Source organism: Cohnella sp. GbtcB17, from assembly GCF_019091135.1.
In the GTDB taxonomy this organism is placed as follows: Bacteria; Bacillota; Bacilli; order Paenibacillales; family Paenibacillaceae; genus Cohnella.
This window is the reverse complement of sequence record NZ_JAGXJW010000009.1, coordinates 44443-102113: the sequence shown is the minus strand read 5'-3', so window position 1 is coordinate 102113 and position 57671 is coordinate 44443. Positions and strand designations below refer to the sequence as shown.

Genomic DNA, 57671 nt, shown 5'->3' with positions numbered 1-57671 from the left:
CGGTAGGCGTACCCGTGACGGTTCTGTTGCCCGATGCGATTTGCGCACTCGTCGTCATGTTGGCCCGCTTGTCGTTGACATAGATCGCGCGAAGCTTGTCGCTCCGGTTCAAGGTCGTTTTATACGCTTTTAGCCCGTTTGTCTGCGTCAGGCCGACAGCTTCCGTCCAGACGCCTTTTTCCAGCATTTGACCGGCGCTGACGACCGGCTGCGCGCCAGGCGCCGCCTCGTAGCGAATCGTGCTGGTTGCGCTTCCGGAATCCTCCTTCGTGAAAACGAGGGTTTCGTCCAGCGAATAAAATCCGTCCGCGATTTGAACGACGATATCGCCGCCGGTCTTGGGCATCGTCCTGACGACTGCTTTGGCCTTGCCAATCGTTTTGTACGGCTTCGCTTGCGAGCCGTTGCCCGTATCGTCGTTGCCGGTGGGAGCGACATAGATCGTTGCGCTCGGCGTGCCGCCGTCGGCAGCGGCTGCCGCCCCTGCAAATGGCAGCATAGAAAATGCCATAACCAGAGTCATCATCCAGACTAACGCTCTTTTTCTCACTTTCCTGAAACCTCCTTGAAAAAATATATACACATTACCGCCATAAGCGGTATTAGTGCCGATGCCTGTGGGTGCGTTTTGCCGCATTCACCAATTGTATAAAGCGCTTTCAATTCCTTACTGCGAACGAGCCGGATTTGAAGATCCAGGGGGCTGCGGATTCACAATCCCTATACTAGATCGGTGCCCCTGTTTATTGAAGGGAATATTGTTAGGGGACAAGTAAAATCATCGGTGATATGCTGCCGCCGGAGCGATTTGTTGTAAGCGCATTCAGCTTGCCGCGTTTTTATTATAGTTGAGCCCTGTTTAGGCCTCCATGCATATCCTTGTGCGTTTGTTTGCATTAATTTTCCGCGGACCGGGGAGCCCTTATTCTTGCTCCTTTCGCTGGTCACGGTCCGCTTGCGGACCCAGTAGCCGTTATTGCGGGATTATAGGCCTTTTTGGGCCTCGATCCGGATTCATAACGTCCCTCCAGTCCGATACGATCGCCCTTCGGACCGATTTTAAAGAAATAGCGACTCCTGAGTCCGACACCCCAAATCCGGCTCGCATGTAACGGTTGCCCGCAGCTTGCGTTTGCCGCGATTTCTCCGAGAACTAAAAAAGACTGGAGAACGCCCGGGAAATCCCGTGCATTCTCCAGTCTTGTCGCTCCAACTAGCTTTGCAATTGATAGATGTGAACCATGTAAGGCGAGAAGGTGTCCGTGTAGGAGCCGCCGCTTACCGCCAAGCTCCTGCTTTCATAAACCGGCGAAGCGGACGTGATGCCCGTCAGACCCGTACCCGAAAACGCGGGTGTAACCGGGTGGCCCGTCGTATTGACCGCAAACAGGTAACGGATGCCATTGTATTCCCGCACCTTGATATCGAGCTCCGAAGCGGAAGCAGCAATATCTTGCGTGACGTCCGGTGCCGCGATCACATCCTTCAGCACTTCCAGTTCCTGATTCATAATTTTGTACATCGCCCACAGCGGAGGACTATCGGTTTTCATAAACCACTGCGGCGATACGTCATAGGCATAAAATCCCGTCGATTTGGCGCCATGATTAATCGCCAGATAAGTCATGGCCCGCGTCTCCTCCGGAAGCGGCGCCCGATTGGTCAAGCCGTACGATTGCATTACCATATTCACCGGCTTGCCTGTCGCCGCTACGGCATCGGTCATATCGCGTACATCCGTAATATCGAAGTCGGGAACCGGATAAGAGTCGGCGGACAGAATGTCCGTTGCGTTTGTATAGGTCCCCGCCTGGACGACGTTTTTGGTGGACATGTTGACGTATACGGGGTGATTGGGGTCTATGCTTTTAATCGTATCGTACGCTTGCTGCATGGCCGCCGCGGATATTCCGTGACCGTCTGGCTCGTCGTTCAGCACCCAATAGAGCAGCGCCGGATCGTCTTTGTACGTATTTACCCTGCTCGCGATATAAGTAAGGTCGACCACGTTATTATTGAGATATAGAGCGGCTGCGGCTTTTAAACCGAAAGATTTAATGTCGGAGAAAGCCGTAGCGAAATTGATGCCGCCTCTTTCTCCAATGAGCACCGTATTAAATCCTTGCGCTTTAAGATCCGCATACTCCGTCGTATTGGAGGTCACGACCGAATACATAATACGCGGCATAAATATGTCTCCGTTCAGCAGCACTGCCTTGTAGACATTGGTCGTGACGCTGACGGTGTCGGGCATTGCCGGGTACGTCAGCTTGTCCGCCTTCAACACTTCCTGAACCTCTGTATCCTTGACGAATCCGTCGCTCTTCCTTACCAAATGCGCTTTGTAAATCGAATACCCCATCGGAAGCGTCGATACGTTAAACGTGTCCGAAAAGTTCGGAGAGAGCGTCGTATACTCTTTGGTGAAGACAGGGGTCGTCCCGCCAAAATCGTACCTTTCGAGCTTCACTTTATAATCCGATAGATTCTCGTCGGTCAAGCTTAATGCGAAATTGGTCGTGACGGTGGACTCCGTGCTCCACACATGCTTTTCCGTCATGCTGAACATAAACGGGGTGGGCGCGCTGCTTAGTACGACATTGTCGATCCATACGGATCCCGCCGCATCCGGGCTCAGCGCATAATAAACCTGCATAAACGCCGCATCTGCGGGGGCAGTGAACACATCGCCCGCTTTGCTCCAAGCGCTCGTGAGCGGAGCGTCGATGAGCGCATCCGACAAGACGATGGTCCCGTTTTTTTGAATAAAGCGCAGCCCCATTTTTAATCCGCCTGAAGTGAGACTGCTCTTCACGTAGGATTGAACCTTGTAGCTCTCTCCCGGACTGACCGACACCAAATGTCCGCCAAGCGTATTCGCCCCTGCCGAGCCGCTGCCGGTTAGCTTGAAGGAATTCGTTCCCTGATACGCATTGCTCGTATCTAAGACGCCGGTCGTTGTGCTCCAATCGGTCATGCCGCTTTCAAAACCCGGATTCAGCTCGAGATTTTGCGATTCAAGGACAACATCGTCCACCCACACGGACCCGACCGCGTTTTGCGACAGCCACAAGTAGATTTGGACGTATTTCGTTCCGGCAGGCGTCTTCATCGCAGGCGTGACGGTCTGGTGCCAATTCGCACCGTTGGCCGCCGTCGTAAAGCTGTAGGCGCCCACTGAATTGCCCGCGTCATCGATATACCTCAATCCGATACGGAAGGTACCTGACGTCAGCGTATCTTTGGAGAAAAGCTTCAAAACGTAATCCTGGCTTTCGTTGCTGGCAATGTGTACGGCCGGATCTGTAGCGATGACGTTCCAGGCACTTGCAGAACCGGTGATCTTGCCCGACTTGGCGCCCGTTCGGAAGGTCGTCGAATCGTAGCTGAATTCGGGGCCGCTGCCTCTCCAGCTTCCGTTGTTCAGTTCAAAGCCGGCGTCCAGCGCCAGATTGTCCGAAGTGAGCGTGATATCGTCCAACCAGACGGTGCCTATGGAATATTGAGGCATGACTACGTAGACTTGTACCTTTGCCGTATTGGCAGGAGCTACGAACGTACCGCCCGATCTTGTCCAGTTGCTTGAATTTTTAATCGAATAAAATTGGTAGCCGATGGTGCTCCCGGCCGTACTGATCCACCTTACGCCGATTTGGTATCTGCCTTGCGTCAGGCTCGTCTTGGCATAGGCGTCAAGACGAAAGCTTTGGCCGTCGACGGCATTCCAAGTACTGCTCGTGGCGACGGCATTCCACTTGTTCGTGGCATCGGATACGTGCTTGAGGCTTTTCGATCCGCTGTGGGAGGTCGTGGAATCGACACTTTTTGTCGTACTGCTCCCTCCCCATCCCGACAGATTGGTTTCAAATCCGCTGTTCACGATCAAGTTATTGTACGATTGAGCCGACGCGGACTGCTGCAGGGCAGGGACCATGTACAACGACATTAAAGCCAGGGATGCGATCAAACTGCACAAAATCAACTTTCTTAAACTTTTTATCATAGCTGATTCCTCCTTATGATCCGAAAAATTGGAAGCGCTAACATAAAGAAGTTCCCGAAAGCGGCATTGAAGCCATATGCTATTCTATTTTTTTATCCATCATATCCCTCCCGCCCGACCCCAACTCGAAATAAATGACAGTAATCGATTTCTAAAATCAACATATCACGATTATATTTTTCACGTCAATGAATTTATTCTTATATATAAATATATAATCGAAAATCGAACTATCATCATTAAAAAATAGATTATAATCTGAACTCTTATTTTTCACGAATGTAAAACTTATCTAAAATGATTGACACCCCTCCATCTCACCCTATAAGATTTATGATTGAAAACAAACGCACGAGCTCCTTTTATGAGACGGAATTGCCAATGAAATGGAGTGTTCAAGATGCTAGAGAAATGTTTTCAAGATCCTCCGGCGAGCTATCGGATCGTACCCTTCTGGTTTTGGAACGGGGATATGAGCGAAGCCGCGATCAAGCTGCAAATTGGAGAGATGGCGGATAAAGGCGTCGGCGGCTTCTTCATTTGCGCCCGTCAAGGACTGACGGTGCCGTACTTGTCGCAAGTCTGGTTCGATCGCGTTCGCTTCGCCGTAGAAACGGCCAAAACCTTCGGCCTGGAAGTATGGATCTATGACGAATATCCGTATCCCAGCGGAATGGCCGGCGGCGAGGTGACCCTGGAGCACCCGGACGCCAAGCATCATACGTTATGGAGCTTCCGGGAAACGCGGGACGGAGATCGGCCCATCCATCTGGAGCTCCCCTGGGCCAAGGTGTTAATGGCCCTCGCAGTGCCCTACGATGATGCAGGGCACACTTTGCTATGGAATCGGTCCATCGACATTTCCCGGCATATCGGGAGCTTGCAGAACGAGCATATCTTTCAACAAAGCGGGTTAACCGCCTACAATGCCAGTCGGTATTTCACGGCGCATCCCCGGAAGTATTTGCGCTGGACGCCCCCTTCAGGCAAGTGGGAATTGACGATCGCGATGCAGACCGAAGTGCAGGACTTTAAATACTTCGGGCACTATATGGACCCGTGTCATACCGAAGCGGTCCGGACGTTTATTCAATTGACCCACGAACGCTACAAGCAAGAGATAGGCTCCTATTTCGGCGATGTGGTGAAGGGCGTTTTTTCGGACGAGGTAGGCTTGCTGGGCAACTTTCCCTGGTCCGCCGCATTACCGCCTTTTTTTGCGGAATCGCAAGGCTACGATTTACTGCAACGCGACAACCTTTTAGCGCTTCTTCATGAAACTTCGGAAAATACCCCGCGGATTCGATACGACTATTTCCAGTCGCTGCACCTTTTACTCCGGGAAGCGTACCACGCACAGCTGCAGCGATGGGCGCAGCGCAACCAGCTGAGCTACGTGACGGAAGTCAATAGCATCCGCGCGACCACGCAGCGCCTCAGCACGATCCCCGGCGGAGACAGCGGGCATGAGAAGCTGGGCAGGCCGCTCGCTTGGATCCTTTCCAAAAACGCCTTCAGCTTTCGCTACAACCCCAAGATGATCTCCTCTATCGCGCGGCAAACGGGCAAGCAAAGGGCGCTGATCGAATGCTTCCATAGCGTCGGGTGGTCGATGACGCTGCAGGACGCCAAGTGGATGCTGGACCGGTTCGCCGCGATGGGCATCAACATGTTCAACTTTCATGCCTTTTTCTTTTCCATTGAAGGGTTAAGGAAGCACGATGCGCCTCCCTCTCAGTTTTTGCAAAATCCTTATTGGCGTCATTTCCGTCAGCTGGCGGATTATGCCGCGCGGCTTTGCTATTTAATGAGCGAAGGCACAGCGGCGATCTCGGTTGCCGTGCTCGATCCTACCACTACCTTGTGGACGCACCTGGGCAATCCGATTCATGAGTTCGAATACATGGGCGACGATGCCGACGAGAAGGCGCGGCTCGAAGCGCTCAAAGCAGATTGGGCGGCCATTTGCCGGGAATTGCTGCTTCATCAGATCGATTTTGATCATCTGGACCCCGAGCTGTTAACGGAGGCAACGGTAGAATCAGGGAAGCTGCGTATCGGTCATGCCGCCTATTCCATTCTCGTCATTCCACCGATCGCGAATCTGGAGACAGGGGCTTGGCTTCAGATCGAGGCTTTCCTCGCAAACGGAGGAACGGTCCTTGCGCTAGGATTGCTTCCCTATCAGCCTATTGAAGCCGGCATCGACGTAGGTATGGAAATGAGAAAGCGCTTTGGCCTCGAGCGCGACCCGCAGCACGATTACTGGTCAACGCCGTCAGCCTCATCAAGCCCTGGAACCCGCTGGATCACGCATGGCGGCGGACATTTTTTATCATCTCAAGGCACCTTGGTTGCCGCCGACGGAATCCAACCATTGTTAGAACGATTGGCGTCGCTGCAGCCGCCTTCCATCCGTCTACACTGTACGACCGGCGACACGTCTTTATTTTTAATGCAGCATCGCATCCTGGAGGACAACTCGCATCTGATCTTTATCGCCCATCAAGAATCCGGCGAACGACGCGTCGAGCTGCATTCGGCACTCCCCATACATACGCATGCGGTGGAGCGCCTGCACCTGGATACCGGCGAGGTCACGCCCTTGCAAGTGTCGAATCATGCCGACGGCTGGCACCTTCCATTAAAGTTCGCCGCTTACGAGTCTTGTTGCTTGCGAATTCGCCAAGTTTCAAGCGGTGCGCTCTCAAGTAAAGCGCAAGCTTCCGCGGGAGAAGCCTGGACGCTGAACGTAGATGCCGAATCTCCATGGGAGATCGAAGCGCTGCACAGCAACGTCCTGAGACTCGGCAGCTTCGGCTTTGCGCCGGACCGGGGTGACAAGGGACGGGAGCAGGGCTGGACGACAGGCAAGACCGCCGGGGAATGGCCCAAGGTTGAGGTCAAAACGATTATCGATCAATGCGCGGAACTGGCCGATCGGGAGCAGCTTCCTCTAGCCTTCCGGCAAGCCTTCGGCACGCCGGTTAAGCTAACCGTGCGATATCCGCTTGTCTGCTGGTATCGTACAGCGTTCGCGATCAACAAGCTGTCCGGGGAAATCTCGCTCTTCATGGAGCCCGGCGGCATATCGGGACCTTTTACGATCTATGTAAACGGCCACCCGCTCGCTCGCGACGATTTTCATGCGGAGGCTTACATCAACCAGGATTATTTGAGCTGCAGGGTGGATCGCTTGTTATCGGAGGGGCGCAATGAACTCGTTATTCGCGTAGAAGCGCAATGCGATTGGGACGGGATCGTGAGCCCGCTTTATGTGGCCGGCCCTTTCGGCGTTTATTTCTCAGCGGATGGCGAAGCTATTATCGACGCCCTGCCCCAATCCGCTTCCTTACGTTCCGGCCCCCAGGAAGGGTTCCCTTATTATGCGGGCACATGGCGTCTAACCAAACAGATCAGCCTGGAGGCGCTGCCGGAAAACGAGAAAGGAACGTTTGAAGTGAACTTTCAAGGATGGGACGAGCAGCTGCATGATTGCGTAGAAGTCGAAGTGAACGGATGCCCTTTAGGCGTGCGCTGCTGGAGCCCTTATCGTTGGTCGGGCAGGCGGGAGCAGCTGCGAGCCGGAGCGAATGAGATTGTCGTGCGGCTAACGAATACGCTTGCCGGCATGCTGGACGGCACTTCTTTCGACGACAGCAGTCATACTTTAAAAAAGGTACAGGACGCGTTCCGAAAATAAAAAAAAGGGTTGTCTCCCCGGCCCGTATTAACGACCGTTCGAGACAACCCTTTTGTGCGTCGATCCCGCAACTTATAGACGATCAGCGAAATAAAGCCCAGCAGCGGCCGGGAAATTCGGAACGGAACATCTCGATATTGCCCCCGTCGGCCATCGTCACGTAACAGGTGCGGCCGTCGGCACCGCCGAAGGTCAGGTTGGTGCAGTTTTTTCCGTGCAGCGGAATTTCCCGCACCACCTCGCCCCGTGGATTAATTTGGGCTATGCACCCTTTTCCGATGCGGGTCACGTACAGATTGCCGGCCATATCGCATCGCATGCCGTCCATGCCGAAGTCGGGAAATGCAATGAACAGACGTTTGTTGACGATCTCCTTCGAAGCGGACAGATCGTACGCCCAAATTTTCCGCTGCACCGTTTCGTTGACATAAAGCGTCTTCTCGTCCGGACTTATTTCGATGCCGTTGGTCGTTCCCATATCGGCTTCCAGCAGCGAGACTGTGCCGTCGGTATGAATTTTCCACAGCTGTCCGGTGGACGTTTTCCAATCCGGATCGCTGGCGAACAGAAAGCCGTCCGCCGCGATCGCCAGATCGTTGGGCTGGTTCATCAGGGGCTCGTGCGCGTATACGGCCGTTTCCTTCGTGCGCATATCGACTTTAAGAATATTGTGACCTGTATGATCCGCGATCAGCAGATCCCCGTCGCGGTTAAACCGCATCCCGCATCCGGTGCTGCCCCCGCCCAGTTCGAGAAACAAGCTGCCGGTCCCATCGGGCGTTATTTTCCCGACGGTGTGTCGACGGTCATAATTGACCGCATACAGGTTGCCCACTTTATCGCAAGCCGGTCCTTCGATCGCCGACGTAAAACGCTGCGGCTCCGTGAAAGGCCGGCTGACATAACATTTTTCCGTCATCAGCTATCCAGCACTTGCCGGTCCTCGATCAGACGCTCGCGCAATTCGGCATAATCGACATCCTGAACCGATGTGCCGCGCCGGATGGCCAGCGCCGCTGCGGTAGCGGCCGATTGTCCCAGGCACATGAACACCGGCTCCATCCGGATCGAGCCGTACGCGATATGGGAGGAGGAGAGGCAGACGGGCACTAGCAGATTGAGGCATTGTTCTCCCTTCGGAATGATCGCCCGGTACGAGATCGGATAGGGACCGCTAGGCGCAACCTCCACATTGCCCTCGTTGATGCAGCGGCCGTCGATGACGATACGGCGGCTGTTGTGCGCATCCATCCGATAGGCGGCCAGCCCCACCGGATCGGACACTTTGCGATAGCCGCGGCAATCGTGCTCGGTCATGACCACGTCCGAGATCATTCTGCGCGCTTCGCGAATATAGAGCTGCGGCGTCCAGCCTCCGAATTCGACGTATTCGTCGGCCGGCAAGCCCCATTGCCGCGCCTCCTGGCGAACGGCCTCGGGCACGCGCCTGTCGTTGCAGAGGAAATAGAGCATGCCCAAATTATAAGTCAGGTGGTTTTGAAAAATTTGCTCTCGCTTTGCATAGCTTCCTTCGGCCCATTCATAGTTCATGCCGATATAATCGGTCGATACCCCGCCGAAATTGTTCAGGTCCGTCTTGCCCTTCGGCATCGACGAGTGAAGCCGGAGGGCATCCCATACGCCCGCTTCGATATAACGAGCCAGCAGGGTGAACAGCTCGGGATCGTAATTCGGCGGTTCCGGGAAGGGCATGCGCTTCGCGGGATCGTTCGTCAGACAGATGCGGAAATTGTAGGCTTGTACGCTGCGATCCCCTTGACCCTGATAGCCCGGAGCCGCGTCGGATACGCCGTGCAGCAGGCCGCTGTCCGGCTTGCCCGGAATGACGTACGGATCGATCCATGCTTTAAAATTATGATGCGGATCGCCGAAATGAACGCCGTTTAACGTTTCCTTGTAGACCGAATTCGCCTCGCGGCCCACATGATAGGAGACGCCGGCCGCAGCCAGCAGGTCTCCCTCGTAGGTGGCGTCGATAAACATGTCCGCTTCAATCCGAACGCCGCTCTCCATCGCGATGCTTGCGATCTTGCCCTGCGACTTATGTACGGCCGACAATCGCTGGCCGTACAGCACGGTAATTCCCTCTTGCCCGGCCCACTCCTGGAAAATGCGATCCGCTACGTGAGGCTCGAAGACCCACTGCGAGCCGTCGCCTTCGGTACAGCCGTAGTGGCGCCCCACCGCTTGATAAAACTCGCGCGAGATGCCTCCGATCGCCGCTTTGTTGCCGATATCGGTGGCGCCAAGCCCGCCGGAGGACAAGCCGCCGAGCTTGCGGCCGAACTCTGCGAGCACGACCGTTAGCCCCATGCGTTTGGCTTGCACCGCCGCGGCTACGCCTGCGGAGCTGCCGCCATATATGCACAGATCGGCTTTGTAGACCGCATCGGACGACGGCGCGGCGGGCTCGTAATACTTGATTTTGCTGAAATCCAACATCTCGAATCACCTCGTCGTAAGGGTGGAATTGCCGTTTCTTCGAACCGCGATTACATCGATCTCGACAAGAAGTCCGAAGTTCAGATCGCAGTAGATGGCCGTACGGCTCGGATAAGGCGGGGAAAAGTATCTTCGATAAATCTCGTTGAATTCGTCGTACAGCTTGCGGTCGCTTAAATAGATGTTCGCTTTGACGACGTCATTAAACGTCAATCCCGACGCTTTCAGCACTTCCTCAATGTTGGCCATCGTCTGAACCGTTTGCGATTCCAGATCGTCGCCTACAATTTTTCCAGTCTCGAGGTTCAGTCCGCCCGATCCGGATACGAACACCATGGATTCGGTCTGGATACCTGCAGAAAAAGGCCTGTTGCTGCTTGGGCCGACTTTAATTTCCGTGCGCATGGCGATTCCTCCCTATCAAATTTATATAAACGAGAGCATGTTGGCGTTTGCATTACGGATCATAGGACAGCAGCAGCCGCGGTGTCGGCACGGCCGATCGCAGGAAAAGAGACGCCATCGCATAATCGATCATGCAGGTGGTAAACAGCGTCCGTTCGACGCGGCAGGGCGCTTGCCCCGTTAAAATGAGATGTTCGATATGCCTCGTTAACGTACCGAAATGCGCGAAGGGTCGATCCGTATCGAGCTCGCATGCAGCAGCGATGCGTTGACCGGAGTTTAGACGAACCGCATAGGACCAGGTCGATACGTAATCCTGCAATTGTGCGACATAGCCCCTCGTGCCGTCCCGGTAGTTGACGATAAACAACACAGGCGCAGCGCACGCTTCGCGCGGATGCACACGATTGGGATGGGGCTGGGGCTGGGCTTGCAAAGCCATCGCAAGCAAATCCTCGGGCCATCCCCCCCGATCCGCCGCCGCCCACATCTCGGGACCCGACAGCGCTTGGACGGAATCAACGCCGGTCTCTCCGCCCGCTCTTCTCTCTGCCAGGCTTTGCAGCACCTCCATCGCATGAAACCCGTACGACTCGTTGCCGCCCCAACTGACGACGAACGCTTCCTTCAAGTCTCCGAGCAGCGATCGGTCATACGCCGGCCTGACAGCCGTATAGGGAACGGACGATCCCGCAAGGAAGGGAATGTCCCTCCGCTTGATTTGCTCATAAATCCAGCAAGCGTCATCGATATCGTAGGCCAGCTGCTTATCCAGGAAAATCGGCACGCGAACGTTGCGGCGATCCATCGCATGCAGCGCTTCCTCGATGAACCGGCGCCGCGGGTACTCCTTCTGTCCCTTCGCGTTAATCGGATAATCGCCGTGCTCGCCGATCAGGACCAGGCCGTCCGCATGGTCGACCGATCCGCCGAAGGTGAACGCTTCTTCGATCGTATCGAAAATCGGAACGCTGTGCTTGGCGGCCATCTCGCGGCTCATATCGTTAGGCGGCACCTGGTCGGTATACATCGCGGCCACCTGCACTTGCGGCTCGTACCCGAGCTCGCCCAGCAGCCTGCCCACGATCAGCTCGGCATGGGAATTGCGGCGATATTCGGTGATGACGGCCGCAATCCTCGGCTTGTGTCCGGCCGGCATCAGACGCCTCCATCCATCGTCTCGCATACGCGCGCGAGCCATTCCGACACCGATTGCACGATCGTATCCAAATAAAGCTTTCCTTTATCGCGATCCGCAAGCGCCGCCGAATCGGTATAGCCGTCGAATCCGGTAAGCAGGTGATGGCGTCCGAGGAACGTCCCCGCCGGACCTGCGGCTACCCAGGGAAGCGTCGGGTGATCGGACTCGATTCGCTCCCGGTTCACCAGGTCGGCGTCAAGCGACAGGACGAGCGAGGTTTCGAAGCCCCCCGCATGGCCCGGCACTTTGCCAGTTTCCGAGGCTTTGACCGCAGCAAGCGCGTCGCGGGCGATGCTCCAATAGGAGGCCGATGCGGTCCACACCGGGTACTCGACGGCAAGATCCTGCGCGGCTTGATGCATGGCGAGCTCATTGCCGCCATGTCCGTTCAGGAAGATAATCTTACGGAAGCCGCTTGCGATGGCGCTCTTCCCGATCTCCTTCAGCATCAGCGTATAGGTGGCGGAAGAGAACGACAGCGTCCCTCCAAAAGCCATATGATGATCCGAGCAGCCGATCGGCAGCATAGGAGCCAGCAGAAGCTTGGCATAGGCAGACGCCTGTTCCACCGCATGATAGCTGATATGCTCGCAGACGAGACTATCCGTATACACGGTCAGGTGCGGACCGTGCTGTTCGGTCGCCGCAAGGGGTACCACGACGGCATATCCGTCCTTCGCGAGCTCCGACAGCTCGTCGCGCGTATGATGATGGAATAGAAATGTTTTTTTCACAGTCGGAACCCCCCGTCAATGACATATGAAGCCCCGGTAACATAGGCAGCGGAATCGGACAACAGAAACGCGGCCAGCTCCGCAACCTCTTCCGGGGTCCCGCTTCGCCCGATCAAGGTGATCTCCTTCATCCTCTCGACGTAAGCGGCGGAAACGTTCGGTTCGGGCTCTTTAATGTCGCCCGGCAGCAGGCAATTGGCGCGAATGTTGGAGGCGCCGTATTCGAGCGCCAGCACCTTGGTCATCTGTTTGATTGCCGCCTTGGAAGCGCTGTAGGCTGCGCTATGGGCTTGCGGCCGTTCCGATAAAATGGACGACGTATTCAGGATGGCGCCACCGCCCGAAGCCAGCATCATCTTCACCGCATGTTTGCTGACGAGAAAAGCGGACGTCAGCGTGCCGCGCACGACGCGCTCCCATTCCTCGAGCGTATAATCCGCAAATGGCCTATGCAGCTGAGCGAAGGCATTATGAAAGCAACCGTCAAGCCGCCCAAACCGATCGTTGATCTCGTTCATCAGGGCCATGACCTGCGATTCGTCGCACGCATCCGATTGCACGGTCAGCAGGCGCCGTTCCCCGAACCGCTCGGTCAGCTCTCCAAAAAGCGGCTGCGAAGCTGCCGGGATCAGATCCGAAGCTACGACGGTAGCGCCATTTTCTAAAAACAGACGAACAGAAGCCTTGCCGATCCTGCCGCAAGCGCCGGTAATCAGAATCACTTTATCGTGCAGAGAAAACGCCATCTCCCGAATTCCTCCCTGTTTCCGGAACTAGCCCTTCAAGCCCGTCGAAGCGATCCCTTCGACGAATTGCTTCTGCGCGAATAAGAACACGACGACGACCGGCAGGGTGACGATGACGGCGGCAGCCATCAAAATCTGCTGCTCCATGCCGACATCGCTTCGCAGGAAAAGCAGACCAAGCGGCAGCGTGAACAGCTCCTTATCCTGCAAATACAGCAGCGGTCCGATCGTATTGCTCCACGCGCCCATGAACGTAAAGACGGCAAGCGCCGACAATACCGCGCGCGACAGCGGAAAATAAATTTTCCAAAGGACGGTCCAAGGCCCGCAGCCGTCGATCGTGGCGGCTTCGTACAATTCCTTTGTGGTGCTCTTATAAAATTGATGCAAAAGAAAGATACCGAACGAGCCGCCCAGGAAGCTTGGAACGATGAGGGGATAATAGGTGTTGAGCGCTCCAAATGACGTCCATATGAAATACCCGGGGATCATCGTCACCTGAAATGGCAGCATAAGCGTGGCCAGCATGCCGAAGTATAAAAACTTCTTCAACTTAAAGTTGAACATCGCCATCCCGAAGGCAACCATGGAGCAGGAGAGCAGCATGCCGACAATGTCGGCGGTGACGATCAGAAAACTATTCAGCGTATATCTCGCAAAGTCGACCTTTAACCATACCTCCGAAAAATTGCTCCATACGAACGGGGAGGGAATCCATTGCGGCGGCAGCTTCGCCACATTGGCGCCGGTCTTCAGTGAGGTCGAGACCATCCAATAAAAAGGAAGGAGCATGGCCGTACTGCCGGCGATCAGCAGCACATGAATAATCAAATTCTTAAAGAAGAATTTATTACCCATAGTGAACCCACCTTTTCTCGAAGCGTTTCTGCACCAGCGTCACCGCCATGATCACGATAAACAGCGCCCAGGACATCGCGGAAGCGTAGCCCATCTTGGTCGTTAGGAACGCGTCCTTGTATATTAAGATGTTCGGGGTTACCTTCGAATCCGGTACGATATTCGGCGCGTTAAACATCACGAGGAAAACATCGAAAGCCTGGAACGCCGATATCGTCGACAAAATAAGAACGAGGAATATCATCGGGGACACGATCGGAAATACGATATGCCAGAACATCGACCAGCGACTCGCGCCTTCAAGCGAAGAGGCCTCGTACAAATCTTTGGGCACGCCCTGAATGGCGGCCAGCAAGATGATCATCGAGGAGCCGACGCCCTTCCATACGTTAACCAGCGCTACGCTCGTGATCGGGAGCACCCAATGCTTGCTGTCCAGCCAATCTACGGGCGGCAGAGACAACAATCCGAGCAAATAATTGGCCAAGCCGTACGTCTTATTCATCATCCAACCCCACATCGTGCCGCCGGCAAGCCAAGGCGTAACGACCGGCAGGAAGTAGATGACCCGGTAGAACGATTTGGCGCGAATGGACTGATTAAGAAAAAAGGCGAGCACGAGGGCGAGAATCGTCTGCAGCGGCACAAAGACGAGGGCAAAAAGCAGGATATTCCTCAAGGAGCTCCAGAACGAGCGATCGTCAAGCAGCCTGACCCAGTTTTTGCCGCCGATCCAGGCCGGGGCATTAAACATGTCCCACTGTGTAAAGGTCAAATAGAGGGAAAAGAAAAACGGAAAGGCAAAAAAAACGAGTAAATGCACGGTAAAAGGCAACGTCAGTATGTAGCCCCAGCGAGCTTCCCTACGCAATTCGATTCCTCCTTCATCCCCGCCAAAACGGCAGACGGCGGGGTCCGCTCGGGTCCACCCGCCATCTCGTTTCCCCAATTATCGATTTTGATCCAGGATGTCTTGAACCTTCTGCTGAATCTGCTTCGCACCTTCTTCAGGCGAGAGCTTTTGTCCGTAAATGTCCGCAAAAATCGGCTGCGCCGCCAAACGCCATTCTTGCCAGGACGGATTTTCGTCCGTTGTGACGCCGCCCTCGGCGATCCCGTCGCTAAACGCCTTTTTATTTTTCGGATTCGTGTTCACGTCAAGCTCGGTAATGGCATTTTTCTGCACAGGGATGGAAGTGCCGCTCTTCGCAAGTACCATTTGCGACTCCGCGGATAAGTAATACTTGAGGAATTCCCAAGCTGCGTCTTTAGAAGCTTGCTTGGCTTTGGAGAAAATAACCCAGCTATTCGTAACGATCGGCACGATACGTTTGCCGTCCATGCTTTTCGGCATCATGACCGTATCGTAGTCCAGATCCGCAAATTCCTTGTTGATGATGGTCTGGTTGCTGTACTGCATGAAGTACATCGCGACCTTGCCTGCCCCGAAGGCCTTCCAATCGCCGCCTGCGACCTTGAGGAAATCGGCATCCGGACTGATGCCGTCCTTCACCAGATTCGACCACGCCTGGATGCCCTCAATCGATTTAGGATCGGTAAACATCGCTTTTGTTTTCGTATCATCGAGTACTTGTCCGCCATAGGAACGGGTCCAGGGGTACCAGCCTTGCGTAATGCCTTGCGAAATAGCGAAGCCGTACTGATCCGGCTTGCCGTCGCCGTTCGTATCCTTCGTCAGCTTCTTGGCGGCTTCGATCATATCCGCATAGGTCCAGTCGTCGGTCGGTGGCGTGACGCCGGCGTCCGCAAACATTTTTTTGTTGTAAGCGAGCGCTACCGGATTGATCCCGTGCGGAATGCCGTACACTTTGCCGTCCGGGGTCTTCGAGGCATACAGCCCCGATATGTAATCGGCATCGTTCAAATCTTTTTTGATATAAGGGGCCAGGTCTTCCGCAACGCCGCGGATCCCGTATCCGAGGACGATCGCGTTCTCTTGAACCCATACGTCGGGCGCCGTGCCCCCCGCGATCTCGGCCGTGATCTTGGTGGCGAAGTCCGCCCACGGCACTTCGACGATCTCCGTTTTGATGTTCGGAAACTTGGCGATAAAGCCGTCGATAATTTCTTTTTTGGTGACATCGTACGCGCCCGGAAGACCGATGGTCAGCTTCATTTCTTTAGGCGCTGCCGAAGATGCCGGCGGCTGGTCAGAGCTTGATGGCGAGCTGCTGTTGCCGTTGCCGTCATCTCCATTATTTCCGCAAGCCGTTAATGAGATCGCTAGCAAAGAAACCAGGGAAAGCTTGAATCCGCTTTTCAAATAAACCCCTCCTGTTTTTTGTTTTTGACTCACCTCGATTGTATTATGGCATCTTTTTCATGTCAATGAATAAATTCATATATATAAATTTTTCATTCGAGAGCGGTTTCGCCTTTTAGCCGTAAGCCTTGATGCTGATTTCCTCGCTCGCTCTTTTGATGCAATCGTGCACCTTGCCCCACACTTCGCCGGTAATTCGCACGACCGGGATCGAGATGCTGATCGCGGCCACGACTCTTCTCTCCGCGTTGTAGATCGCTCTGGACACGCAATGAACGCCTTCCACCGTTTCCCCCATGTTGTAGCCGAACTTTTCCTTTCTTACTTTAGCAAGCTCCTTCAGCAAGTCCGGATACGTCGATATCGTTTTTTCCGTCACTTTCTCCAGCGCATCGTGCGGATATATTTTGCGCAGTTCCTCTTCCGTCAGCTCCGCGAGCAGCACTTTGCCTGAAGCCGTTGCATGAAGGTGAGCCGTCTGGCCGGTGTTCGAATTAAAGCGCAGCAGGTGCGTACTGGACTTTTCGCCCACGTAGAGCAGCATGTTTTCCATGCGGACAGCCAGGTGAACGGTCTCGTTCAAATCGTTAAAAATTTTGTCCGCCACATGAAGAAAGGACTCGGACAAATTACCGGATTTCATACGCTTGTTGCGAATGGAGAACAGCTTATAGCCAAGCTGATACTGCTTGCCGGTTCTGTCGGTTTCCAAATAGCCCCGTTCCAGCATGTTCTGCAGCAGGTTGTAGGTGCTGCTCGGCGGCATGCTTAATATTTTGGAGATTTCCGACAAGCTGTACGATTCCGTCTCCCCTTCGTACAGTTCGAATATATCCAACACGCGATCGGCGGATTTCACCTTGTTTTTTTGCAGTTCCATTTGCGCAGCTCTCCCTTTTTTATCGTTCTTTCACAAATGTGAAATATATAATCATATTATCGCATTGATCAAGAGCTGTCGATACTAATCCAAAAACGATCGCGAACGACCTCTTTTCAGACGCGCTTAAAAAGCAAAAACCGCCAACTCCGAAAGGAGTGGCGGTGCGCTTCGCGCGCTTGCGCTGCTATTCGCATTCGTTACCGCTTGGAAGGACCGGGCGCTTCGCGCTCACGCGCCAATCAGCTTCCGGATGACCGGCGCCAGGCACTGGGCCATGCGCAGGAAGCCGAGATCGGTCGGATGGACGCCATCGACCGTGCATTCCTCGGCATCCTCCTCGCCCAGAAGCGTGCCTCCGTCGAGGAAATGGACGTTGACATCGCCTTCTTGCCGCAGCCTCTCGACGATCGATTGCTGGACGTTCCTGCGGTCGCGCAGCATCTGCAGCCTTTCCTCATAGAACCGGTCGCCTGCATTGCGAATCTTGGATACGACCAGAATCGGCACCTCCGGGTGACGTTCGCGCAAAATGCGGATAAACGCGGGCAACGTCTCCGCCATCTGTTCTGCCGTGCCCACATTCGCTTCGTAATCGAGGACAAACATGGCCGGGTCCGCGATGCCGGCGATCGTTCGGGCGACTTCCGGTTCCCCTTTGCCGTTGCCGGAGAAGCCGAGATTAATGAACTCGAATGGGAGATATCGGCTCAACAGATTCGGATACGCCATGCCGGGACGCGTTGCGCAGCCCCCTTGCGTAATCGACGTGCCGTACAGGACGACCTTATTGTCGCTTGCGTATGCGGCAGGCGCATTGATCGTCGCATCCTCGTCGACGCCGATCCACACTTCCTCGACGCCCTGGTACAGCGGGAAGTTCAAGGTTACTTGTTGCAGTTGCTTCGTCTTCCATTCGTAAAAGGAAAACTCATATTCCGTTTGCGTAGGATCGAAGCGAGTCGTGCTCAAATAGCGCTGCTCCCCCGGCTCGCCCAAGTAGCAATCGAACCCGCACTGTCCGGTTGCAGGCATATGGTACATATTGGCCGGACCGGCCAGCTTGACCCGGATGGACAGCTGCGAGGAGTCGGTACGGAAGCGAATTTGGCCGCCGGCCGTACAGTTCGCAAGTACGTCAACTGCCGGCGGCAGCGCATTGGCCGGGGCGGACGGCAGTCGGCGGTATCGGCTTTCCTGCTCGAACCACGCGAAGCCGGCGATATGGAAAGGCGGCTCAAGCGGCGACAGCCACTTCAGCGAATCGCCGCGCACCGTTTCGACGGTCATATGACGGTCCAGCTTGACGACGTCGATCGGTGTGGATGGGGACTGTTCGGACATGAAGACTCACTCCCGGTTTTTTAAAAGTGTTAAACGAACTTTGGATTACAAAAAATTACTGTCTCAAATCTTGCTTGAAAAATAAAGTGTCAGACCGTAGCTGTTGGCATTCAACTAACGTCTCCGTTAGGAGTTTAATCCGTAGTATTTATCCTTTTGTTGAAGCAGTTGACGATTATGCTTTTAAAGAATGTTGATTTTGACAACAGGATCATATTAATTCTGAGGCTGCACTTGTACTATAATACTGCCGAATAGACGATTTCCGATATAGGCATTAACTCTCCACATACCCTCTTCAGGAAAAACCATCGACGTCGGAGTACGAGAATCTTGGGTGTTCCAAGGACCGGTGGGTGTTCTAAACATGTCGATTTCTCGATTTGTGCCTTCCTTTAGAGCCATTATGCTTAATCCACCTGTTAGTTCTTCTTTTGTTCCCCAAAAGAACCACATGTATTTATTCCCTTTGCCCGCGATAATGGGTTGTTTGTCGAGCAGCTCGCCATTTTCGTTCTGATATGGGCCGATTAAGAAGCCGACTTTACCTTCTTCGCCTATCAATACGTACTTATGAGAAAGACCATCGACTCCCTCGTACGGAAGATTAAAAGTTCCGGATTCCGTCCAAGAAGCAGGCTCTTTGATCTTCAGCACGAAGTCGCCGTAGAATCGTTCGTTTAAGTTGACCTCGAATCTCCAAGTGCCGCCGAAAGGGAGGCCGAATCGGGTTACGAATCGATCCAAGCTTTCGTACCCCGGGCTAGGCTCGGTAATCTTAACGGGCGCTACGACGGTCACTTGTTTTCCCATCCCCAGATGATATGCCTTGATTGAAATAGATTTACCGAAAAAAGTTTCAAACGGCTGCGTGAAATGGATCATATAGCCGTATTGAGCTCCTGCAATCAATGCAGGATCAGGAAAGACTTGAAACAATGCTTTGCCGTTTACCTTATATTCGGTTCGAACCGCTTCGGTCTGAAAAGACATTCTCGGCGCGCGCTCGTCGTTTCTTTTTGTAAATATTGCCTCGCTGTCGATAATGAAAAGCGTGCCGACACAAATGATCATAATGGCAATGATCGCTCGGAAACGATATCTGTAAAACTTTGAAATCGGTTTTTCTTTGTATTTGCGAATAATCTCTTTTTTCATACATTCATTGAAACGTGGCTGCATAAAAGGAGATTGCCTGAGTAGTTCTTCCCATTGTTCATGCTTCTTCAATCGTCGATCCCCCCTTCCGATTCAAGTTGCAACAACGTCGATAATCTCTTGCGCGCGCGATGCAATCGCGATTTAATTGTTCCTTCGGCGACATCCAGCATTTTGGCCATTTCCTGTATGCTCAGCTGATAATGTATCTCCAATAACAGAACCTCCCGATACCGAAGCGGCAATTTCATCACATTTATCCAAATATGACGAGTTTCCATCCTATCGAACATTTCCGCCTCCGCGGATCGGGAAGTTCCATTTTTAGCGGCGTTGTTTACTAGGACAACTCTAGAAAAGTATGCATTTCTCCTGTACTTGTAGGTTCTGTTTCTCGTGATAGTAAGAAGCCAACTTTTAATGTGGGATTCGCCGCGGAAAGTATGAAGCTTCTCATACAAGGTCAAGAAGACATCCTGGCAGATATCATCCGCATAATCAGATCGTCGGATGAGATAAAAAGCAAAGTTCCATACATCGTTTCCATATTCATTCATTAATTCATTCAATACGACATCGCGATCTACTCCGCTTGTCAAATACTTTAGATAATCCAGATCCACGGCCTCACCCCACTACACAAGTAGACCCCTTAGCTAAACAAAAGTTCCCAAGTAAGAAAAATAATACAGCAAATAGGACCACCGAGGCATTTTCCGCCAACTAAACAAATTAGCCGGTCGGGATAATCGGTTGTCATGGATGCTTTATGCAAAACTTATATTAAGCTATTCTGCCCGTTCGTAACAGCCTACCAGATCTCGCTGGCAGGCTGTGTAATTGGACTAACGTATCCAGTTAGCGTAACTTTATAGTATAAATATACATTATCAGAATGCTTGGAAGGAGGCTTGCAACGTGAGCGAAAAAACGAAGCACCAGCATTACGTTCCGCAATCCTACCTCATGAGGTTTACCGATCAAAAAAATATGCTTTATGTTTTCGATAAGACGCAGCCAGGAAAAGAGCCATTCCCTACCTCGCCGCGGAACGTGGCAGGCGCGCGCTATTTCTATGATATCGAAGCTAAGGATTTCGATAATCTGCCAGATGATTTTTATGAGCAAACCGCTGAGAAGATGTTTAGCGAGTTGGAAGCATTGCTGAAAGTACAGATAGACAATATCATCGCCCGTTTCACCCTTACGGAGAACCCCTACCGTCAAACAGTGCTATCCCCTCCCGAAAGAGAAGCGTTCGCAGGACAGCTCACGATGCAAATTATTCGCACAGCCGACTTCCGAGATCATGTAATAAGCGCCTTTAACACGTTGACCCAGACACATTTCGACTTATTTGCGGCTCACCGGTTAGAGAACTACGTCCCGGGTGATGTGAAAGTAGGAATCGATCCGAATCATGAAAAATATGAGCATCTCCGCATGTTGTCCAACGAAGAATTTATAAGCACCCTCATCCTCGGATTATTACAAAATTTTTATTGGTCTATTGGAGTTAACCGGACCGATCAACCGTTTTATACATCGGATAACCCTGTTGTGAAGCGGGGCTACAAAGACGGAAAAGGCTTAGTGTCGCATCAAGGGCTGTTGTCTCCCGGAATGGAGATTGCTTTTCCGCTTAACAGCAAACTGATACTTATTCTTTACGAAAAGAGCTACTTCCCTCAAATGAAGGATAATGACAATTTATTTATGCCGCTCGACGATCTAGACTATGTGACCTATTACAACTCGCTGCAGGCGTATCAATCTAATAAGCAAATTTATTGCAAGGAGCCCAAGTTTGATCTCTTGATGAAGATGGCCGCTAGCGAGCCGGACTTTATGAAGAAAAGAGAACATCAGATGCATGTGGATGCCCCACTGCTCGAACATTACCGAAAACGGCGAAACAAGAAACGCCGTAAGTAGCCTAAAACCGATGCGAGATAATTATGTTGAATTCCAAAGTGACCTAAGGTGTTCGGCGAATTAATTGAACTGCTGACCATCGGATCGTGCTCGCAGAATGTGTAATTGAAACTATCGTTCTCCGTCAGGAGCTCAATGATTCAATGTATTATTCTATGCGGTACCTTTACTGCGATAATAACTTTTACAGCATTCCCAGACCATTGTTCCAACGATCAGCAATTTGGGGGACCAAGGATTTTTTGTCTATATAAAGATCTCGAAGCGAGACAATGGAATGCCAATAAAAGCTTTCGCTAATTCCCAAGCTGCAATCATCGTAAATAAGGCTTATCAGAAGATCATGGTTAGTTGTATTACTAATATTAATTTTACTGGATAACTTATTGTAAATATCTATTTCGTAATACATCATATGATCAGATGCTCGCTCAATAGTTATTTGTCCAGCAAGGCTTGAAAACCAAGCGTAAAACGAATTCTTACTTTCTTCAAATCCTTCTTTTCCTTCACTTCCTTGGTTGAATAATTGTTGAAATAATTCGCGTTCCGTTTCTATAATTCCATTATGATCGCACAAATGGTTCTGAGATAATCTCTCCACCATTTCTGACCACACAGCTCTAAAAACATCATAAAATAATTTCTCCTCAAGAAGACCCCAATTAGCATTAGTCGAGGGAAATTTATTTGCTTCACCTTTACTACTTAGAAACAAATTTTGTATATAAACTAAATAATTTAATGAGTACGGAGCAAACGACGTTATTATAAAGTTGCTCAATGTAATGCCACCTTTCATTGTCCATCTCATTTCACGAAGTTTAACGATTCAATGATATCTTCATAAGCCTCTCTAGCGCTCTCATTTATTTCACCAAGTATTTCGTTTTCTGTGGGATTCGATATTATTCTTAATAAATCCGGTATAACTTCTTTTTTCATTTCTAAAGGTAACTCGGGGATAAGGAAACAAATACATGAAAACTGCCAGCAATCATCATTACTGTTCAAAACCATTTTAATTTGCGGGATGATATCCTTCGATTTTAGTGTTGCTAGGATTTTACACAGTTCTGGTGCTACAGGCCAGTTAATATCTTGGATCCATTCGAACAGCTTACCTAATATCGGTGTAAGATCCATACCGCTATGAACAATGGCTCTCAATTTATTCAAGGCATCAACGTCAAATTTATCTTTAGGAACCAAATCACTACTCGGAACCATTTTGCCCTCCATCCCGCTGCCGCGATGCTCGCTCTGCTATCTCTTCCGTTCATAAGACTACATACCATCATTACATAATAAGCAGCCATGGCAAGATAGAAGAATTTTATGCTTAGAACATCGAGAGAACCCATTAGGAATTGTAGGGTACTCATCTAACTCGTCTGTAGTAGACCATTCAGTATAATGACTCTCATCTCTAAATTCTTCTTGAACATTGGTTATCAATAGACGAAGATGATTTAAAATCCTCAATAATATTTCCTCATTAGGAGTGTAATTTAAATCTTCCCATCTATGTTTATTAATCGCACTATCAATAACAGATAACAAAAATCTCTTTGCCTCGTTATAATCTCTTTTCATCCAAGGCATCTCACTAATGCTAAACCCCACAGTTCCAATACCTACAATCGATTGATCCCATTGATTCAACCAAACGATAAATTCTTTCTCTCTGTTTGTTACTGCTAAATCTGACCCACTTAGTGCCAGTACCTCGAAAAGTACACTAGTGGCTCCATTAGATATAGAGAGTGACTCAACAATTTCTTTTCCGAAATTGTCATGTAACCATATTGAGTTTCCCATATAACGATCTACTCGTCCTTGCTTCGAACAAGCCAAACCCGTCCTTTAGCTTAACGCCCTGTGTTATATAAAAACCAATCATCATCGTCGACGTGATGATTTTGTTTTGCACTAGTCTTTGCTTCTTCAACTGTAGAAAAGTCAAAATCTCCAATGACTTCCCAATTTAAATCACAAGAAAATAAGTAAAATTTGTTAGCCTCTTCGTACTGACATATGGCCATGGCGGTGATTTGAAGTTCATCTATAACATTTCCTTTATCGCTTAAAATCCCCACTACTCCAAATTGGTTCTCCACAGAATTCATCGTGTATTCAATCACCCTAGCTCCATCTAACACACCTGGAACTTTCATAGTTCCCCTCCAGATTGTTGTTGTGTTAAACTGCCTGTTAGCGTGGAACTACAGCGGATCGTTATTAACGCTGCTGCCTTCGTATCCTTAAGTTAAAAACCAAGTAACCAACACTTGTACAGAGCAAAAAAATTCTATCAAGTTTGAAATTAAGCTCGGTACTACTTTCACTGAAAATGTATTCATTGTAGAAGAAATGATTGTGGAGAATATAAGAACGTCCTGAAGCATCCAAAACGATTTTACTGCCGATAATATCGACTAACCAACACGCCAAAATATAAAAAAGCAATAAAACCGCCATTACTAATATTCTTTTATACTTCGTAAATATCTCTCCTCGGAAATATTTTATTTAACGTCTTCCGTTAGGCGTTCAACGCACTTTCAAAAACCCTCCTATAGTTTTCAACTTTATTAGGGCATATCATCTTAAGTTGTTCCCAAAATAGATTCTCATCAAATTGATTGCTGTAAATCAAGTCAGGCAGATTATGAAATGCATCAGCAAGCTTATTTATTTCAGACATTCTGCTCCTTAAACCCAATGAATTAATGGAGTCCAAAGTGGACATGTTTCTTATGTCTAACAACACATAGAACATCACTTTTACATATGATTTCTTTCTCTTCTCTCCCATAAGCCCCTCCTCATAATAATAGCTTTTAAAATTTGCTTGAATTTATCTCAGCAACAGCATCATGTCCTCTGGCTTTTGGCTCAAGTTCCTCGCTAGCGTGTAATCTCAAGGCTCAAAGTTGAGTTAATCGACTTCTTGCTTTTTCCCGGATTGACCCATCTTCATCTTGCACAAGTAACTGCACAACTACTGCTGAAATTTTTTTATTGTAAACGATTCTTTCTCTGACCGATGAATCGATATCTTTAGCCAGTTTAATCTGAAGATGCTCCGGCAACCTGTTTTTCGAAGCAATCATTCCCCTCACACGTTCTGAGGGATCGTCAGAAAGAATTTCCATTATCTCTGATGTCTTATTCTGCGCTACCCAAAATCTTAGTTCTGGATACTTTTCAATAACCTCCACCCATACTTCAAAGGTGGCTGCATCCCAAGAAGCTCTAAGGTATTCACTTGGGATCTCGCTCTTGCGAAGGCGTACAAATTCTTCTGCTGAATATATCAATATGAACAGCTCCACATTCAACTTTTCTCTCGCTCATTCTCTCCCTTTTCCTCGAAAAACTGATCTAATTTATCAGTAGGCGATCAAGTCCAATCGCACTGATTAGCATTCGCTGCTTTTTATTGACAAGTAACTGCTGGGTCCAATCTACGAACCCGCCATCTCCAATACTAAGCTCGTTTCCATGAACTGTAGCTTTGATTGTAAATTGAATCCCCTTGTAATAAGCATTATCTGAAGAGAATTTATTTGTTGTGATCGTTAAGTCAGGAGCTTGTTCTTGGATATGCTGCACCGTTCGATCAATCAAACCCTCATAGTCGGCGTATCCACCTCTTGCATTTATATCCAGCTGGATTTCTGATTTTCTTTGTAATGACGCAGGAGTTCACCAAGCATATTATCTGTACTTCTTCGACGAAACATTTCCAAAAAAAGTGTGTTTAGTTCCGAACCTGACATTTTGTTGGATAGCAACTCGACAAGCTTTTCTTGTTCAAACTTTTGGATGGCTGGGCGTTTTTCTTTAGCACGCTCTCTATTCTTTTCCATTAATCCCCCCCTTAATTTCCATTTTATTAGATGAATTGAGTTATAGCTATCCTGCCCCTAACGAAAACGGCAGCCGATCGTTCGGCCGGCTGCCGTGGTGTTCGTTTGCTATACTGATCTACATCAAGCGCAAGCGACTCTTCAATTGGCCGGTAAAGCTGGCAAGTTAATACGCAGTACCTTGTCGGGATTGTCCGTCATGTAGAAGTAAATGTAGATATCCGCTTCTGTACCTGCAAAGTCCTTATACATATCGATCATCCGGTTGTTGCCGCCTCCTGCGAAGTTGACCGTCACCTGTCTACCCGGCCGGCTTCGCTTGCCGTCCTTCATATAAGTTTGATTGACGCCGCCGAAGTGTGGATCGTCGCTCCAGCTTTCGATATAGAGATTACCGTTTTCCTTGTAGTACGTCCAGTTGACCGAATATCCGCCCAATTGGGTGATAATCGTCTTCTTCTCGTTGCCGATCCCGGACAGATGAATCGGATTTTTGACGTGCCGCTCGGCCACTTCATATTTCATTTCAAGCGCAATCGGCGTCCGCTCGGATAGAACGAGACCGGGTTGCCTCTCAAAGTTGAGCGTAAAGTCGTAGACGTCGCCCCATCTTTCGCTCGGATAGTCTCCCTTTAGCCGCGTCCCGTTCACATCCAAATAGAATTGCTTGAAGCTTAGCGACTTGTATTTCTCGCCAGTACCTGTAATGCGAATCCGGGTTGGCGTTATCGTCATATCCTTCAGTTTAATCGGCCCGGCCGCCGTTTCGACGGTTTGATTGATCGGGCGCTTGATTGTGCCGTCTAGCATCTGTTCCTTGTCGAGTTGAAGGTATAAGCTCCAGTCTCCGTCAATTTGGGCAGCTTTTCTCGTATAGTCCAGCTTATATTTAACAAGAGCAGTCTCCAGGTCGGCTGTTTTAAAATACTGCAACCCGGTATATTCTCCTCGCTCTCCCGGTTTGCCGAATACGCCGGACCTCGCATCCTTGACCTGCGACGCGCCATCGTATACGCCGATGACGGGGTAAGACCATTTCTGCGCCTCCTTGTCGCTGAAAAATACCGACGTGGACAGCAACGTGTTGTCTCCTTGAGTAAAAGGCAACACGTCAAGTCGGTCGATTCCATCCTGTCCGATATCGATCGTCTGCTTCCGGTTATCCTCCGCATCGAAGGCAATTTCGCGCTGTGCCGCGGTGAAGATTTGCAAGTCCTCGGCCAAGAACTTCACGTTCGCTCGCAGACTGTCCGGCGTCCAGTCTGTTGAGAATTCTCCTTGCCACCTCTTATCGTCCGGATTCCATCTGAAGAACGTACTTCCCTCGATTGCGTTGCCATCGCTGTCCGACAGCTTCATATCGGAAAATCGCGGATAACTGGTCGGATCGGCGTGAGGCAGATCCAAACTGAACAGCAGTACCGTCCGGTTATCGTCGGCAACGGCTGTGTCGAGGGTAAGTCGAGAGTCGCCAACGAAGACCGTTTTTCCGATTGGCTGCCCGAGCCCCTGCTCCAATGCCGAGCGGACACCCGAATGGTAAGTGAAGTAATCCCATGTATGCGTCCATGCAGCAAAGGCCGGTGTAGCCACTAGCAGCACTGCCGCCGTCACCAGCACCACCGCCCTTTTGGATACCCGTCTCCGGGGAGAAGCGGGCACCGGAAGCATCGAATCTATCCCGTCAGCATGGGAGCGTGAATGCTCGATCCGCTCCCACATCTTGTCATAATCCGGTTCGTTCAGCGGTGCGTCATCGTTTAGATACCGAGTAAAAATTCGTTCGATCCGTTCGGTTTGTTTCATATTCCCCGCTCCTCTCTGCTTCAGCGTCGCCACGCTGCAGATCTTTTCTCATAAGCTTTAGGCACTTGTTCAAGCGTGATTTGACCGTTCCGACGGGAACGTCCAGAATGTCCGAAATTTCCGTCAACGAGCATTCGTTTATATAGCGAAGCGTCGCCGCTGCCCGAAGCTTGCTCGGCAGCCGCTGCAGAAGCCATTGCGCATCCTGGGCCGATTCCTGCTCCACCGCGACCGTCTCTGCCGCCTTCTCCACCATGCTCAAGCTAAGCAATTGCAGCCTGTTCTCCTTGCGCTTGCGCCGCTCGCTCTGCTTCATATGGTTTAGACAGCAGTTCACTGTCACGCGAATGATCCATGTCCGCAAAAACTCCACCCGACGCCAATCATGCCGAAAAACGGAGATAAACACTTCCTGGCACACATCCTCCGCATCCGCCGCGTGATTCAGCATAAAATAGCAGGTCCGATACACCTCTTTCCGGTACGTTTCAAAGAGCTCCCGCTCTTGCATGCTTTCTCCCCCCTTTAAACCAGGCCTACATATTGAACAACGCTTTCGAACAAAAGGTTCGCTTTTGGTCCGGTGAAAGTGGTGGCTCTGTAGCCACCCGACAAGCGCCAAAGCATCCTATCCTTACTTCAATGGAAACGGCAGCCGATCGTCTGGTCGGCTGCCGTGGTGTTGATCTTGCTATAATAAAAAAAAACTGCAGGCATGAACTGCAGCTCTTTGGGGAAAGGCCCTTGCATCGTTAAACAAGCCGCTGCCGCTGTGCCTCGAACAGCAGCACCGTCGCCGCCATCGCGACGTTCAGCGACTCGGCATAGCCGGTCATCGGAATGATGATCGGGCGGTCGATCATCGCCTGGACGGCCGGCGACAAGCCGGCGCCTTCGTTGCCGAACAGCAGCCAAACGCCGCTGCCGGTCAGATCGAGATCGTAGCAGGAAAACTCCGCCTGCAAGCTCGTGCCGTACAGTACGGCGCCGCGCAATTTGGCTTCGCGCAGCAGCTCGGTCAAGTCGGCCTCGATCGTCGGCACGCGGAAAAGCGAGCCCATCGTGGCGCGCAGCGTTTTGGCGTTGTACAGGTCGGCCGTGCCCTTGCCGAGCACGACGGCCGACGCGCCGCTCGCCGCGGCGCAGCGAACGATCGTGCCGACGTTGCCGGGATCCTGCACGCCGTCGAGCACGACGACGGGCCCGCGTGCGCGCGAAGGGGCCGCGCCGGCCGACTCGACGCTTTCGGCTTGAGCCGATTCCCCGCCGCCCGCCGACGGGTCGTCGCTATGCGCGTATGCGAATAGCGCCGCGGGATCGACGCCCTTTTTAAGCGCAACCGCGAACACCGGCTGCGGCGTCTCGGTCTCGCTGCACTTCGCGATAATATCCGGCGACGCGGGAATCCACTCGGGACCCGCGCCGCGCCGGTCGCCCGCCGACGCCCGCTCCGCATAGGGCAGCAGCTCCTCAGGCAGTCCGAAGCTCTCGTCGAAAACAACCGCCTCGAGCGGCCATCCCGCCTCCAATGCCTCTACGACCATATGCACGCCCTCCAGCTTGAAGCGCCCACTCTGCTGACGATATTTGCGCTCCGACAGCTTGGCCCATCCCTTCACGCGCGGATTGGCGAGCGAGGTTAGCGCGGGTTCAAAGATTGGCATAGGCTTGCTCCAGTTGCAGCAGTTGGCCGTTGTTGCCCACAATGACGAGCACGTCCGCGCGCTGCAGCGGCTTGTCCGCTCGCGGCGTGACATCCATTTTTTCCCCGCCGTGCTTGATCGCCATCACGTTGCATCCGAACCTCACGCGAAAATCGAGCTCTCTCAGCGTCTTGCCCGCCATGTTCGAGGGCACCTGCAGCTCGACGATGCTGTAGTCCGGAGAAAGCTCGATATGCTCGATAATGTTCGGCGAGATGAGGTGATGCGCGACCCGCAGCCCCATATCCCGCTCGGGAAATACGACCTTGTCGGCGCCGATCTTGCTCAGCACCTTGCCGTGAAGCTCGTTCTGTGCCTTGACGATAATTTTCGGCACGCCCAGGTCCTTCAGGATCAGCGTCGTCAGGATGCTCGCCTGGATATCCTGGCCGATCGCGACGACTACGACGTCCAGATTGCGGATGCCGAGCGCCTTCAGCGCCTCCTCGTCGGTCGAGTCCGCGGAGACGGCGTGCGTGACGACGTTCGCCATGTCCTGCACGCGCTCCTGATTCTCGTCGACCGCGAGCACCTCGTAGCCCATTTTCGCCAAATATTGCGCGACGCTCGAGCCGAAGCGCCCTAGTCCGATGACGGCGAACTGCTTTTTGCCCTTGGCCATGCCGAAGGTTCCTCCTCGTTGTTGCCTTGCCGGCTTCGCTTTTCGTGTTTTCCATTATAACACGGACCGGGTCGCCGGATAACCGCCATTGCTGGCGGAGACGCTATATGGGCGGCAGGCCCGGTCATGCCGGTGTCTGCGGACGACCGCTTCGAGGAGGATTCGAACCGTGAACATCACCCTGCGAGAAGCCATCTTCAGACGCGTCGAAGGCAAGAGCAAAGAAGAGCTGCGCGCCACGATCGACGATTCGATCGGCAATGCCGAGGCGACGCTGCCCGGGATCGGCGTGCTGTTCGAGACGATCTGGGCGCATAGCGCCGAGGCAACGCGCGAGCAGCTGGTCGATACCCTGCATGCCCAGCTCGCCGCGCGATCTCAGGGAACGGACGAGGTGCCTTCGCCCTCCTGATCGCCTTTACATCCGGTAATCCCGCGTCTGCGACACGACCGTCCCTTCGACGACCGTACCGGTGACGACCGGTACGCCGCCGATCGTGCGAACGACGAGCAGATCCGCCAGCTTGCCCGGCTCGATCGAGCCGATCCGCGATGCCTCCCCGAGCGCCGTCGCCGGTTCGAGGCTCGCCATCCGCACGGCCTCATGGAGCGGAATGCCGTCCGCATGCATGCCGAACAACGAATGAAGCAGCGACGCCGGATGATAATCGGAGCAAACGATGTCTGCGGCGCCGGCCCTGACGGCATCCATCGCCGTCAGGTTTTTGTCGTGGGGGCCGCCACGCACGATGTTCGGCGCGCCAAGACATATTTTCATTCCGCGTCCCGATGCGTATTCGGCCGTCTCCAGATTTAGCGGAAATTCGCTGATCGACGCACCAAACGCCATCGAGCGGTCGACCTGCTCAGGCGTATCGTCGTCGTGCGACGCGACCGCGACCCCATGCTGCCTGGCAAGCCCGGTAAGCTGGTGCAGCTTGCCCCAATCGATCAACGCCCGGCGCGCCTGCAGCTCCTCCACGATCCGTTCGCATTCCTCGGCATCTACGCCCTGATTTTTCATCACATAGCGTTGAAAAGCGCCCGGCCGGCGGTACTGTCCTTGATCCGGCGCATGGTCCATCAGCGATAAATAATCGATCTGTCCTTCGCGAATGAGTCGTTCGGCGAGCGGAAAGCCGGTCAGATGCGATACCTCGTAGCGCAGATGGACGCGATGACGAATCATCGACCGCGCTTCGCTAAGGCGGCGGATCGTGCCGATCATCTCCGACACAAGATGCTCGCCACGCAGACTGAGGCCTACGCCGAGCGACAGCGAATGATACATCGTCGTAATCCCGTGACCGGCCAGCTTGCGCTCGAACTGCAGGAACGCCATCTCCATCGGAAAAAGCGTGCCCGGCCGCGGCTCGACCTCTTTCTCGATCGCATCGCAATGAATATCGACGAGCCCCGGCAGAACATAGGCGCCCTCCGCGTCGATCGTCCGCACGTTCCCGCCGGGAGCAGCGCCGCCGATGCCGGCAATCCGCCCGTCCTCGATCAAAATGTCTGTCTGTTCCACGCCCCCAGGCAGCACCGCCCTGCCGTTTTGAATCCATAGCCTGCTTCCCATCGTCCCGCTCTCCCCCAACCCTGCCTTTTCGATAAACCTAGTATTCCATAAACGTCCTCGGGGGAGCAACCGGACTTTTGGGGGAGTTGCACGCTTTTTCCGAGTCACTCCGCTGCGTCAGTCAAGCTCGGCCCGGGAAAACAAGTCCCGGATCAACGCGTCGTCCTCGCAGGCGGCCTTAAAGGCGCGGGCGAAGCGGACGATTGCCTCCCGATCGTTGGAATACGCGCAGAACATGCTGCCTTCGGGATCCCACTTAACGACGCCGGAAAGCTCCGGCATCCGCTCCTCCAGGAATACAGCAGCGAGCGACGCCCAATCGTAGCCGCTTCCTTCGAAGCCCTCGTCCTCCCGCGAATGGAACAACGCTTCCTTATATTCGCCAACATTCAAAATGACAGACGCGCTGTTGTCGTGCACAATAAGCTTGAACGGCGCCAGCTCTTCTTCTAGCGTACTGTTGTCGTCGCCGCTTCGTCCATCAGCCGAGGCCTCCGATTGAAGCTGCGCGATCACTTCGGCCGCCGCTTCATCGGTAAATCGCAATCCGCCGTTTTCCGATACGATCAGCCCTTTCCGCAGCCGTTCGTCCAGCCAATCCGATACGAAGCCCGGCGCATAGCCGTTCGTGGCGAATCCCGAGCCGAATACGAGCATATCCGGATAGCGCGCCAGATAAGCCTCCCGATCCGTCTGCGGATACGTCTTCGTATACAGCCAGAACTGCACGTCGTACATCAGCATCGACAGCCTGTCGGCATGCAGGGAAAAGAAGCCCTTTTCCTCCACGATTTTTTTGCATACGGCGCGAACGAGTTCCTCGGCCGATTCAAGCTCCGTCACATTGCCGCACAGCTCAGCCAGCAGCGGCGTGAACTGGCCGTCGGTCACCCTTAGCAGATCCTGCTCCGCATCGGACGCCGAAGTGTCGTACGCTTCTTCGTTCACCAGGCCGCGGACGAATTCCTCGAAGCTCGAGGCCAGGAAGGTGATGCGGTAATCCCCTTCCTGATCGACATGGACGACCTGAGGCTCGCCCTGCGGACCGCAGGCGCGGTAATCGAGCATGACGACGTCGTGGCCGGCGGACGGGCAATCGCAAAAGACGACACCGATGTTGGGATAGCCCCACTCTTCGATCATGAACGGGCTTCCGAACTCCCCGCACAGCGAATTGCTTTTGTCCCGGCCAATGCCCATGATGCCTTCAATCGCAATATGGTCGTCCGCCCAGGAAGTCGGCGCCTGAGTCGGAAAACAAGTATTGCGCGGAATGCCGCCGTTTTGCAGCTTCATCAGATGAATATATGCGGCAGGAAGCTTGTAGCCCAATTCCTCCTCCACCTCGGCGATCAGCTCGTCGGTCGGCGGTTCGGACACGTAGGCGTCGCGCGCATAATCGCTGTCTTCCCAAAAATCCGAAAAGTCCATTCGCTCGAACGGAACGTCGGAGGTCAATCGGGTCGCCTGTGCTATCGCACCGAGGCGTTCGACTTCGTCACGGCTCGACTTTAGCAGCTTCAACGTCAGCTCGTCCGAGGGATCAAGACGGTCAGCGAGCTCGAATGCCGCGATCGCCTCCTCGTACCGATTCAGATAGTAATAAGCGTACCCGGTCCGAAAATGCCAAAGCGGGTCATCGGCGCCCTGCTCGGCGACCGACAGCAGCAGCTCCAGCCCCTCCTCGTATCGGTTCAGGTTGTTGTAGGCTCTGGCCAGGTGACTGGTAAGCGTGTAGTCCCGCTCCTCGGGAGGAATCTGTTCAAGTTTGTCGACGATCTTGCCGTAGCTGCTCTTGCGGTGCCAGTCGTTCAGTTGCCTGATCAAGTCTTTAGCCATAGTTCGCGCCTCCGATTATGTACAAATGGGGAGATTTCAAAAATAATCCAATTAAAACTTACCCCATATTCACGCATCGTTCAACAGCGTCAGCCGACGCTGCGGCGAGCAAGCACGAGAACACGAGAAAGCCCGGACGGTCTCCGGCCGTCCGGGCTTGCGCAAATCTTTGGGTAAAGTAATCCGTCCTTACTCGAAACCGCCCTCCGGCATGATCGCCGGGCGCTCAGCCAGCGGCTCGAGCGGGATGTGGCGATCTTCGGCGGACGCTTGAAGCAGCCCGTTCATCGTCTCGAGCACATGCAGCGCCAGCTGTCCGGATGCCCGGTGCGGGCGGCCTTCGGCGATCGCGCGCGCCATGTCGATGACGCCGATGCCGCGCATATTGTCGTCGTAGCCGAACGCGAGCGGCACGTCTTCATAGTCGCCGCCCGGCTTCTTGAGCTTGACAGGACCGCCGAACGTATTCGGGTCCGGTACGCGCAGCGTGCCCTCGGTGCCGTGAATCTCGATCATGTTGGTCAGATTCGTGCCGGCCGCGACGTCGAAGCTTGTGATCAGCGTGCCGACCGCGCCGGATGCGAAGTCCAGCACGCCCGCGATATGCGTCGGCGTCTCGACCGGGATGCGCTCGCCCTTCTTGGCGCCGCTGCCAACGACGCGCTCCGGCAGCGAGATCGCGGCGGAAGCGGTGACGCGGCGGATCCCGCCGAGCAGGAAGATGAATGCGGTCAAATAGTACGGACCCATATCGAACAGCGGACCGCCGCCCTTTTGGTAGAAGAAGATCGGATCCGGATGCCAGGCTTCAGGGCCGCTGCCCATCATGAAGCCCGTCGCCGCGATCGGCCGTCCGATCGCGCCTTCGTCGATCAGCTTGCGGCAGGTCTGGATGCCGCCGCCCAGGAACGTCTCCGGCGCGCAGGCGATGCGCAAGCCTTTGGACTCGGCCAGCGCGACGACGTCGCGGCCGTCCTGAAGCTCGACCGCAAGCGGCTTCTCCAGGTAGACGTGCTTGCCCGCTTCGAGCGCGCGGCGGCTGATCTCGGCATGCGAGGCCGGGATCGTCAGATTGACGACGATGTCAATCTCGGGATCCGCGAGCAGCTCCTCGACGGTGCATGCCTTCGGCACGCCGAATTCTTGCGCCCGCGCACGCGCGCGCTCGACGTCGATGTCCGCGCATGCGACGACCCGTACGTCGGACGAAGCCGTCAGGTTTTTCAAATAGATGGCGCTGATATTGCCGCAGCCGATCAAGCCGATCCGGTTGTTGCTCACGTTTATCATCATACTCCTTCGCGTTTGGGTTAACGCTTCCATTATAACGCTTGCCGCCCACGCATTGTTGTCCGTTTCTTGTTCGATTTTGGGTACGCGCTCAAAAACCGATTGCATATCGCGATGCCTATCCGCTATAATCATGGATATAAAGAATCTATAATGTCACCAAAAAGGAGCGAGTACATGGAACAGTTACTGGATGTCGCGATCATTGGGGGCGGACCGGCGGGATTAAATGCGGCGCTCGTACTCGGGAGAGCCAGAAAAAACGTCATCGTAATCGACGAGGGTCTTCCCCGCAACCGCGTGACGCACGAATCGCACGGCTTTTTGACGCGGGACGGCATCAAGCCCGACGCGTTCAGGCAGATTGCCGTCGAACAGATCGGCGCTTACCCCTCGGTCCGGTTCGTCGCGGATATCGCGGCAGAGACGACAGGCACAGACGGAGACTTCAGCATCGTGACCAAGAAAGGTCATACCTACCGGGCGAAAAAGCTGCTGTTTGCCGTCGGCAAAAAGGATCGGCTGCCCGAGATCGAAGGTCTAACCGACGTCTACGGGAAGAGTGCGTTCGTCTGCCCGTATTGCGACGGCTGGGAGCTGCGCGATCGGGAGCTTGCAGTCATCGTCAAAGGCGAACATATCCTTCATTTCGCCAAGACGATCCTTGGCTGGTCGGACCGCATCACCTTGTTCACCAACGGTCCGCACGAGCTGACGGACGCGCAGCGCGAGGAACTGCGCGTACGGAACATTCCGCTGCATGACGCGCCGATCCGCCGGATCGTCTCCGAGGACGGTATGGTTAACCGGGTCGAGCTCGAAGACGGCTCCTCCATTCCTTGCACCGGCATCTTTTTCGCGCCGACGCTGGTGGCCGGCTCCGACCTGCCCCAAGCGCTCGGCTGCGAGCAGACCCCGACCGGCAGTGTAGCGACGACCAGCCCCCTGGGCAAGTCTAGCGTGCCTGGCGTATTCGTCGCCGGCGACATCGCGACCGAGATGAATCAGCTCATCCAGGCTGCGGCGATGGGCGCGATGGCCGGTGCCGGCATTAACGCCGAGCTGCTGGCGGAGGCGTGGGAAGCGCGGGGACAAATAGCGCAAGGCTGACCGCTGTCGGCAACAAATAATCGAGAAAACGCCCGAAGCTGCCGACGACCGGCAGTTTCGGGCGTTTTAGATTGCAGCCGAAGGAACGTTTGCGCCTATCTGAACGAACTATTGAAGCGTAAACGAGTATAGCGCCCCGCTGCCGGGAAGCCGGTTCGTCGCCGAGTCGTTCGAGATGAACCCGAGACGAATCGTCTTGCCCGTCGTCAAGCCGAGCGAGGCAAGCGGGATCGCGGCCTCCAGCACGGTGTCGTTGCGGACGAAGCTCGCGCTGCCGAGCGTGCTCGCGAGCGTCCAGGTCCAGCCGTTGTTCGAGCCGGCGTACGCGAACAGACTTTGATTTTCGAGCAGCGTGTCGATGCCGCCGGACGTCCAGCCGGACGGATTGAAGCCGGTCGTCGCCAGATTGTCCGTGTTCAGATAGAACTGGCTCTTGACATTTAGGCCGCCGCTGCCCTGCGCTAACAAGTACAAATAGGTGCCGTCGTTCTTCGCCTTAAGGGCGGTCACGGTTCCGCCAGCTCCCGAATTGAGCTCGGCAACCGCGCTCCAGTCGGCAGCGCTGCCGTCGATCGCGATCGTCGCCTGTGCCTGCGGCGTCGCATTCACGGCGGCGGACTTCGCCGATTCGTTGCCGCTCGTGTCGACTGCGGATACCTGGAACGCATACGTCGTGCCGTTGGTCAGCCCGGTCGCCGTGTAAGAGGTCCCGCCGATCGGCGTCGCATTCTGCTTGACGCCGCCGCGATACACGTAGTACCCGGCCAGGTCGGGCTCGCCGCCCGCCGTCCAGGCGAGCGAAGCCGCGCCGTTGCCTGCCGTGACCGTCAGTCCGGCAGGGACGGCCGGCGGCGTCGTGTCGGGCGTCGTCTGCCCGCCGCCGATCGTATAGGCGGGCAGCGCGACGCCCGTCCCCGGCAGCCGGTTGGTCGTCGAATCGTTCGAGATATAGCCGACCCGTATCGTCGAGCCGGCCGCCACGTTCAGCGTCGCCAGCGGGACGGACAGCTCGACGACGCCGTCGTTACGGATGAACTCCGAGCCCGACAGCGTCCGGACGGCGGTCCACGACCAGCCTGCGCCGTTATTGCGGTAGACGATATTGTTCTCGATCATATATTCGGCGCCGCTCTCTGCGCCGCTCGCCGTCCATCCCGCGGCGTTGTAGCCGGTCAGCCGATTGTTGTCGGCGTCGATAAAAAATTGGCCTTTAACGTTCAGCCCGCCGCCTTGGGCGAGCAGGTACAGATTGCCCGCCGCATCAGCCGCCTTGAGCGCCTGCACGCCCGAGGCTCCGGCAGCGAGCGCCGCCTTGCCGGCCCAGTCCGCCGCCGCGCCGTCGACGACGATCCCCGAGCCGCTGCCGGCCGTCGGCGTCGCGGTCGCGGCCGCGCTTTTCGCGGACTCCAGTCCGCCCGCGCCGATCGCCGTCACCTGGAAGCTGTAGGACGTCCCGTTCGTCAGCCCCGCGCTCGTGTAGCTCGTGCCGGCGATCGGCGATGTGTTCGTCTTCGATCCGTCGCGGTATACATTGTAGCCGGTGACGCTTGGATCCGAGACCGCCGTCCAGGAGAGTGCGACTTGGCCGTTGCCCCCCGTCGCGACCAGTCCCGTCGGCGCGGCGGGCGCCGTCGCCGCCTGGGGCACGGCGGTCACCGACGCGCTCTTGGGCGATTCGGCGCCGGCCGAATTGACCGCTGTCACCTGATAGCTGTAAGAAGTGCCGTTGGTTAGTCCGGTATTCGTATAGGCAGGTGTCGTGACAAGCGACGTATTCAGCTTCGTGCCGCCGCGGTACACATTATAGCCGGCAAGGTTGGCTTCCGAATTCGGGCTCCAGGAGAGCGCGATCTGACCGCTGCCCGGCTGCGCCGCAAGCCCCGTCGGCGCCGCCGGCACCGCTGGCGTGCCCGGCACGTTGAACTTCACGGACGAGCCGCCGAAGTTCGCAACGCGGAACCAGGTCCAGATCTCCTGGCCGGCCATGGCGCCGGGGAAAACATAGTCCGCGTCGAACGCCAGCTCGGCCGAATTGCCGGACTGCCTGACCTGCACCGGCCAGCCGTTGTTCGTAACCGTCGTCGTCGGAAATTTGAACACGTCCCCCTGGCCCTCGACATGCGGCGCCAAATAAGCTTTGTTCGCATTTTCGAAGTAAATCCGCGAATCCGGCGTGACGGGCCAGGCGACGCCCTGCCAGCCCGCGCTCCCTTTCTTGTCGTAATCGAAGTAGATCATTTCGCTTTGCAGGTTAAGTGTGGCTTTGGCGTCGATTTTCATCAAAAACTTGTCGCCCGCGAACTTCGCGTACACCTTGGTGATGCCCTTGGCGTTGCTCCCCGCCGGATCGCTGTAGATGGGCGTCTCGCCGGACCAATCCGCAAAGTCGCCGTCGATATTGAAGCCCCCGTACAGGTCGGTCGGATGCGTCCCGGCGAGCGACGCTTCGGGATAGCCCTGCGCGTCCAGCCAGTTCTTGGCGTCGCCGTACATATTGGTAAAGTTGGTCGCGCCGCTCACGTCGTAGCCCAGATAGCCGCTGTTCACGACGACCTCGTTCATCCATTTGGCCGTGCTCGACGAAGGGATGGTGAAGTCGCAGATGATAATATTGAAGCCGTCGGCCTGGTTGGCCTGCACGTTCATGTAGTCCTTCCAGAAGCCGCCGAAGTTGTCCCGGCTGCGGTAGGTCGGCGAGGCCGAATTCGTGTTCCAGTTGTCGGCGAAGGCGGCATTCTCGTCGTAAAACTTGGAGCCGGACGTGATATACGGATTGTAGTACCAGGATTCGGTGAGAAAAAGGTTGATCGCGTGACGATAGCGAGCCGCAAATTGGGAGGTGCCTTCGTCCGGATTGAAAAACCAGTAGCCGCGGTTGGCCGCCACGACCTTGGTCGGATCGACGGCCTTGACCGCCTCGACGAGCTCCACCATGCCTTTGGCCGTGAACCCGAAGTTGCCCCGCGGTCCCCATGAGGTCGTCGGTCCCGCGCCTCCGATCGGATCGGGCGTGTCGACCGTGTCCAGGAACACGCCGTCATAGCCCGCGTCGTGCTCCAGCTTGTCGGTCATGAACGTAATGAGTTTTTTCCACGTCGGATCGCCGCCGTTGATATAGCCCCCGCCGTATGTCTTGTTCGTGTCGACGGCGCCGTCGCCGTTTTTCCAGTAGCCGCCGTACAAGTAGCGTGAATCGTTCACCCAGGTGCCCTGCTGATCCAGGTACCAGGGCATCAGTCCCTTGTTGCCCCAGGTGAGCAGGCTGCCTGTCGACGAATAATCGGCGGCGATCGAGATGCCCGAGTACCCGTTGTAGCCCGAATTGTAGGTGCCGTCCGGCAGCGCTCCTCCCTCGACGTCGACATAGCCGCCGGCCGCGTTGTAATTCCACGGATTGGGTCCGTGCAGCGGGCCGCTCGGTCCGGCGTAGTCCGCAGGCAGCAGGCCGACGTCCTTGCCGTTCTGAATCGTCATATTGCCGGTGAACCCGGTGAAGACGCTCGAAGTAGCCAGCTCGCCGACCGAGATATAGGCCAGCACGATGACGTCGTCGGCCGTGCCGAGCACGCCGTCCGAGCCCCGCTTGACCTCGTTGACCTGATTCGGCGTGAACGTCTCGAAGTAGAACTGGTTTTTCGCCACGTTGACGATGCGGATCGTTGGCTCCAGGATGACGAGATCGTACGTTTTCAGTGTGTTCAGCTGCGCTTGGGTGGCCGTATTCGTGCCGTACCAGATCATGACGCGGCTGTAGGCGTTCAGTCCGGGCACCTTGCCGTAAATTGGATCTTTGCCGATGGCGGCATAGGCATGATGCGGACCGCGGACGAGCAAGGAGATCGGTGCGGCAAGCAGCAGGCACAGCCAGGCCAGCACGATTTTTCCGAGGCGGCCTTGAAACGCGAACGACATTTAACTCACGCTCCTTTTTAATGATAAAACGTCGGTGATTCGCTTGCTAAACGTACGGACACCACCTCCTTCGCAAAATAAAAAGAGCCGCACTCGCGAAAGTACGGCTCTTCGGTTTTCTCGCTTACATCGACAGCCACCGTGAGAGCATAACCGCTGCCTGCGCCCGGCTGACGATGCCCGCCGGCGCGAGTCCGACGCCAGGCAGCCCGTTCAACAGGCCACGGTCGATCGCGAACCCGACTCCCGACTAAGCCCAAGGCGCAGTCTGTCCGGCATCGGCGAATGCAGACCCGTCCTGGGCCGACGCCGGGACCGCCTCGCCAGGATGCGCCGCTTCGTAGGCGCGAAGCAGCATGACCGCCGCTTCCTGGCGAGTGATCGGATCGGAAGGCCCGAAGCGGCCGTCGTCTCTGCCCCGGAGGATGCCGAACGCTGCAGCCGCTCGGACCGCAGTGGCATAATAGGCGTCGGCCGGGACGTCCGGGAAGGCTGGCGCGTCCGCCGTCGCCGCAAGGCCCGCCGCTTTGACGAGCATCGTCGCGAACTCGGCCCGCGTCACCGCGCGGAGCGGCTCGAAACGGTTGTCGCCGATGCCCTGGACGATATGCTTCGCCGACAGCGACTTGATGCCGCCCGCTGCCCAATGTCCGGCAGGCACGTCCTCGTAGCTGCGGTCGAATGCCAGCACGGCGTATACGCTAAAATGGTTGACCGTCGCCGTGACGACATCGCCACGGGCCGCGCCGCCGACATACTCAGGCGCTCCGACGCCCGGAATCGCATAAATGCCCGCCAGCGTCCGATCCGCGCCTTCCCCCAGCTTTAGCGTCAGCTTCAGCCCTTCGTCGAATTGGTGAAGCGGCGTCTTGACGCCGGCAGGGCTCCTTACGCCGAGCTCCAGCTCGTACGCGTCTCCCGCCTGGCGATAGACCGCGCTCGCCGTCGAGGCGGCCGCCAGCGTCTTCGCCGCCGCTTCGCCCCCCCGGCCGCCTGACGACATAAAGATCGCCGCCCTGCCAGCCGCCTTCCGCGCGAAGCGCGGCAAGCTGCTTCAGCACGCCCGGGGGCAGCTCGAGCGAGAAGCCGCCGTCCGCGAAGGCGAGCGATTCGCCGAGTGCGAACGCCGCATCCGCCGGAACCCGCACCTCGGTCTTGCCGGCTGCGATCGCGACCGTCGACTTGCCGCCCGTCGGTGCAGGCAGCGCCGCGACCTGCTGCACCTCATCCGCCGCCGGCGTCGGCTCCGGCGTTCCGGGCGGCGATGTCGGCGCCGCCGTTCCCGCGATCCGGATCGTATCCAGTGCCGACCAGTCATCGCCCCGGTCGCCTTCGATCGCCAGCTTGATGCCCGGCTTGCCGGTATCCGGATCGAGGATGCCGACCAGCACTTGGTATTCGCCGCTCACGAGCCCCGTCGGGATATCCAGCGGCAGCGTCACTTCATAGTCGCCGGGCAGCCAGCCGCGAATGTCGACGCCGCTCGTCTTCGTGACGCTCGACGCGACGACCCGTCCGTCCGCATCCGCCAGCGCGACGGCGACCGGCCAGTCGTAATAGAAAGGCGCGACGCCTTTGTTCGTCCACTGCGTCTTCACTTCGATCTTGTCGCCTGCGGCCGCCTCGCCGTCATGCTTGACGGCATTCAATACGTATCTGTAGCCGATCGTCTTGCGGAACGTGTCCATGTTCTCTTGAATGTCCTGCGTGATCCCGTTCTTGCCCACCTCGTAGTCCGCCGGTGCGGACGGTCCCAGCCAGGACGTATGGGACAGCCGCGCTTCCCGCAGCGACTCGACGATGCTGCTGTCGGCGAGCGACAGCAGCGGATTGCCGCTCGTGAATTCGCCGCCTGAGAAGCTCGTTTTCCAGAAATCCGGCATCTTGGACGCAGCCTGTACTTCGGCCGCGCTCTCGCCCGGTTCGATATACAGGCCGATGTCCGACCAGCCGTCGCGAATCCAGCTTAGCCAGGAATCCGTCGAGCCCTTATCGCCGAACACGTCGTTGAACAGCCCGAGGCCGCTTGCCGCCGCGATCGGGAACGGCTTGCGCATGCCGAGCAGCTTGTGCTTGAAGCCGTCCAGATAGTGCTGCACGTACCGGTCGGATACGGCGACGTTCGGGAACTTGCCCGACAGCGGCTCCGGGTAGTTGTGGAATTCGCCCCAGTGGCCGAGCGAACCGATCTGGACGTAGGCGATGCGCGGATCCTCGTCGTAGCGGGCGGCGAGCGCCGCGATCATCCGCTCGTGCTCCTCGAGCAGCACGGAAAGGTTGTAGTTCGGCGCGAAGCCCGCTCCGATCTCGGACGAGTCGTACCATTTGCCCGCGCCTTCCGCGGAGCCCGCCTCCTCGACCAGCTCGTCGTACAGCCAGTCGGGAATGTCTTTATGCGCCGGGTCCGACGTCGGCGTGTCCATCACGATACGAAGATTGATTTTTTTGCCGAGGCTCGCCCAGTATGCGAACTGGTACTTTTCCTCGATGCCCGCCCAGTCGAACTCGCCCTTGACCGGCTCGAGCTCGCGCCAGCTGATGCCGGCATATACCATACTGTGCGACTGTGCATAGGGCTCACCGAGCGCCTTCTTCGGTACGTCCCGCGCCCAGGCGACCCAGCCGGTGTACGGATTGTTCAACACGTCGAACGATTCGCGCGGGTAGTAGACGCCCGCCTCGGACGGCTGCTCGACCAGCGCCTGAACCGTCAGCATCGGCCGGCCGACGCCCGGTAGCGCCAGGACGTTTTTCGCCGCATAAGCGACTTTAAGCCCGCTATCCGTCGTTGCCCCGATCTGATCCAGATACAGGTAGACGAGGTCGCTCGCCGCATCCGGCACGTTCTGCACCTTGCCCGATGCCGTCCAGCCGGCGCCGGCGCCGTCATATCGATAAAGCGTGTTGCGCGATACTTTGTAATCGATGCCGCCCCCCGGCCAGCGCGCATCCTGCAGACCGGTCGTGCCGTCCCCGTCGGCATCGATGAAGTATTCGTTCTGCGTATTCAGACCGTTGCCCTGCGCCAGCAAGTACAGCTTCTCCCGGTCGCGCAGCGCGCGCAGCCGAATCGAGCCGCCTTGTTGTCGACATCCGACCAGTCGCCGTCCCCGCCGTCGACCGCGATCTGCGCGCCGCGTTCGGACAGGGCGGCCGGATAGCGCGCGGCGCCGGAAGCCGCCGGCGCATAGTCGGCGCCGACGCCGAGCGCGACCCGCACCGTCGAACTCGCCTCCCAGCCTCTCATGTCGACGACCGTCTCCAGCACGCTTTCGCCGGACGGCGCATACACGCTCGACACGACGCTCTCAGTCGCGCCAAGCGCCTCCCAGCTCCAGCCGCTGCCCGTGCTTTTGTATGCCGTGCCGTTCTGCACCAGATAATCGGCGCCGGTTGAGGCATATTGCCAGCCCTGATGACCGGTCTCCGGATCGTTGTCCGCGTCGATGAACAAGTTTTTCTCGCCCGACAGGTCGTATCCGTGCGCGAGCACGTACAGCTTGTCGTTTTTCACGAACGCCGACAGATCCCGGATATTGCCGGTGCCGGTCGCGATCGGACGGATGCTAGGCCATTCGGCGTCGTTGCCGTCCGCCGTCACGCGGGGCAGCGAGGGCACAATCTTCGCCGCTTGGGCGGCCGGCGCCGGCGCATACACCTCGCCGACGTTAAAGCCGATATACAGCGGCGCGGGGGCCGCCATTCCGAGCTCCCCAAGCGGGACGGACATCTCGATGACTTTGCCGTTGCCCGAGCCGGACTCCGCGTACTGGATGCCTTCCGCAGCGAGCTGACTCCAGCCCCAGCCGCTGCCGGTGCTGGCATACAGCGAGCCGTTTTCCATCATGTAGTCGAAGCCGTAATCCGGCCACAGCCAGTTTGTCGTGAAGCCGGTGTCCTTGCTATGGTCCGTGTCGATAAAGACGTCGTTCCAATCGCCCATCTTGCCGCTGACCATGACGCTCAGCGTGTCTCCGTTCGCCGCGGCGTACATCTTCGTGAGCCCGTCCGCGGACACGGCGACCGGCTCGGAGCCGGACCAATCCGCCGGATTGCCGTCGACCGCGATGTCCGGATCGGGTCCGAAGGCGGCCGCTTCGGCCTCGACGGCCAACATCGGCTTGCCGGCATCCGGCAGGAACGCGTTGGCCGCAGGCTCGGCATACGCCGCCTTCAGCGGGGCCGACGCGGTCAAGCCAAGCAGCCCGATATCGACCGCCGCCTCGGCGATCGTGCCCGAATTGGCATACGCCGCCGTACCGGCCGGCGTCCACGCGCCGTCCGCATAGCGCTGCACCTGCGTGCCGACGATCCGGTAATCGATGCCGGTCGCATCGCTCCACGCCGGCTCCTTCGTCCCTGTCGCCGGATCTCCGTCCGCGTCGATCAAGAAGACGCCGCCCGGATCGACGGCAGTTCCCTCTGCCAGCAAATACAGCATGCCACCGCGCTGCACGGCCTTCAGCAGGCTGAGCGAACCTCCGCCCGCCGCCTCGTCCGCCGCGACCGCATCCCATTCGGCCGGCGCGCCCGTGAATCTGGCCGGCGCTGCCGCTGTCGCTTCCGCCGGCGTCGCCCCTCCGATTGTCGGCGCCAGGCCCGCGGCCAACGTCAGAGCCAACCCCGCCGACAGCCATCTCCTAAGATGCGAGCGCTTACCTTTCTGGTCCTTGTGTGACTTTATTCCGTCCTCCGCCTTCATCTCGTCATCCTCCTTGATTCCGTCGCGTAATCCTTCAAAAGGCAAAAGAAAAGACAATGGGTTCTGCAAGCTTTGACAGACTGAATCAAAGTTAAATGCGGTTCCCATTGTCTTTTGCGCTATTCTTGTTGTTCGATCGATACCGTTCGCACCGGCGGACTTCGCGTCAAGCGACCGCCGGCGCTTCTTCTCTTATTTGCCGTACAGCGACCCGATCTCCTTCACTACGCCGTCAAGCTCGCCCTTGCCGGACAGCGCCGGCGCGAGCTTCTGCGGGATGATTTCCCACAGCAGCTTTTCCTTGCCGTCGAAGAACGGCGCGGAGATCGCGTATTTTTGCGCATCAATGAACGTCTGCTTGTTGTAGCCTTCGTCCTTGGCGAGATACGTCTCCGCGGCCGCCTTGTTGGCCGGGATCGACTGGCCCTGCTGAGCGAGCGCGATCTGGCCGTCCGGACCGCCCAGCCAGCTCAGCAGCGCCCATGCGGCTTGCTCGTTTTTGCTGTATGGACTCATCGCGTTGCCTGCGACCTGCACGACCGTCTTCGTCTCCTTGAACTTCGGCGGCAGCACCGTGTCGAACTTGATGTTCGCCTTGATGAATTCGCTGGCGGACCAGGAGCCCGCGAAGCTCATCGCGACCTTGCCCGTCGTCATCGTCAGGAACGGCTCCTTGGCGAGCGACTGGCTCTGGCTGAAGGTCGGCGTCACGTGATGCTTGGTGATCAGATCCCGGTAAAACTCCAGCACTTGCTTGGCTTCCGGCGATTCGAGACCGAGCGACTTGTCGTCGTTCACGAGCTTGCCGCCGTTGGACTCGATCTGCGGCTCGAGCACGGAGTCGGCGGAGCCGGCGGCGTCGACCGTCAGGCCCCATTGCACGATGTTCTTGGCGTCGAAGTCCGCGTCCGCGGCCGTCTTGCCGTTACGATCGAGCGTCATCTTCTTGGCGATGTCGAGCGCCTGATCCCAAGTCAGCTCGCCGGCCGGATAAGCGGCGCCGGCCGGATTCGTCTTGGGGTCGTCGAACAGCCCTTTATTATAGTAGAGCACGATCGTGTTAGCGTCGCGCGGCAGCGATACTTGCTTGCCGTCGACCTGGTGGGCGGCCAGCACCCCGGGCTCGAAGTTGTTCGTATCGAAGCCCGTCGAGGCGATCAGATCGGTCAAGTCTTTCATCGCGCCGATCTTGGCGTATTTGTCCACGTACGCATAGCTGATCTTGTACACATCGGGCAGATCCTTGGCCGCAGCCTGCGCGGTCAGCGCCGTCCAGTACGTGCCCCAGTCCTTGCTGACGACCTCGACCTCGACGTTTGGATATTTCTCGCTGAAGCCCTTGAGCAATTCCTTCGTCTGTTCGGTCTCCACGTTCGTTCCCCATTGCGCATACGTTACTTTGCCGGAGATGTCGGCTGCGCCGGCTGGAGCCGATGCCGATGCCGATCCGGACGCCGGAGCCGATGCGCTCGCCGAAGCGCCTGCCGAACCGCTGGCCGCAGGAGACGAGGACGCGCCTTCATTGTTGTTGCTGCCGCATGCCGCCAGACTCATCGTTCCGATCAAACTCAGTACCGCGAGCTGCACGATCCGTTTCTTTGTTTGCATGTTGAGCCCTCCTTGTACGTGGATGAATGATTGACCTGCCCCTCGATGCGCTCTCACGGGTGCCCCCGGGATTACTTGATCCCGGTCATGACCACCCCCTCGATGAAGTAGCGCTGGGCGAAGAAGTAGATGACGCCGATCGGCAGCAGCGCGAGGAACGAACCGGCCGCGAGCACCGGGAAGTCGTGCGAAGTCTGGCCCATGATCATCTGGAGGCCGACGCTGAGCGTCTGCAGCTTTTCCGATTGGATGAAGATGAGCGGGGAAAAGAAGTCCGTCCACGAAAAGACGAAGGAGAAGATGAAGCCGCTCACGAGAATCGGGCTGGACAGCGGCAGGATAACCCTGGAGTAGATCGTCCAGTACCCGCCTCCGTCGACATAGGTCGCTTCGTCCAGCTCCCGCGGGATCGTGAGGAAAAACTGCCTGAACAAAAAGATGAAGTACGGATTGCCGAGTACGTGCGGAACGATGAGCGGCAGCCACGTATCGTACCAGCCGATATCCCGGTACAGCAGATACAGCGGGATCAGCGTCACCTGCGCCGGAATCATGAGCGTGGCCAGCACGATGGCGAACAGGAACTTGCGCGAACGCGCCTTCGTGCGGGCGAATCCGAACGCGATCAGCGAGGAGAACAGAATCGTGCCGAGACCGACGGAGCCCGCGATCGCGAACGAGTTGCCGATCCACCGGCCCATGAGCGGCATCGATTCGAAGAGCCGTCCGAAGGCGCTTAGCGTTAACGGATGCGGGAGAAACTCCGGCGGATATCTGAACGTCTGCTCCTGCGTCTTGAGCATCGTGGACAGCAGCCAGAACAGCGGGCCGGCGAAGATGAACAAGCCGATGAGCAGCGCGACGTATTGCAGCGGCGTTTTGAATCGGTAAGTCATGCCTATGCGTCGCCCCCTTTATCGCTCTCGTAGTAGACCCAGCGGTTCGACGTTTTCATCACGATCCAGGTCAGGATCAGGATGATGACGAACAGAATCCAGGACTGCGCCATCGCATAGCCGAACTTCATGTCGCGGAATGCGGTATTGTAGGTATTCAGCATGTAGGTCGACGAGGAGTAGTCCGGCCCCCCGTTGTTCAGCAGGCGGGATTCGGTGAACATCTGGAAATAGTAGATCATCTGCAGCACCAGCGAGAAAAGAATCGTCGGCGAGATCATCGGCAGCGTGATCGTGAAAAATTGGCGGACCCGGCTCGCGCCGTCGATGCGTGCCGCCTCGTAGAGCTGGGCGGGCACGCCCTTGAGCGCGGCGAGGAAGATCAGAACCGGTCCGCCCGAGCTCCAGATGCCGATCGTCACGATCAGCGGCTTGCTCCAGCCCTCGGAGCCGAACCAGTCCACCTTCGGGATGCCGACGGCCTCGAGGAGCTGGTTGACGAAGCCGCCGTCCGTGCCGAACAGCAGCAGCCAGATGATGACCGTCGCGACGGGCGGCACCAGGTAGGGCAAGTAATAGATCGTGCGGAAAAAGCGAATGCCCTTGATCTCGACGTTCAGCACGACGGAGATCAGAATTTGGAACATGACCGTGATCGGCACGGCGATAAAAACGAAGTACAGCGTGTTGCAGAAGCTTTTCAAATAAATCTGATCCTTGAACAAGTCCCGATAGTTGTCGAACCCGATCCACTGCGGCGGCGTCACCGAGTTGTAATCCGCGAAGCTGTAAATCATGCTCAGCGCGGCCGGGCCGACAAAAAACACGAGAAAACCTACGATCCAAGGAAGGATGAACAATAAAAAAGTGCCTTCCTCTTTCCACCTCGAGGTCATGCGGACTCCCCCTGTCTGTCGGCCTTAGCTCAGCTCGCTGATGTAGACGTAACGTTCTTCCTTGATGGAACGTTCGGCGGCAAGCGCGACGAGCAGCGCATCCCGGCCGATCCGGCCGTTGGCATAGGGCGCTTCGCCCGTGGCGACGGAATTCAGGAAGGCGTGCCGCTGCCGCTGGCTGCCGGTATGTCCGCCGTTCACCGAATCGGATTCGTGGTCCAGATCGATGTGGTCGCGGCTCTTGTCCTCGGGACCGAAGATGTCGATCGTCTTGTCCTTCTTGGCGATCATTTGGCCGCCGTTGCTGCCGAGCAGACCGATCTCGAGCCCTTCGTCCATCAGGTTCCTCGGCTTCAAATACATGCAGAGGCCGAGATTCGCCTTGCTGCCGTTCTCGTACTCGACGATGACCCAGGCATGGTCGACGATCGAAGTGCTCGTAAGCGTCCGGGTCTCGTAATGCGTATAGGAGTTGGTGATGACGTTAGGTTGGCCGTCCTTCAGCACGTGCTGGCCGCCGGACGCGAACACGCGGCGCGGCTTCGAATCGATCATCCAGTTGAAAATATCGAAGTGGTGGCAATCCTTCTCGATAAGCGCGCCGCCCGACTTGGAAGCGTCATAGAACCAGTCCACCGGCGGGAACGGATCGCGGAATTCCTTGCACCACATCATGGTGACGTCTCCCAGCCGTCCGGCATCCAGTTCCCTGCGCATCCGGCGATAGATGTTCGAGTAACGGTAAGTGAGGCCGATCTGCAGGATCACGCCGGCAGCTTCCGCCTTGGCGATGATCTCGTCGCATTCGCCGAGCGTCGGCGCGACCGGTTTTTCCAGAAACACATGCTTGCCGCGTTCGATAAACGGCGCCGCCGCATCGCGATGCATGTAGTTGGGCAGTGAGATGACGACGGCGTCGAAGGTGTCGATGTGCTCCAGCAATTCGAGGTAACTCGCAACGATGCCAGGTTTGTTTCTTCTTATGTACGGCATCGCCCTTGCCAGGTTGGATTCGCTCGGATCCGCGACCCAGACGATCTCGCAGTTCTCGATTTGATCGAATCCCATCGCATGGCCGGTCCCCATATCTCCTACGCCGATCAGTGCCAGCCGAATTTTATCCATTGTGTATCGTATCCCCCAACTCCGAAGTATTTGCGCCAAATTTTATTTGTTTGGATTACAATTTAAATATTATTCGAATATCAGAAAACCGTCAAGGATTTTTAATGCAATTTGGATGAATTTTTCCTTGGTTTTTTGGACTTTATTTGGCGTAAATATTCGTAAAACACGATTGCTTATGACGGTAACACAATCAAACATTCGGATTTTATTGATCTAAGCGCTTGCAGAGGCCTTAATTTAGAGAATGTGCACAAACCTATTTTTACGCAAATTTTTATTATATATTGCCGCAAATACATCCAAAATGTTATGGAAAATAAAAGGCCCTGCTCCGCATACACGGGCAGGGCGTACGAATCGTGCCGCATCAGGTCGATTGTCTGGCCATTAACTCGAACGGAAGCGTAATCTTGACGGGGAGCGGGTACTTGTTCTGTCTGACGTCGACGAGCGTCTTGGCCGCCACCCAGCCGATCTCGAACTTCGGAATATGTACGGAGGTCAGTGGCGGCGTCGCGTACTCGGCGAAGTCGATATTGTCGATGGAGGCGATAGCGACATCCTGGGGAATGCGCAGACCGCTCTCGAATACGGCACGCATGGCCGAGATCGCCATCATGTCGCTGGCGGCCAGAAATGCGGACGGCAGCTTCGCCGGCTTCTCGAGCGTCCGCTTCATCAGCGTATAGCTTTTTTCCGCATTCCATTCCGTATCGAGGATCCATTCCTTATGGATCGCGAGTCCGGCTTCGTCCATCGCTTCTTTGTAGCCGCGGTATCTTTTTTCCTTGGTGATGTCGAGCGACCTGCCGGAGCCGCCGAGGAAGCCGATATGCCGATGCCCCCGCGAGATCAGGTGCTGTACCGCATGCTTCGCCGCCGCCAGCCGATCGTAGCCGACGCTCGGAATGGACGGATCGGACACGTCGATGCCGACGACGCAAGGGATATGGCGCTTGATCGCGTCGTAGACGACCGGATCGATGCTCTCGACGACGATGATGCCGTCCACCCCGCCGTCCTGGATCACCTTTTGCAGCATCTCGGGAGATTTGAGATCTTCGCCGTTGTGTATATAGGCCAATTCTCCGCCGTGCTCCTGAATGCCTCGCTCGATGCCTTCGAGAATCGGAGAAAAGTACGGATGATTGTACTTGTTCTGATTAACCGCCACGATGCAGCCGATCTTGCCGATATCGGGCTGCCGTGCGGCTAGCCCGCGCTTCGAGCCCGCGCCGTCCTTCGCCGTCTTGCCCGGATTGTAGCCAAGCTGTGCGACCGCGTCCCAGATGCGCTGGCGCGTGTCTGCGTTGACGGAACGGCTCGTATCGTTGTTGACGACTCTGGACACCGTGGAGATCGATACGCCCACTTGATCCGCGATATCCTTTAAAGTAGCCAATTCGGTCCGCTCCTTTGCCTTGATTTGCCCCAAACTTGTATATGGCTTTCATTATAGCCGAACCCCGTCCCTTCGGACAACCGACAATGTCGCGAAAATGCAACGAAGACCGCCCCGATATCTCTTCTCGGGAGCGGCCTTCGTCATATGCGTTACGGCGATTCGATCTGAAGTCCGCCCTCGACGCGTCCGCCGACGACGGTAAACCTGACTTGAAGCATCGTGTTCTCGTGCGTGGCGGAGCTGTTGAAGTTCGTGGCGATATAATCGCCGTCCGGCAGATAGGCGCGGAAGGCGCCGTTGTCCACGCGCACGCCAAGCCGATAATGCACGCCTGCGGCCGGATTGAACTCAGCTTCGGCGATCGACAGGAAACCGTTCAGCGCGGCATCGCCCCCGATATTCAGCGTCCCTTGGATGTTAGGGGCATTCAAACGAATGGCCGGCGCGGTCGTCATACGCTCGCCGACGACGATCTCCGTGCCGTCAAGCATGTAGGCCGTCCCGTTGGACGCCTGAAAGCTGACCAGCCTGTAAGTGTTCGGCGGGAGATCGATGGCGAACGTGCCGTCTCCTCCGCTCATGCCGTAAACTTCCCTAGGCGAAGGATCGGAGCCTCCGGTGTCCGAGTGTTGAAGGTTCAACTGGCCGATCGCGGGGCTGCCGTCCGCATACTCGACTTTGCCGTACAGGCTCCTGGCAGCTACTTCGATCGCGATCGGAGAGGGCGATGCGACGCCCCCGGCGATCGTGATCGTATAATCTGCGGCGGCCGCCTTTTCGTCTCTGCCGTTCGTATCGTTCCAGATCGAACCGATATGATAGACGCCATCCGGCAAATAATCCGAGAATTGTCCGCTCTGAATGCGAATGTTATACGCGGTCTGATTGGCGTCTATCAGCTTGAGCGAGCCGGCGATCGCAGCGCCGTCAGGCATCGCAAGGCGGCCGACGACATTGTTCTCCAACGCCACAACGCGCAGCGGGCCGCCGTCCGGGGTCGCAAGCGCGCCGTTTTCGACGCGGAAGGTCGCTTCAGACTTCCATGCGCTGCGTTGACCGTTTTTCCACACCTGAAGCTCGGTCACCGCATAGCTGCCGTCAGGCAGCTTCAGCGAGAAGGTGCCGTTTTGACCTGCGTTCGCGTTATAGTAGACGTCTCCCTGCTCCGACGAACGGATGGAGATGCCCGCGAATGCGAGCGGCTCGCTGCCTCCGGGCATATAGGCCGTGCCGACGACGTTGGGAATCGGCAGCACCAGGTCTTCAATCTTGGCGGAGCCCGCCACGCTGAAGCGGTAAGGCTGGGCCAATCGGATACTCTCTTGTTTTTCTCTGTCGTAGTAAAACGAGATCGCATAATTCCCGTCGGGCAAGTAAATGAAAAACTTCCCGTCGACCAGATCGACCTGCTGCTCGCGGTCGGTCTGTCCGTTGCCGAGATCCCTGCCGATTTGCAGGCTCACATTTCTCGGCGTGGAGCCGTCGTCGAGCTTGACTTTGCCTTCGACATTGCGCTCCTTGAGCGCGAGCGACCATTCGAAGACACCCTCGGCATCGACCGTAAACGTCTGATCGACTTGATAATAAACTTGCTTAGGCCTGTCGAATACGTCGGCTACCTTGTACTGTCCCGGCTTTAAGGCCAGGTCGAACGCACCGTTTGTCACGTCAACACTGAGATTGTCGTTCGGATGCGAGACGTCGTAGAAATTAACGGTGCCGTCGTCGAGCGGGATGCCCGATTGAACGACGCTGCCCTTAACGTTAACCGGCGGCACGTTTATATGCAGCGCGGCGTCGCCGGATACGGTGAACTCGTCGTAGAAGCCGATCCGCTTCGTTCTGCCGTCTTCCTCGTAGGAGATGCCTCGGATCAGGTATCGCCCGTCTTCGAGCGTCGTCCGGAACTTGCCGTCCGTCGTCTTGACCGTGAATCCGTACCAGCCGTCCGACTTGACTTGATACAGATTCAGGTAGGCTCCCTCGGGCAACGCTTGCCCTTCCGCCGTCACGAGCTCGCCCGTGACGTTGATGCGCTTCTCCTGGATACGCCACTGCGCGCTGCCGGAGACGCTATAATTCTGGTCCAACCGGATAAAACGCTGGTAATCTTCGCTGCTATACCCATTAACGTTGTAGTCGCCGTCCGGAAGCGCGAGCGCGAAGCTGCCGTCGCCGCCTACCTTGACTTGGTAAAAACGAAGGTGATTGCCGCTGCGGATATCCAGCCAGACGTTCGCGATCGGATCGCCGTTCGCGTCGGACAGGGTACCCGTTACGTTAACAGCCGGCACGACGATGTCCGCGTCGCCTTGCACTGCACCGTTTTCGACGGTCAACTGTCGGTTCAGCAGTACGTTCGCTTGCTGTCGCTCGTCCCAGTAGCTGCGGACCTCGTACAGTCCGTCCGGAAGATACAGGCTGAATTCGCCGCCTTTGACCTGCGGCTCGTAGGCGTTACGTTCGCCTTCCATATTTTGCATGCGCAGCGTGACGCCGTCGATCGGCGTGCCGTCGGCCAGCTTCAGCGTGCCGGATACGTTGGGCGCCGGAATCGACAGCGTCCAGACCGCGATGCCCCGCAGCGGTTCCATCGGCTGATTCAGCCGAACGTAACGCCCTTCGGCATCGAAATAGCCGTCTACGACGTATCGGCCGTCGGACAGCGTCAGGTCGAACGCGCCGGTCGACGTCGTCCGTACGCTATAATTTTTTGCGTAATCCGTCGTCCGGATATTAAGCCATGCGTTCGCGACAGCCGCCTTCCCTTGATGCAAGGTTCCCGTCACGTTGCTGGCCGGGACGTCGAGCGCGACCGTCGTGGCGCCGGCTACGGTGAAGCGCGCAGCGTACGTCACGAACGTATCGGAATCGGTCAGCCAATAGCCGTCGATCGTATATTTGCCGTCCGGCAATGCCGCGGTGAAGACACCGTCCTTGACTTGAGCGGAGTAAAGCTCCTGCGTGGACGTATTGTAAAAGTTCAGCCAAGCCGACGCCACGGCTTGTCCGCCCCGCTTCAAGGTGCCGTTCATGTTTTTGGCGGACAGCTTGATCGGGAGCGTCACACTCGCGGCGCCGACTGTGAACGCGAGCTTGACGTTCATATATTCCCGGCTCGCCTCGCCCGTGAAGCCCTGGACTTTATAATCGCCGGCAGGCAAACGAAGCGCGAAAGCGCCGTCCGCGCCGGCATAAGCGTTGTAAGCCCCGCCGGTGGCATCCTTAATGTCGACCCATCCGGATACGGCGCTGCCGTCGGACGCCCTGACCGCTCCCGATACGTTGTTCGGAAGCGTCTCGAGCTTCAGCGGCTCCGCGGAACCGCCGGACACGGCGAACGATTGGTTCAAGTAGACGTTTGTCTGCTTCGCTTCGTCCCAGTATTTGACGGCTTCGTAACCGCCGGCCGCCAGACCCGACGGCAGCGAGAAGCTGCCGTCGTCCGCGACCCATACTGTATACTCCTCGCCTGAGGCCTCGTTGCGGATGGATAACCACGTATGGCCGACCGTATGGCCGGAAGCGTCGGTCAACGTGCCCGCGACGGCGCTCGGCGCCGCGGAGGCCGCGATCGGTACGCACGTCAGCAACAGGATCGCCGCGGTAAACGTCAGCGCGATTTTTCGGAATTTCGTTTTCATGGGGAGATCACCTCTTCATTAAGGAGTCGGATTCGTAACGGTCAACGTCGCTTTGGAGGGCTGCGATACGTTGCCCGCTTCGTCGACAAGAAACAGCTTATAGACGGCCGGCAGCTGCGGTACGGCGATTGTAGAGCCGGTCGATACGGTCATCGCGGCGCCCGGCGCGAACACGGACGCGACGGCTGGAGCGAACCAAGCCTTCACGCCGACTGGAAGCGCCGGCAGCGTCAACGTCTGGCCCGGCGCGCGCGTCGCATCCGCCGCAAATACGTCGTTCTGCTCCGTCGGCGGCGTGTTGTCCACCGTGATGGCGCCCGTCGAAGGCGAAGACACGTTGCCTGCATCGTCCAGCAGATACAGCCGATAGCTGCCTTCGGCCGCGGGGGCGAGGATCGTGCCGCCGGTCGAATAGCTCATCGTCGCGCTTTGCACCCAACCCGACGTCCCCGCAGGCGCCAGCCATGCGGAGGAGGCGCCGACAGGGAGTCCGCCGATCGACAAGGTCGACCGGCCCTTCACGGCGACATTAGAAGCAAACAGGGAATTGCTCGGCGCCGTGTTGTCGACGCGCAGCAGAGCGACCGATGCGCTGACAGATTGACCCGATGCGTCTACGAGATACAGGCGGTAATCGCCCTCCGCGGACGGCGCGCTGACAATGCTGCTGACGCCGGCTGTCATGTCGGAACCGGCATCGAAGGCGCTCGTGCCGGACGGCGCGAACCAAGCCGTCAATCCCTCGACAGGCGGAACGGTCAAGGCGACGCTCGCCCCGCCGCGAACCGCGCGGCCGACCGCGAAGAGATCGCCCGCCCGATCCGCCGCCACGGTGCCGGCGACGGTCAGGGAAGCCGACGAGACGGACAGCGTAGCGCCGCTGTCGGCGTTCAGGACGTACAGCTTGTACGAGCCCGCGCTCGCAGGCGCTGCCATCAGGGCCACCGTGCCGTTGCCAAGCAGCTTGGTCATCTGAAGACCTTCTGCGAACAGCGTCGTGGAGGCTGGCGCGAGCCAAGCGACCGTACCCGGAGACGGCGCGGCGTCCAGCGCGACGGCACCTCCGGCCTGGACGGTCTTGGTCGTGGCCAGCAACGCGTCGGCCATCCGGAAGGCGTCGGCGGCCTCGCCGTTGCCTGCACCATCGCCGTCCTGGCTGCCGCCTCCGCTCTGGTCGCCGCCGCCAGGTTGGTTGCCACCAGGTTGATTGCCGCCAGGTTGATTGCCGCCAGGTTGGTTGCCGCCGGACGAATTTCCGCCGCCGGACGTCGTGCCGCCCGTTGAAGCGCCTCCATTATTGGCTTGAGTGGATCCCTGCTGCGCGCCGCTTTCTCCGTTTTGCTTGTCGGACAGCGCCTCCGCCCGATCGAGCACGACGACGATCTCCGCGCGCGTCGCGCTGCGCTTCGGATAGAACAGGCCTTTCGCGTCAGGCGTCATGATCCCCGCTGCGATAACCGCCCCGACCGCGCCGCGGCTCCATGCAGGCAGCGCGCGCGTATCCGCGTAGTCCGGCGCCGAATCGGACGGCTTCAGCTTCAACAGACGAACGAGAATGACTGCAAGCTGTTCCCGCGTTATCTCGCGGTTCGGCCTAAACGTGCCGTCCTCGTAACCGGACATATAGCCGTTTCGCACGGCGATACCGAGGTCGCGATAAAACCATTGTTTTTCGTCGACGTCGGCGAAAGCGACAGGGCCGCCTTCGGTCAAGCCGAACGACGCATTGACGAGTTTCATGACCTCCACGCGCGTCGCCGGCTTGTTCGGACGAAGCGTACCGTCACCATAACCGCCGATTTTTCCGCTCTCGACCCATTTTGTCAGCGCCGCTTGGGCCCAATGTCCCTGAATGTCCCGGTAGGCGGAGGCATTGTCCGCCCAAGCCTGTCCGCTCGTGCCGACCAATAGGCAGGCGGCGACCGCGCCGGTCAGCAACCGTTTATTCCATTTCTTTTGAATCATGACGCCCTCCCCAAAACCGATATGAAAGTCCTATAAAACCAACGAATCTCATTCTACCACCGCCATTCACCCAGGAAATAGGATATAAAAGGCAAACCTGCCTATTGCTTTTTAAAGTTTTGTTAAAGTACCTATGTCGATAGGCGCACAAAAAAAACCGCACCGTCCGGTGCGCATCGCGTGTCGGGATATGCGATGCAACTTCGGAGGGGGCGGTTATTTAGGAAAGGCCTTTAACGACGCGCCTTAAGGCGCAGTCTCCAGGAACTTCACGTCGGGCATGCGTTCCACGGCTGTACGCATTGCGTACTCGTTTTCGAACAAGGCGACGTTGTTGTCGTTCTTGTCCTTGACGAGCGTCGAGTTGATGCGGAACTTCGAGGCATCGAGCTTGTCGGCGACGATCCAGCGGGCGAACTGGAACTGCGTGCGCGCGAGCTGGATGTCGACGCCGTACTCGTTTTTCATGCGGTATTCGAAAACGTCGAATTGAAGCTGTCCGACGACGCCGAGATACGTATCCTCGAACGGGCCGATCGAGCGGAACACCTGCACCATACCCTCTTCGGTCAGCTGATCGAGACCTTTAAGATACTGCTTCTGCTTCAGCGCGTTTTTGACCGACACCTTGGCGAAGATCTCCGGAGAGAACGTCGGCAGCTCGTCGAACGTCAGATTCGCGCCTTGAGCAAGGCTGTCGCCGATGCGAAAAATACCCGGGTCGAACAAGCCGATGATGTCGCCCGGATAGGCGGTATCGACGATGTCGCGGTCCTGCGCCAGAAACTGCTGCGGCTGCGACAGCTTGATATCCTTGCCCGCGCGCACGTGCTTGACGGACATGCCGCGCTCGAACTTGCCGGAGCAGATGCGCAGGAAGGCGATCCGGTCGCGGTGGGCCGGGTTCATGTTCGCCTGGATCTTGAAAATGTAGCCGGAGAACTTCTCGTCGTCCGGCTCCACCTCGCCGTCCGTCGTACGGCGCGATGTCGGTGCCGGAGCCAGCTGCAGGAAGTTCTCGAGGAACGTCTGCACGCCAAAGTTGTTGACGGCGCTCCCGAAGAAGACCGGCGTCAGCTCGCCCGCGCGCACCTTCTCGTAGTCAAAAGGATCGCCTGCGACGTCGAGCAGCTCGAGATCCTGGGCCAGCTGGTCGGCGAGATATTCGCCCGCCATCTCGCGGATCGCCGGATCGTTGTAGTCGGCGGCCGGGCGAACCTCGATCGTGGAGTGATCGTTGCCCTGGAACAGCTCGACCTGCTTCTTCATGCGGTCGTAGACGCCGCACAGCTCGCGGCCCATACCGATCGGCCAGTTCATCGGCACCGAGCGGATGCCGAGCACGCGCTCGATCTCCTCGAGCAGCTCGAACGGATTCTGTCCCTCGCGGTCGAGCTTGTTAATGAAGGTGAAGATCGGAATGCCCCGCTTGCGGCACACCTGGAACAGCTTGATCGTCTGCGCCTCGACGCCCTTGGCGACGTCGATGAGCATAACCGCGCTGTCCGCGGCGGTCAGCGTGCGGTACGTGTCTTCGCTGAAGTCCTGGTGACCCGGGGTATCCAGGATGTTGACGTTTTTGCCGGCATACTGGAATTGCATGACCGACGAAGTGACGGAGATGCCCCGCTGCTTCTCGATCTCCATCCAGTCGCTGGTCGCGTGGCGGGCGGCTTTGCGCGCCTTGACCGAGCCGGCGATATGGATCGCGCCCCCGAACAGCAGCAGCTTTTCGGTCAGCGTCGTTTTGCCCGCATCGGGGTGGGAAATTATCGCGAAGGTGCGGCGCTTCGCCACTTCCTGCTTAAGTTCGTCGCGGATCGCTTTGCTCATGAATCACGGATTCCTCTCTTGGACAATATGGCAAACTACATTATAGCATATTGTGCCCGGTCAAGGACGTGAACCCTGGCGGATCTATGGGCATGCGGCGAGGATAGCGCACTTTTGCGCTATGGCGACGGTGAGCGTGGAGTT

46 protein-coding genes (1 of these 46 running past the window's edge) are annotated in these 57671 nt (G+C 56.4%); 5 read left to right on the top strand and 41 right to left on the bottom strand.

Annotation, left to right across the window (positions count from 1 at the left end; translation table 11 throughout):
- Positions 1–526, bottom strand: partial view of a cohesin domain-containing protein gene (locus KVT38_RS07015; RefSeq protein WP_217592976.1) — the beginning only. 4673 nt of this gene lie to the left of the window's left edge; only the first 526 of its 5199 coding nucleotides appear in the window; its start codon is at positions 524–526; its stop codon lies off the left edge, out of view.
- Between the two features lie 687 nt (positions 527–1213).
- Positions 1214–4003: a carbohydrate binding domain-containing protein gene (locus tag KVT38_RS07010; protein ID WP_217592975.1), complete on the bottom strand. Its 2790-nt coding sequence runs from the start codon at positions 4001–4003 to the stop codon at positions 1214–1216.
- Positions 4004–4403: 400 nt separating this feature from the next.
- On the opposite strand from KVT38_RS07010, the gene KVT38_RS07005 reads away from it, so the two are divergent.
- A complete protein-coding gene (locus tag KVT38_RS07005; protein WP_217592974.1) occupies positions 4404–7706 on the top strand; it encodes a glycosyl hydrolase in 3303 nt (1100 codons plus the stop codon).
- A gap of 82 nt (positions 7707–7788) precedes the next feature.
- On the opposite strand, the gene KVT38_RS07000 is transcribed toward KVT38_RS07005, so the two are convergent.
- The 9 genes from KVT38_RS07000 to KVT38_RS06960 all read right to left on the bottom strand — a co-directional run bounded on the left by KVT38_RS07000 (position 7789) and on the right by KVT38_RS06960 (position 16250).
- Complete coding sequence (locus tag KVT38_RS07000) at positions 7789–8625, bottom strand: SMP-30/gluconolactonase/LRE family protein (RefSeq protein WP_217592973.1); 837 nt, start codon at positions 8623–8625, stop codon at positions 7789–7791.
- Entirely contained in the window at positions 8625–10169 is a 1545-nt protein-coding gene (locus KVT38_RS06995) for an FAD-dependent oxidoreductase (RefSeq protein ID WP_217592972.1), read from the bottom strand. The genes KVT38_RS07000 and KVT38_RS06995 overlap by 1 nt, the downstream gene beginning before the upstream one ends.
- A 6-nt stretch (positions 10170–10175) precedes the next feature.
- Positions 10176–10574, bottom strand: coding sequence for a RidA family protein (locus tag KVT38_RS06990; protein WP_217592971.1), 399 nt, complete (start codon positions 10572–10574; stop codon positions 10176–10178).
- A 52-nt stretch (positions 10575–10626) separates the two neighbouring features.
- Positions 10627–11733, bottom strand: coding sequence for a hypothetical protein (locus KVT38_RS06985; protein ID WP_217592970.1), 1107 nt, complete (start codon positions 11731–11733; stop codon positions 10627–10629).
- Positions 11733–12509 carry a creatininase family protein gene (locus tag KVT38_RS06980; RefSeq protein WP_217592969.1) on the bottom strand — a complete coding sequence of 259 codons (777 nt, stop codon included), beginning with the start codon at positions 12507–12509 and terminating at the stop codon, positions 11733–11735. Before KVT38_RS06980 ends, KVT38_RS06985 begins: the two co-directional genes overlap by 1 nt.
- Positions 12506–13255 carry an SDR family NAD(P)-dependent oxidoreductase gene (locus KVT38_RS06975; protein WP_217592968.1) on the bottom strand — a complete coding sequence of 250 codons (750 nt, stop codon included), beginning with the start codon at positions 13253–13255 and terminating at the stop codon, positions 12506–12508. Before KVT38_RS06975 ends, KVT38_RS06980 begins: the two co-directional genes overlap by 4 nt.
- Positions 13256–13282: 27 nt before the next feature.
- Positions 13283–14113, bottom strand: a complete 831-nt coding sequence (locus KVT38_RS06970; protein ID WP_217592967.1) for a carbohydrate ABC transporter permease — start codon at positions 14111–14113, stop codon at positions 13283–13285.
- Complete coding sequence (locus KVT38_RS06965; RefSeq protein ID WP_217592966.1) at positions 14106–14984, bottom strand: carbohydrate ABC transporter permease; 879 nt, start codon at positions 14982–14984, stop codon at positions 14106–14108. The genes KVT38_RS06970 and KVT38_RS06965 overlap by 8 nt, the downstream gene beginning before the upstream one ends.
- 78 nt (positions 14985–15062) lie before the next feature.
- Positions 15063–16250 carry an ABC transporter substrate-binding protein gene (locus tag KVT38_RS06960; protein WP_254639051.1) on the bottom strand — a complete coding sequence of 396 codons (1188 nt, stop codon included), beginning with the start codon at positions 16248–16250 and terminating at the stop codon, positions 15063–15065.
- Between KVT38_RS06960 and KVT38_RS34685 the strand changes: the two genes are divergently transcribed.
- Positions 16237–16401: a hypothetical protein gene (locus KVT38_RS34685; RefSeq protein WP_254639050.1), complete on the top strand. Its 165-nt coding sequence runs from the start codon at positions 16237–16239 to the stop codon at positions 16399–16401. The two genes, KVT38_RS06960 and KVT38_RS34685, sit on opposite strands and share 14 nt — an antisense overlap.
- Before the next feature lie 111 nt (positions 16402–16512).
- On the opposite strand, the gene KVT38_RS06955 is transcribed toward KVT38_RS34685, so the two are convergent.
- The 4 genes from KVT38_RS06955 to KVT38_RS06940 all read right to left on the bottom strand — a co-directional run bounded on the left by KVT38_RS06955 (position 16513) and on the right by KVT38_RS06940 (position 20402).
- The gene (locus KVT38_RS06955) at positions 16513–17277 is read right to left on the bottom strand and encodes an IclR family transcriptional regulator (protein ID WP_217592964.1); all 765 of its coding nucleotides are present in this window, start codon (positions 17275–17277) and stop codon (positions 16513–16515) included.
- Between the two features lie 231 nt (positions 17278–17508).
- On the bottom strand, positions 17509–18621 hold the full coding sequence (locus KVT38_RS06950) for an SGNH/GDSL hydrolase family protein (protein ID WP_217592963.1): 1113 nt from the start codon (positions 18619–18621) through the stop codon (positions 17509–17511).
- Between the two features lie 216 nt (positions 18622–18837).
- Positions 18838–19851 carry a DUF4871 domain-containing protein gene (locus KVT38_RS06945; protein ID WP_217592962.1) on the bottom strand — a complete coding sequence of 338 codons (1014 nt, stop codon included), beginning with the start codon at positions 19849–19851 and terminating at the stop codon, positions 18838–18840.
- Entirely contained in the window at positions 19848–20402 is a 555-nt protein-coding gene (locus KVT38_RS06940; RefSeq protein ID WP_368859060.1) for a sigma-70 family RNA polymerase sigma factor, read from the bottom strand. The genes KVT38_RS06945 and KVT38_RS06940 overlap by 4 nt, the downstream gene beginning before the upstream one ends.
- 295 nt (positions 20403–20697) lie before the next feature.
- Between KVT38_RS06940 and KVT38_RS06935 the strand changes: the two genes are divergently transcribed.
- A complete protein-coding gene (locus KVT38_RS06935; protein ID WP_217592961.1) occupies positions 20698–21714 on the top strand; it encodes a DUF4238 domain-containing protein in 1017 nt (338 codons plus the stop codon).
- Positions 21715–21898: 184 nt separating this feature from the next.
- On the opposite strand, the gene KVT38_RS06930 is transcribed toward KVT38_RS06935, so the two are convergent.
- From KVT38_RS06930 to KVT38_RS06880, 11 genes are all read right to left on the bottom strand, one after another.
- Positions 21899–22498 (bottom strand): hypothetical protein, encoded by a 600-nt coding sequence (locus KVT38_RS06930; RefSeq protein WP_217592960.1) that lies wholly within the window; start codon positions 22496–22498, stop codon positions 21899–21901.
- A 26-nt stretch (positions 22499–22524) separates the two neighbouring features.
- Positions 22525–22944 carry a DUF5071 domain-containing protein gene (locus KVT38_RS06925; RefSeq protein WP_217592959.1) on the bottom strand — a complete coding sequence of 140 codons (420 nt, stop codon included), beginning with the start codon at positions 22942–22944 and terminating at the stop codon, positions 22525–22527.
- A 57-nt stretch (positions 22945–23001) separates the two neighbouring features.
- Positions 23002–23535, bottom strand: a complete 534-nt coding sequence (locus tag KVT38_RS06920; RefSeq protein WP_217592958.1) for a hypothetical protein — start codon at positions 23533–23535, stop codon at positions 23002–23004.
- 50 nt (positions 23536–23585) lie between these two features.
- Positions 23586–23891 carry a hypothetical protein gene (locus tag KVT38_RS06915; RefSeq protein ID WP_217592957.1) on the bottom strand — a complete coding sequence of 102 codons (306 nt, stop codon included), beginning with the start codon at positions 23889–23891 and terminating at the stop codon, positions 23586–23588.
- A 368-nt stretch (positions 23892–24259) separates the two neighbouring features.
- Positions 24260–24532 carry a hypothetical protein gene (locus KVT38_RS06910; RefSeq protein WP_217592956.1) on the bottom strand — a complete coding sequence of 91 codons (273 nt, stop codon included), beginning with the start codon at positions 24530–24532 and terminating at the stop codon, positions 24260–24262.
- 112 nt (positions 24533–24644) lie between these two features.
- A complete protein-coding gene (locus KVT38_RS06905) occupies positions 24645–25058 on the bottom strand; it encodes a hypothetical protein (RefSeq protein WP_217592955.1) in 414 nt (137 codons plus the stop codon).
- Positions 25059–25379: 321 nt separating this feature from the next.
- Positions 25380–25589, bottom strand: coding sequence for a hypothetical protein (locus KVT38_RS06900; protein ID WP_217592954.1), 210 nt, complete (start codon positions 25587–25589; stop codon positions 25380–25382).
- A 141-nt stretch (positions 25590–25730) separates the two neighbouring features.
- Entirely contained in the window at positions 25731–27395 is a 1665-nt protein-coding gene (locus KVT38_RS06895; RefSeq protein ID WP_217592953.1) for a DUF4179 domain-containing protein, read from the bottom strand.
- Complete coding sequence (locus KVT38_RS06890) at positions 27343–27906, bottom strand: RNA polymerase sigma factor (protein ID WP_217592952.1); 564 nt, start codon at positions 27904–27906, stop codon at positions 27343–27345. Before KVT38_RS06890 ends, KVT38_RS06895 begins: the two co-directional genes overlap by 53 nt.
- Before the next feature lie 241 nt (positions 27907–28147).
- A complete protein-coding gene (locus KVT38_RS06885; RefSeq protein ID WP_217592951.1) occupies positions 28148–29059 on the bottom strand; it encodes a TrmH family RNA methyltransferase in 912 nt (303 codons plus the stop codon).
- Complete coding sequence (locus tag KVT38_RS06880) at positions 29046–29720, bottom strand: potassium channel family protein (RefSeq protein ID WP_217592950.1); 675 nt, start codon at positions 29718–29720, stop codon at positions 29046–29048. The genes KVT38_RS06885 and KVT38_RS06880 overlap by 14 nt, the downstream gene beginning before the upstream one ends.
- Positions 29721–29889: 169 nt before the next feature.
- On the opposite strand from KVT38_RS06880, the gene sspI reads away from it, so the two are divergent.
- Positions 29890–30132, top strand: coding sequence for a small acid-soluble spore protein SspI (gene sspI / locus KVT38_RS06875; protein WP_217592949.1), 243 nt, complete (start codon positions 29890–29892; stop codon positions 30130–30132).
- Positions 30133–30138: 6 nt separating this feature from the next.
- On the opposite strand, the gene KVT38_RS06870 is transcribed toward sspI, so the two are convergent.
- The 3 genes from KVT38_RS06870 to KVT38_RS06860 form a co-directional block, all read right to left on the bottom strand.
- Entirely contained in the window at positions 30139–31299 is a 1161-nt protein-coding gene (locus KVT38_RS06870; protein ID WP_217592948.1) for an alpha-D-ribose 1-methylphosphonate 5-triphosphate diphosphatase, read from the bottom strand.
- A gap of 117 nt (positions 31300–31416) precedes the next feature.
- The gene (locus KVT38_RS06865; RefSeq protein WP_217592947.1) at positions 31417–33138 is read right to left on the bottom strand and encodes an Imm51 family immunity protein; all 1722 of its coding nucleotides are present in this window, start codon (positions 33136–33138) and stop codon (positions 31417–31419) included.
- 189 nt (positions 33139–33327) lie between these two features.
- Positions 33328–34431 carry a Gfo/Idh/MocA family protein gene (locus KVT38_RS06860; RefSeq protein ID WP_254639049.1) on the bottom strand — a complete coding sequence of 368 codons (1104 nt, stop codon included), beginning with the start codon at positions 34429–34431 and terminating at the stop codon, positions 33328–33330.
- Between the two features lie 174 nt (positions 34432–34605).
- On the opposite strand from KVT38_RS06860, the gene KVT38_RS06855 reads away from it, so the two are divergent.
- Positions 34606–35538, top strand: a complete 933-nt coding sequence (locus KVT38_RS06855) for an NAD(P)/FAD-dependent oxidoreductase (RefSeq protein WP_217592946.1) — start codon at positions 34606–34608, stop codon at positions 35536–35538.
- A gap of 108 nt (positions 35539–35646) precedes the next feature.
- Here the strand turns inward: KVT38_RS06855 and KVT38_RS06850 are convergent, their stop codons facing one another.
- The 12 genes from KVT38_RS06850 to KVT38_RS06795 form a co-directional block, all read right to left on the bottom strand.
- The gene (locus KVT38_RS06850; protein ID WP_217592945.1) at positions 35647–39450 is read right to left on the bottom strand and encodes a fibronectin type III domain-containing protein; all 3804 of its coding nucleotides are present in this window, start codon (positions 39448–39450) and stop codon (positions 35647–35649) included.
- Positions 39451–39700: 250 nt separating this feature from the next.
- Positions 39701–40111 carry an S-layer homology domain-containing protein gene (locus KVT38_RS06845; protein WP_368859062.1) on the bottom strand — a complete coding sequence of 137 codons (411 nt, stop codon included), beginning with the start codon at positions 40109–40111 and terminating at the stop codon, positions 39701–39703.
- A gap of 97 nt (positions 40112–40208) precedes the next feature.
- Positions 40209–42482, bottom strand: coding sequence for a DUF4832 domain-containing protein (locus KVT38_RS06840; RefSeq protein WP_217592944.1), 2274 nt, complete (start codon positions 42480–42482; stop codon positions 40209–40211).
- On the bottom strand, positions 42458–44152 hold the full coding sequence (locus tag KVT38_RS06835; protein ID WP_217592943.1) for a DOMON domain-containing protein: 1695 nt from the start codon (positions 44150–44152) through the stop codon (positions 42458–42460). Before KVT38_RS06835 ends, KVT38_RS06840 begins: the two co-directional genes overlap by 25 nt.
- 192 nt (positions 44153–44344) lie before the next feature.
- Positions 44345–45760: an ABC transporter substrate-binding protein gene (locus KVT38_RS06830; RefSeq protein ID WP_217592942.1), complete on the bottom strand. Its 1416-nt coding sequence runs from the start codon at positions 45758–45760 to the stop codon at positions 44345–44347.
- 71 nt (positions 45761–45831) lie between these two features.
- Positions 45832–46656 (bottom strand): carbohydrate ABC transporter permease, encoded by an 825-nt coding sequence (locus KVT38_RS06825; protein WP_217592941.1) that lies wholly within the window; start codon positions 46654–46656, stop codon positions 45832–45834.
- Between the two features lie 2 nt (positions 46657–46658).
- Entirely contained in the window at positions 46659–47552 is an 894-nt protein-coding gene (locus tag KVT38_RS06820) for a carbohydrate ABC transporter permease (RefSeq protein ID WP_217592940.1), read from the bottom strand.
- A gap of 24 nt (positions 47553–47576) precedes the next feature.
- Entirely contained in the window at positions 47577–48677 is a 1101-nt protein-coding gene (locus KVT38_RS06815; RefSeq protein WP_217592939.1) for a Gfo/Idh/MocA family protein, read from the bottom strand.
- A 370-nt stretch (positions 48678–49047) separates the two neighbouring features.
- Positions 49048–50082, bottom strand: coding sequence for a LacI family DNA-binding transcriptional regulator (locus KVT38_RS06810; protein WP_217592938.1), 1035 nt, complete (start codon positions 50080–50082; stop codon positions 49048–49050).
- Positions 50083–50234: 152 nt separating this feature from the next.
- Positions 50235–53729, bottom strand: a complete 3495-nt coding sequence (locus KVT38_RS06805; protein ID WP_217592937.1) for a hypothetical protein — start codon at positions 53727–53729, stop codon at positions 50235–50237.
- Between the two features lie 18 nt (positions 53730–53747).
- Complete coding sequence (locus KVT38_RS06800) at positions 53748–55694, bottom strand: S-layer homology domain-containing protein (RefSeq protein WP_217592936.1); 1947 nt, start codon at positions 55692–55694, stop codon at positions 53748–53750.
- Between the two features lie 246 nt (positions 55695–55940).
- Positions 55941–57527, bottom strand: a complete 1587-nt coding sequence (locus tag KVT38_RS06795; RefSeq protein WP_217592935.1) for a peptide chain release factor 3 — start codon at positions 57525–57527, stop codon at positions 55941–55943.
- Between the last annotated feature and the right edge of the window lie 144 nt (positions 57528–57671).

What these genes read in the sequence shown, in the direction of transcription:
- KVT38_RS06955 (WP_217592964.1), bottom strand. Translation starts at nt 17,277, where the DNA reads ATGGAACTGCAAAAAAACAAGGTGAAATCCGCCGATCGCGTGTTGGAT.
- KVT38_RS06975 (WP_217592968.1), bottom strand. Translation starts at nt 13,255, where the DNA reads ATGGCGTTTTCTCTGCACGATAAAGTGATTCTGATTACCGGCGCTTGC.
- KVT38_RS06895 (WP_217592953.1), bottom strand. Translation starts at nt 27,395, where the DNA reads ATGAAACAAACCGAACGGATCGAACGAATTTTTACTCGGTATCTAAAC.
- KVT38_RS06805 (WP_217592937.1), bottom strand. Translation starts at nt 53,729, where the DNA reads ATGAAAACGAAATTCCGAAAAATCGCGCTGACGTTTACCGCGGCGATC.
- KVT38_RS06850 (WP_217592945.1), bottom strand. Translation starts at nt 39,450, where the DNA reads ATGTCGTTCGCGTTTCAAGGCCGCCTCGGAAAAATCGTGCTGGCCTGG.
- KVT38_RS34685 (WP_254639050.1), top strand. Translation starts at nt 16,237, where the DNA reads ATGGTCAGCTTCATTTCTTTAGGCGCTGCCGAAGATGCCGGCGGCTGG.
- KVT38_RS07005 (WP_217592974.1), top strand. Translation starts at nt 4,404, where the DNA reads ATGCTAGAGAAATGTTTTCAAGATCCTCCGGCGAGCTATCGGATCGTA.
- KVT38_RS06890 (WP_217592952.1), bottom strand. Translation starts at nt 27,906, where the DNA reads ATGCAAGAGCGGGAGCTCTTTGAAACGTACCGGAAAGAGGTGTATCGG.
- KVT38_RS06825 (WP_217592941.1), bottom strand. Translation starts at nt 46,656, where the DNA reads ATGACTTACCGATTCAAAACGCCGCTGCAATACGTCGCGCTGCTCATC.
- KVT38_RS06820 (WP_217592940.1), bottom strand. Translation starts at nt 47,552, where the DNA reads ATGACCTCGAGGTGGAAAGAGGAAGGCACTTTTTTATTGTTCATCCTT.
- KVT38_RS06900 (WP_217592954.1), bottom strand. Translation starts at nt 25,589, where the DNA reads ATGGAAAAGAATAGAGAGCGTGCTAAAGAAAAACGCCCAGCCATCCAA.
- KVT38_RS06880 (WP_217592950.1), bottom strand. Translation starts at nt 29,720, where the DNA reads ATGGCCAAGGGCAAAAAGCAGTTCGCCGTCATCGGACTAGGGCGCTTC.
- KVT38_RS06925 (WP_217592959.1), bottom strand. Translation starts at nt 22,944, where the DNA reads ATGGTTCCGAGTAGTGATTTGGTTCCTAAAGATAAATTTGACGTTGAT.
- KVT38_RS06950 (WP_217592963.1), bottom strand. Translation starts at nt 18,621, where the DNA reads ATGTCCGAACAGTCCCCATCCACACCGATCGACGTCGTCAAGCTGGAC.
- KVT38_RS06885 (WP_217592951.1), bottom strand. Translation starts at nt 29,059, where the DNA reads ATGCCAATCTTTGAACCCGCGCTAACCTCGCTCGCCAATCCGCGCGTG.
- KVT38_RS06800 (WP_217592936.1), bottom strand. Translation starts at nt 55,694, where the DNA reads ATGATTCAAAAGAAATGGAATAAACGGTTGCTGACCGGCGCGGTCGCC.
- KVT38_RS07000 (WP_217592973.1), bottom strand. Translation starts at nt 8,625, where the DNA reads ATGACGGAAAAATGTTATGTCAGCCGGCCTTTCACGGAGCCGCAGCGT.
- KVT38_RS06960 (WP_254639051.1), bottom strand. Translation starts at nt 16,250, where the DNA reads ATGAAGCTGACCATCGGTCTTCCGGGCGCGTACGATGTCACCAAAAAA.
- KVT38_RS06985 (WP_217592970.1), bottom strand. Translation starts at nt 11,733, where the DNA reads ATGCCGGCCGGACACAAGCCGAGGATTGCGGCCGTCATCACCGAATAT.
- KVT38_RS06910 (WP_217592956.1), bottom strand. Translation starts at nt 24,532, where the DNA reads ATGGGAGAGAAGAGAAAGAAATCATATGTAAAAGTGATGTTCTATGTG.
- KVT38_RS06990 (WP_217592971.1), bottom strand. Translation starts at nt 10,574, where the DNA reads ATGCGCACGGAAATTAAAGTCGGCCCAAGCAGCAACAGGCCTTTTTCT.
- KVT38_RS06855 (WP_217592946.1), top strand. Translation starts at nt 34,606, where the DNA reads ATGGAACAGTTACTGGATGTCGCGATCATTGGGGGCGGACCGGCGGGA.
- KVT38_RS06915 (WP_217592957.1), bottom strand. Translation starts at nt 23,891, where the DNA reads ATGAAAGTTCCAGGTGTGTTAGATGGAGCTAGGGTGATTGAATACACG.
- KVT38_RS06795 (WP_217592935.1), bottom strand. Translation starts at nt 57,527, where the DNA reads ATGAGCAAAGCGATCCGCGACGAACTTAAGCAGGAAGTGGCGAAGCGC.
- KVT38_RS06860 (WP_254639049.1), bottom strand. Translation starts at nt 34,431, where the DNA reads ATGATGATAAACGTGAGCAACAACCGGATCGGCTTGATCGGCTGCGGC.
- KVT38_RS06995 (WP_217592972.1), bottom strand. Translation starts at nt 10,169, where the DNA reads ATGTTGGATTTCAGCAAAATCAAGTATTACGAGCCCGCCGCGCCGTCG.
- KVT38_RS07010 (WP_217592975.1), bottom strand. Translation starts at nt 4,003, where the DNA reads ATGATAAAAAGTTTAAGAAAGTTGATTTTGTGCAGTTTGATCGCATCC.
- KVT38_RS06920 (WP_217592958.1), bottom strand. Translation starts at nt 23,535, where the DNA reads ATGGGAAACTCAATATGGTTACATGACAATTTCGGAAAAGAAATTGTT.
- KVT38_RS06815 (WP_217592939.1), bottom strand. Translation starts at nt 48,677, where the DNA reads ATGGATAAAATTCGGCTGGCACTGATCGGCGTAGGAGATATGGGGACC.
- KVT38_RS06865 (WP_217592947.1), bottom strand. Translation starts at nt 33,138, where the DNA reads ATGGCTAAAGACTTGATCAGGCAACTGAACGACTGGCACCGCAAGAGC.
- KVT38_RS06970 (WP_217592967.1), bottom strand. Translation starts at nt 14,113, where the DNA reads ATGGGTAATAAATTCTTCTTTAAGAATTTGATTATTCATGTGCTGCTG.
- KVT38_RS06870 (WP_217592948.1), bottom strand. Translation starts at nt 31,299, where the DNA reads ATGGGAAGCAGGCTATGGATTCAAAACGGCAGGGCGGTGCTGCCTGGG.
- KVT38_RS06830 (WP_217592942.1), bottom strand. Translation starts at nt 45,760, where the DNA reads ATGCAAACAAAGAAACGGATCGTGCAGCTCGCGGTACTGAGTTTGATC.
- KVT38_RS06835 (WP_217592943.1), bottom strand. Translation starts at nt 44,152, where the DNA reads ATGAAGGCGGAGGACGGAATAAAGTCACACAAGGACCAGAAAGGTAAG.